This is a genomic window from Loktanella sp. D2R18 (assembly GCF_003318235.1).
GTDB lineage: Bacteria > Pseudomonadota > Alphaproteobacteria > Rhodobacterales > Rhodobacteraceae > Yoonia.
Genome location: NZ_QOCG01000004.1, coordinates 171,291 through 227,783 on the forward strand (window position 1 = coordinate 171,291; position 56,493 = coordinate 227,783).

The window sequence follows — 56,493 nt, forward strand, 5'->3', positions numbered from 1 at the left end:
GTAACCTTCGTTCATAGCGTATTCGACAAATTCCATCGCCGCATCAGTCGATGCATCTGATGTAACGCCAAGATAACGTATATCACCCCAAGCCGCCCCATCTGGGTTCGATGGGCCCGCGAAATTGGTCACAATTCCTGTCGCCGCAGCCAGATCAGAACTAGTTGGATCGTCGTTGATTGTGGGCGGGGCGCTGTCGCGCAGACCGGCCAATTCGTCCAAAATGAACGGTGACCAGATGATCATCGCCGCATTCCCAGAGAAATAAAGCGAGCGTGATTGGTCCCAATAAAGATCGCCCGGTGGGGATGCTTCGGCGATGGCTTTGTAGAATTCCAGCACTTCGATGGTGGCTGCTTCATCCAGATCTTGGATGCCATCGGGCCCAACCGGCGACACGCCATTGGCCAAGAAAACATGCTCAAGCACTTGACTCATGAAGTTTTCATCAATCTTGGTCGCCGCCACAAACCCGTACATTTCAGGTGGGTTGTGCAGGGCTTCAACAGCGGCCAGCACGTTTGCATAGGATGTTGGCGCCTCAAGGCCTGCTTCGGCGAATTTATCGGCACGGTAGACGATCATCTGTGTCCATCCATCGACCGGAACAGATGCATAGCCTTCATTGCTTGCCGCCATCGCCAACGCGCCCGGGGCAAATGTCGCAGCATCTAGGTTTTCAATCACATCTGTCGCAGCATCAGTATCCAAGATGCCGGCCTCGGCCCATGGCAACGCATATTGCAGCGGATGATAGATCACGTCAGGCAAATCACCCGCCGCATAAGCGGCTGTGGCGCGCGTGCCCAGATCGCTTTCGGTCACCGGGATCACTTCGACAGTATGGCCCGATGCGGCGGCGAAATCAGCGGCCATCTGTTCTTGGCGCTCAAGCCGCTCTGGCTGTTCTTCGATTGTCCAAAACCGCAACGTATCGGCACTGGCTGCAACTGCGGAAAGGGCCAACGCCGTTGCAGCCCCCATCAACAATGTCGTTTTACAATTCACTTTCATAGTTTCCTCCCTTGGAATTTGTTTGTGAATGGGGCGCAGGACCCGTGGACCCACGGCGCAAAAATTGCGCGGCGGCGGTTTCCTGAAGCCCGGTTGGTTTTTCACCGCGGATATTGCGGATCAAAAGGTTGCTCAGCCGCAGGCCAGCATGTTTGAAATCCACCGCAAATGTCGAAAGCGGTGGCGACACATGCGCGCCTTCGGGGATGCCATCATAACCGATTACCGATAGGTCGTCGCCAATTTCCAGCCCGCAAGCGGCGGCAGATTCGTAAACACCCAACGCGGCCATATCGACGGCGCAAATGATTGCGGTGGGCGGGTTAGGCGCGGCCAGCATCACATCAGCTGCAACACGGGCTTGGTCGATAGTTACAGCATCCTGCGCCATCAACGCGGGATTAACGGACAGCCCTGCATCGCGCATGCCGCGCAGAAATCCATCTGCGCGCGTTGGCGCGTAACTGTATTGCGTCCCACCGTTGATGAACGCGATTTGCCTGTGACCCAAAGCAGCAAGGTGCTGCACGGCCTCATGCATCGCGGCCCCCCCCTTAATGTCGTAGGATGGTAAATCGGCCGCGCCCGCGACTCTTCCGAATAACACAAACGGCACATCCGCCGCGCGCAAAAGCGCGATGCGCGGATCATCAACCATCGTGCGCGGCAAGATAAACCCATCGGCCTTATGATCGCGGATCATTGATTTAAACGTATCGAGCGTGGCCTGTTCGCTATTGGACGTCGCAATGGTAAGCGTGAACCCTTCCGCGCTCGCGCCCTCAGAAAGCCCCGCCAGAAAAGTCGAAAGAAAGGGGCGCTGCGCGTCATGGTCACCCATCTGAATGACAAGCCCCAGCGATTTCACCAACCCAGTACGGATCGCCTGCGCGTGGCTAAGCGGGCGATACCCCATCTTATCGGCCATGGCCTGCACGCGGGTCCGCGTGGTTTCCGAAATATCAGGATAGTGATTAAGCGCGCGTGACACAGTTGATTTCGTCAGTCCCAGCGCATCTGAGACGTCAGATATCTTCACACGTGCGCCTTTGCGCGGCATATCTTTGCCATCAAAATTCATACTCGCCCCGATACCTCCACGAATCATAGATCGTTTCCGAAACCGGTTTCGGCAAGGGTATTATCGACTTACACACAACTTTCGACGCTGCATCGCAGCAATCGCAATTAGGTCAATGAAAGCTTCTGTGATCCAATTCGCGACAAGCGGGAGTGTTTACTCAACTCAATCTACTGAGCGCTGGCGCTTTATAGTTGCTGTTTGCGTCCAATGGTCCGAACGCCACGCACTCTTCTTTTGCCACACGTGTGAGACCGTCACGTTCGGGCATATCCGAAGGCCCGAGAATTGCATGTGCCAAACCAAAGACTTCGAGCGATGTGATAAACCAATAGCCTGGATCTAGCTGGCCCTTCTCGACGCCAAGCCTTGCTGAATGCGGAAACGCATGGTGGTTGGAGTGCCAGTTTTCACCAAACGTGATCAACCCAAGACCTCGCAAGTTAAACCCTTGCACCGGCAGGCCTTCAACGGACCATCCTTGATGTCCTTTTTTGTGCGCAAAATGCCCCACCATCCAATGTCCGGTTAGTGATACAGCGACGCGCAAACAGACGCCCCACAATACAAAGCCAATTCCGCCGAGTAAGAACAGCGGGACACCCATCACAAGTTGCTGCGCCATCCAGTGCCGTTCCATCCATTGATACACGCGGTCGTTTGCAATCTCAGGCTCAATTTCGAAATGGGGCGGATAGTCGAGATCAAACTTGCAGTGCATTTGCCACCATGCATCGCGCCAAAATCCGGCCCCGTGGCTTGGGTGCGGCGGACAAATAGATTGGCGTTGATGCCAGTCCCGCATATCGTGGGCGCGTATCATGCCAAACGGCCCCGCCATCCCAACGAGGGTACCGAGCCAGACAAGAATGTATTCCAGCCACTTAGGTGTTTGGAACGACTTGTGAATGAGAAGCCGATGCATGCCGACCGAATGACCCGCACAAATCGTGATCGCGGACGTGCCAACGAAAATCAGGGCGCCACCCCAGCTAGGCTTATAGACAATCGCAGCGACGCCACCCGCGATCATCGCAAAAAGCCATATTGACTTGACGGCGTCCCACCGAATAGTGCCTTGCACCGCATTGGTTTCACTATTGGGGTATACGCGGTCCGTATTATGCAGGTGCATCTTGAAACTCCCGAGTGGGTCAAATACAGTAATAGATATATAACCAATTAGTTAACAGGTGAAATCATGTCAACCCCAGACAAGGTGTTCGAAGCGTTGGCATCAACCACAAGGCGCAAAATACTTGCCTATCTCTCTGAGGGACCGCTTACAGCTGGCGTTGTTGCTGAACGTTTTGATATGTCTCAACCCGCCATTTCTAAACACCTTTCAATTCTTGAGGCCGCTGATTTAATCTGGAAACAGCGAGAAGGGCAGTTCGTAAAATACGGCATGAAGGCTGACAATCTCGGAGGAACCTTGGCAAAATTCATCCAAGAAGTGTGCCCGCCAAGCCGAGCGCTAAAAGCAGAGAGACGCGCAGAAAGCGAGCAAGACTGAACTGCCCAGTTCGTTTTTGGGGACGGGATGCCTTAGGAGACCTCGAACTGGCCAAGGCAACCGCTCATCCTTCTTTCCAAGTAAAACCTTAGGTAAATTTACGGAACAATTTTGTCTGGTCAAACATATCTTCTAGCTGTTCCATCCGATCCTTGGTGTCGTCCCAATCCACGTTTTGCACGGCAGCAATCATCGATTCCACGAGCAGCATCAACGTCGCCACCGAATCCCACGCCGATGGCACAACGATCCGCCCGCTAAAGCTAATTTCGGCAAGCTGGTGCACCGGCGATCGCCATTGGTCCGTAAACAAAATAATCTTTGCGCCGCGCGCATGTGCCATTTCAGCCAGCTTGAGCGTATTATTTTCATAGCGCCGCACATCAAAAATCACAAAAACATCGTTTGGCCCGACATCAAGCAGGTAATGCGGCCAAGCGTTCGACGTAGATTGGATATGTGTCACATTGGGGCGCAAGACTTGCGTGTGCAAAAACAAATATTCAGCCAACGTATGCGAAACGCGACCACCCACAATATAAAGCGGCTTGGACTGATCAGCGACCATCGCGCAGGCTTCGTCAAATTTATCGGGATCAATCTGCGCCAATGTGTGCCGAATATTATCGATCACCGCATCCGTGAATTGGTTCAAGACATGCCCTGACGGTGCGCCCTCTGCCCATGTGTCATGTTTGGCGATCGGGTTCTGGACTGTTGCTTTTAGTTCTTCGCGCAATTCGGTCTGAAATTCGGGATATCCCTTAAACCCAAGCTTTTGCACCATCCGCGCAACGGTAGGGACCGAGACATTGGCCACCTTTGCAAGCGCCGCAAGCGGCCCCAACCCCGAAGCTGGGTAGTTTTCCAGAATCGAATGCGCCAACTGACGTTCAGCGCGTGTCAAATTATCTAGCTTATTATGGATACGATCCGCGATCGTGAGAATTCCATCGGTCATGCAAGCCCCCGCTTGAATAAAAAATAACAAAGCAATTCGTCCTGTTACAAATATAACAGAATTCTGTTGACATGTCGCCCTTCATGCAAGCAGTTTATCTGCAACGGAGAATATATGACACACGACACCGCCCCCAACCCAGTACAAATTGACAACGCACAGGGCCAATCTGCGGCAATATTGGTATGCGAGCACGCATCTTACGCGATTCCGCCCGCACTGAATGGGCTGGGGCTGTCCAAGAAGGCTAGCCAAAGTCACGCGGCGTGGGACCCCGGCGCAATGGCTGTCGCGCTGCGCATGTCGCAAAGGCTGGATGCGGTTCTCGTATCAAGCACGGTGTCGCGGCTTGTCTATGATTGCAACCGCCCACCCAGCGCGCTTGATGCGATGCCTGCCAAAAGCGAAATCTTTGATGTGCCGGGCAATATGGCGCTCAGCCAAACCGATCGTGATGCGCGCACCGAGACCTATTATATGCCGTTTCAATCGGCTCTGGCCGCGCAAGTCGCCAAGACCCCAGCCCCAATCATCATAACAGTTCACAGCTTTACGCCTGTTTACCATGGCCAAGAACGCGCGGTAGAAATTGGTATTCTGCACGATCACGACACGCGGCTTGCCGATGCGATGCTGAACACTGCCACGGCCCATACATCCGCGTTGGTCTTGCGGAATGAGCCTTATGGCCCAAACCATGGTGTAACCCACACACTGCGCGAACATGCCTTGCCCGGCGGGCATTTGAACGTGATGTTAGAAATCCGCAATGATCTGATCGCAACCCAAGCCACCCAAACCACAATGGGCGATATGATCGCCGCTTGGGTCGCTGATGCCGTTTCGCAAATTACAGACCAAGGGGCCGTCCAATGCGTCGCGTAATGCATGGCTATATCCGCGCGGTCGATGCGGTGAACTACCGGATCGGGCGGATCGCGATGTACGGCATCTTTGTGTTGATGGGTATTTTGCTTTGGTCGTCGATCAGCAAAACCTTTTTCTTGCCGTCCCTCTGGACGCTGGAAATGGCGCAATTTGTGATGGTGGGCTACTATATCCTCGGCGGGCCCTATTCCCTGCAACTGGGGTCCAACGTGCGGATGGATCTTTTGTACGGCGAATGGTCTATAAAGAAGAAGGCATGGTTTGATGTCTTTACCGTTCTCCTATTGATCTTCTATCTTTGCGTGCTGCTTTATGGCGCGGTGGCCTCGACCGCCTATTCGCTTGGCTATTGGGGATCAGAGCCTTTCACCTATCTGGGCAGCGTTATCATCGGTGTCGAAGACATTGGCCGCATGGAGCGTGCATCAACCGCGTGGCGCCCATACCTTTGGCCGATCAAAGGCGTGATGGTCATCGGATTTTTCTTGATGCTGCTGCAATGCACATCTGAGCTGTGCAAAGACGTACTGCGGATCAAAGGCGAGACTATCTGATGTCCTATGAATTGATCGCCACCCTGATGTTTTCGTCAATGATGCTGATGCTGCTGACCGGTCAACGCGTGTTTGGTGCAATTGGGTTTGTGGCTGTTGTTGCTTCGCTGTTACTTTGGGGTGACCGAGGCGGGTTTGACCTTGGGTTTGCCGCCGCGATGAAGCTGATGAAATGGTATCCGCTGCTAACCCTGCCGATGTTTATTTTCATGGGCTATGTGCTGTCAGAATCCAAAATCGCGGATGATCTCTATAAGATGTTCCATGTTTGGATGGGCGGGTTGCGTGGGGGGCTGGCCATCGGCACGATCGGGCTGATGGTGCTGATTTCTGCGATGAACGGGCTATCGGTTGCGGGCATGGCGATCGGATCGACGATCGCGCTGCCGGAACTGCTAAAACGCGGCTATGATAAACGCATGGTGACAGGTGTGATCCAAGCGGGATCAAGCCTTGGCATTCTTGTGCCGCCCTCTGTCGTATTGGTGCTTTATGCGATGATCGCGCGGCAACCTGTAAGTCAGCTGTGGCTGGCCGGGGTCGTGCCGGGGCTGATGATGGCCGGCTTGTTCATCGGCTATATTGTGATCCGCTGCCAGATGAACCCGGATTTGGGGCCTGTTCTGCCCGCAGAAGACCGTGACATTCCGCGCGCTGAAAAGATGCAGCTTTTGACGGCAGGGCTGCTGCCCTTGGGGATTTTCTTTGTGATGATGTTCCCTTTTGTCAAAGGTTGGACATCGCTTGTCGAAAGTTCAGCCATTGGCGCGATTGCCGCCTTTGTTGCCGCGGTTCTTAAGGGGCGCATGACCCGCGACGTGTTTGAAAACTCTGTGCGCAACACATTGGGCATCACCTGCATGTTTATGTGGATCATTCTGGCAGCCCTTGCCTTTGGCGCCGTGTTTGACGGGCTGGGCGCAGTGAAAGCGATTGAAAGCCTGTTCACCGAAACGCTGAACTTGTCGCCCTGGACAATCCTGATCTTGATGCAGCTTAGCTTTATCCTGATGGGGACGTTTTTGGATGACACAGCCATGCTGGTCATCGTCGCCCCGCTTTATGTGCCGCTGGTCGGTGAATTGGGCTTTGATTTGATCTGGTACGGGATCCTTTATACGATCACCACGCAGATCGCCTATATGACGCCGCCGTTTGGATATAACCTGTTCTTGATGCGCGCGATGGCCCCGCCAGAAATCACGCTGCGCGATATCTATGCGTCGATCACCCCATTTGTGATGATCATGGTCGGCGCTTTGGCCCTTGTGATGGTCTTTCCAGGCCTCGCAACATGGCTGCCCGACTACGTTTACAACACCCCATAAATAAGAGCCCGCACAAGCAGGCCATCCCACCCCAACCAAGGAGACGAGACCATGACAACAAGACGTAAGTTTATCCAAGGGGCCGCAATTGCTGCCCCAGCCGCGCTGGCAACCCCAGCACTGGCGCAATCAACAATCAAATGGCGGATGCAGACCTATGCGGGTGCCGCATTGGCCGAGCACGTGATTGATCCCGCGATCAAAATGTTCAACCAGATCGCTGGCGACCGCATGCAGATCGAACTGTTCTACGCGGACCAACTGGTGCCAACAGGCGAATTGTTCCAAGCCATGCAGCGCGGCACAATCGACGCGGTGCAATCTGACGATGATTCAATGGCATCCCCAACCGAAGTCACCGTGTTTGGCGGCTATTTCCCATTCGGGTCGCGCTATTCATTGGACGTGCCTGTCTTGTTCAACAAATACGGGTTGAACGAAATCTGGGACGAAGAATATTCCGCCGTTGGCGTCAAGCACATCAGCGCTGGCGCATGGGATCCATGCCATTTTGCCACCAAAGATCCGATCCGCAGCCTTGCTGATCTTGAAGGCAAACGCATCTTTACCTTCCCAACTGCGGGCCGGTTTATGTCGCAGTTTGGCGTGATCCCTGTGAACCTGCCGTGGGAAGACATCGAAGTCGCCGTCCAAACCGGCGAACTAGATGGCATCGCATGGTCTGGCATCACCGAAGACTATACCGTTGGCTGGGCCGATGTGACCAACTATTTCTTGACCAACAACATTTCTGGCGCTTGGGCAGGATCGTTCTTTGCGAATATGGAGCGTTGGAACGAACTGCCAGAAGACCTGCAAACGCTGTTCCGCGTCTGTTGTGATCAGTCACACTACTACCGCCAGTGGTGGTATTGGGGCGGCGAAGCCGACCTGCGCGTCAACGGTCCAAAGATGGAACTCACATCCATCCCAGACGAAGAATGGGCAACAGTCGAAGCCAAAGCACGCGACTTCTGGGAAGAAATCGCCGCGGAAAGCGACGTCAAACGCCGTGTTGTCGATATCTTCAAGCAGTATAATGCTGACATGGAAAAAGCTGGCCGTCCCTACCGCTACGGCTAAGCTTGTTGCGGGGGTCGCCTCGCAACCACATACCAAAACGATGGCCCCGGATTCTTCCGGGGCTACACGCCCTAAAGGATACCAAAATGCCCGGCACATTAAGTTTTGATGATCTGAAATCCCGCGTCGCTGACGGTTCGGTTGATACGGTTCTGACCTGCCTTGTTGATATGCAGGGCCGCCTGATGGGCAAACGGTTCCATGCCGCGAATTTCGTGGAAACCTCTTATAACGAAACGCATTGCTGCAATTACCTGCTGGCGACCGACCTAGAAATGGCGACCCCCGATGGATACGCATCAACCAGCTGGCAGTCAGGCTATGGCGATTATGTGATGAAGCCAGACCTTGCCACCATCCGCATGGTGCCTTGGCTTGAAGGGACCGCGATGGTGCTTTGTGATGTGTTGGACCACCACACACATAAACCTGTGCCACATTCGCCCCGCGCTGTGCTGAAAAAGCAAATTGCGCGGCTTAAGGCGCTGGGCTTTGACGCGATGATGGCGACGGAATTGGAATTTTTCCTCTTCGCCAAAAGTTATGATGATATCCGCAAATCCGGTTTTCGCGACCTAGAGCCGATCAGCGGTTATAACGAAGATTACCACATCCTGCAGACCACCAAAGAAGAAAGTGTGATGCGCCCGATCCGCAATCACCTTTATGCAGCGGGTATTCCGATTGAGAATTCAAAAGGTGAAGCCGAAGCCGGCCAGGAAGAGCTGAACATTCGCTACGCCGCCGCCCTTGATTGCGCGGATCACCACAGTATCGCCAAACATGCGATTAAAGAAATCTCGTGGCAGCAAGGCCACGCCGCCAGCTTCTTGCCGAAATGGGCACCTGACCGCGTAGGATCATCCTCGCATGTGCATCAATCGCTTTGGGTAGATGGCAAACCTGCTTTCTTTGACCCTGACGCCGATCTAGGTATGTCTGAATTAATGTCGCATTACATGGCCGGGATCATAGCCTATGCGCCTGATTACACCTATTTTCTGGCGCCATATGTGAACAGCTACAAACGGTTTGCCAAAGGCACCTTTGCCCCAACCAAAACCGTTTGGTCTGTTGATAACCGCACCGCCGGTTTCCGCCTGTGTGGCGATGGCACCAAAGGTGTACGGGTTGAATGCCGCATCGGCGGGTCGGATTTGAACCCTTATCTGGCGCAAGCGGCCATGTTGGCTGCGGGCATCAAAGGTATCGAAGACAAAATGACGCTCGCACCCGCGACAACGGGTGATGTCTATGAAGACGCCAAGGCGGGCGACATCCCGCAAACCTTGCGTAAAGCAACCGAAACGCTCCGCAATTCGGTATTGCTACGCGAAGTCATGGGCGACGATGTGATCGACCACTACACCCGCGCTGCGGAATGGGAACAAGAAGAATTTGACCGCGCAGTCACAGATTGGGAAATCGCGCGCGGTTTTGAAAGGGCCTAAACCATGACAATTCAATGCATCTCTCCTATCGACGGATCGGTCTATGCCGAACGTCCAACTTTAACCCGTGCCGAAGCCGATAGCGCCGTGGCTGCGGCCAAATCCGCGCAGGTCGCATGGGCCGCGCGCCCGTTGGGCGAACGGATTGCGCTGGTTATGGCAGGCGTCGCCAAAATCGGCGAAATGAACGACCAGATCGTGCCTGAACTGGCGTGGCAAATGGGTCGCCCTGTCCGCTATGGCGGCGAATTTGGCGGCTTTCACGAGCGCGCCCAATATATGGCAGATATCGCCCAAGACGCGCTGGCCCCAATGGTCATTGAAGAAAGCGATACATTCCGCCGCATGATCAAACATGTGCCACATGGCGTTGTATTGGTCGTGGCCCCTTGGAACTATCCTTATATGACCGCGATCAATTCTGTCGCGCCAGCGCTGATCGCAGGCAATACCGTCGTGCTGAAACATGCGTCGCAAACACCGCTTGTTGGGGAACGTCTGGCCGAGGCATTCCACGCTGTTGGTATCCCTACTGATGTCTTCCAAAACGTCTTCCTTGATCACGCCACCACATCCGATCTGATCGCTGCGCGCGCCTTCGATTTCGTGAACTTTACCGGTTCTGTCGGCGGCGGTGCTGCGATGGAAAAAGCAGGCGCAGGCACATTCACCGGCATGGGATTAGAGCTGGGCGGCAAAGACCCCGGCTATGTCATGGAAGACGCAGATCTTGAAGCGGCCGTCGACACGCTGATTGACGGCGCGATGTTTAACGCCGGGCAATGCTGCTGCGGGATCGAGCGGATTTACGTCCATGAAAGCCTCTTTGATGCGTTCGTCGAAAAAGCCGTCGCAATTGTGAACAGCTACACGTTGGGCAATCCGCTTGATGCAGAAACGACGCTTGGGCCCATGGCGCAAGCACGGTTTGCTGACGGTGTGCGCGCGCAAATCGCCGAAGCCGTGGCTGCTGGTGCGAAAACCCACATTGATCCAGCGCTGTTCCCACAAGATGGCGGGGCCTATTTGATGCCCCAAATCCTGACAAACGTGACCCACGACATGCGTGTCATGCGCGAAGAAAGCTTTGGCCCGGTTGTGGGCATCATGTCCGTCAAATCCGACGAAGAAGCCATCGCGCTGATGAACGATAGCGATTACGGGCTAACTGCATCGCTTTGGACGCCAGATATCGCACGCGCCGAAGCCATCGCGGACCAGCTAGAAACTGGGACGGTCTTTATGAATCGCGCTGATTATCTTGATCCCGGCCTATGTTGGACAGGCTGCAAAGACACCGGGCGCGGTGGTGGTCTTTCTGTTATCGGGTACCACAACCTGACCCGCCCCAAATCTTACCACATGAAAAAGGTCACACAATAATGTCGATCACTGCCAACTGGTCCTACCCTACCGCAATACGGTTCGGCGCTGGACGTATTTCTGAAATCGCTGACGCCTGCGTCGCCGCGGGCATCAGCAAGCCGCTTTTGGTCACGGACAAAGGTCTTGCCGATCTGCCGATCACCACGGCGACGCTTGACCTGCTTGAAGCTGCCGGGCTTGGCCGGGCAATTTTCGCGGATGTTGACCCAAACCCAAACGAGAAAAACGCCGCCGCTGGTGTCGCCGCTTACCGCGCTGGCGGGCATGATGGGGTCATCGCATTTGGCGGCGGATCAGGTCTTGATCTGGGCAAGGTAGTGGCGTTCCATGCAGGCCAAACACGCCCTCTTTGGGATTTCGAAGATATTGGGGACTGGTGGACACGCGCAGATGCGGATGCCATCGCGCCCATCGTGGCTGTGCCGACAACCGCTGGCACCGGGTCCGAAGTCGGCCGGGCATCTGTGATCACCAATTCAGTCAGCGCCGAGAAAAAAATCATCTTTCACCCTAAAATGCTGCCCGCCGTTGTGATCTGCGACCCGGAATTGACTGTGGGGATGCCCCAGTTCATCACCGCAGGCACCGGGTTGGACGCGTTTGCACACTGTGTCGAGGCGTTTTGTTCACCGCATTACCACCCCATGTCCCAAGGCATCGCGCTTGAAGGTATGCGGTTGGTCAAAGACTACCTGCCCCGTGCCTATGCCGATGGCACCGATATCGAAGCGCGCGCAAACATGATGTCCGCCGCAGCAATGGGCGCAACGGCGTTCCAAAAAGGGCTAGGCGCAATTCATGCGCTATCGCACCCCATTGGCGCGATCTACCACACGCACCATGGCACCACGAATGCAGTGTGCATGCCTGCCGTTTTGCAATTCAACAAACCTGCGATTGCGGATCGTTTAGCGCAGGCTGCCGCCTATTTGGGAATTGACGGCGGTTTTGATGGTTTTTGCGCGTTTGTCGATGAGCTGAACGCATCCATGAGCATTCCAAAATCACTGACAGAGCTAGGGATCGAAAACCCAGATGTAGACCGCATTGTTGCGGGCGCACTGATCGACCCAAGCACAGGCGGCAACCCGATAGAGATGACGGCGGAAAACACCCGCGCCCTTCTCTTACAAATCCTCTAAACGCTTTCCCGACCCAATCGTTTAGATGATCGGCATCCCGGGTTTGCCCGGGATGCCACCAATCGGGAGTTCGGTTCAATCGCCCCCGGTAAGATTTAACTCAGAACGCAGATGCCGACCCTTGCTGTAGCTTTCTTAGGGCTAGGCTGTTGTTTGTTTAAGATGCTCCATCGCCGCCTGCGCCCCGCCGGATTGATGCGGCACTCCCGCTTTGGCCAGCCCCATTTCGACGCCTGACAGGGTCGCCATAAGCATCAGATCGTTGAAATCGCCCAGATGCCCAATACGAAAGACCTTATCGGCGACTTTAGACAGCCCGTTGCCCAACGATATGTTGTAATGCTTTAGCGTTGTGGCGCGGAAATTGTCGGCCGAATGTCCCTCCGGCAGCAACACGGCGGTCAAGACACCGGATTCGTCGCCTTGCTTGGCACAGAGCACTTCCAGCCCCCAAGCCCGCACCGCCGCGCGGGTTGCAGCACCGTGGCGCGTGTGCCGAGCAAAGACCTGATCCAGCCCTTCTTCGTGCAACATCGCAATGGCTTCGTTCAGCCCGTAAAGCAGGTTGGTGCATGGCGTATAGGGAAAATACCCGGTCGCATTCGGTCCAACCATATCATGCCAATCCCAATAGCTGCGCGGCATCGTGACCAATTTGGCGTTCTCCATCGCCTTGTCACTGACCGCGTTAAAGCTAAGCCCCGGCGGCAACATCAACCCTTTTTGTGACCCCGAGATGCAAACATCCACGCCCCAAGCGTCGAACTGAAATTCTAGCGAGGCCAAGCCAGAAATCGTGTCCACCATCAACAACGCCGGATGCCCTGCGGCATCAATCGCTTTGCGAACCTCATGGATGGGCGACACCGATCCGGTCGAGGTTTCATTGTGCACCACGCAGACGGCTTTGATCGCATGGTTGGTGTCTTGGCGAAGTCGGGTTTCAATGCGGTCAGGATCAGCGCCGCTCCGCCAATCACTTGTAATTACCTCGGGTGAGAGGCCAATTTTCTTAGCCATACTCTGCCACATCGCAGCAAAATGTCCGGTTTCATACATCAGTACTTTGTCGCCGGGTGACAGCGTGTTCACTAGCGCCGCTTCCCACGCGCCGGTGCCAGATGAGGGAAAGATGAACACGTGCTGTTCGGTCTTGAAGATGGATTTCATCCCGTCCAATGCCGTTTTTCCGACGGCCGCGAAATCTGGCCCCCGGTGGTCTATCGTCTGCTGGCCGATTGCCTTGAGGATACGGTCCGGTACCGCGCTGGGGCCTGGGATTTGCAGGAAGTGTTGTCCCGGTTGGCGCATCTATTCTGTCCTTTTTTTCAAGCAGCCAAAGGGCCGCGTTATTCGATCTTGTCAAAATGTAATTATGAATTCATAATTAAGTCAACTATAATTCCATGCCTCGCCTCTCTGCAGCAAATGCGCGGACCTCCAATATGAAAGAGCAGTGCCTATGCGTAAAAATAGCCGTCTTGCCAGCCGCTTAGGCGCTGCCGTTGCCGGAGACGTAAGCGCCGATCCTGCCACACGCGCGCGCTATGCGACCGATGCATCAATCTATCAGATGGTGCCCCAAGCCGTGGTCGTGCCGCAATCCGTGCAGGATGTAGAAGCCACAATGGCCGTCGCGCGCGATGAAGGTTTACCGATTCTGGCACGCGGCGGCGGGACATCCCAATGCGGCCAGACGGTGAATACGGGCATCGTGCTTGATAATTCGCGCCATCTTAACCGCATCCTTGATATTGACCCAAAGGCGATGACCGCGCGGGTTGAACCGGGGTTGGTTTTGGATGATTTGAATCGCGCGCTCAAACCGCATGGGCTGTGGTTTCCGGTTGATCCGTCAACCGCGTCGCGCTGCACATTGGGCGGCATGGCAGCCAACAACTCATCGGGCGGCAAATCGCTGCGCTATGGTATTATGCGTGACAATGTCAGTGCTATTTCAGCCATTTTGCCTAACGGGTCCAAAGCCCGGTTTGATACCAGCCCCGGCACAGGCCCTTATGCCGATCTCGTGACCGATATGCGCGGGTTGGGTCAGCGCGAAGCGCCCGAGATCGCTGCCCGTTTTCCAAAGGTCCAGCGCCGCGTCGGCGGCTATAATATCGACGCGCTCACTGGCGATGATGTGAACATGGCTCATCTTTTGGTCGGGTCCGAAGGCACGCTTGCCTATTTCACAGAACTCGACCTGCGCCTTGCAAAGCTGCCCGGTGAGAAGGTTATCGGCGTCTGCCACTTTTCCACGTTCCACGGAGCGATGGATGCGGCGCAGCATTTGGTTACGTTAAACCCGCAGGCGGTCGAGTTGATCGACAATACGATGATTGCGCTTGGGCGTGATCTGCCGCTGTTTCGCGACACCATCGACGCCTTTGTGCAAGGAACGCCAGCTGCGGTGTTGCTGGTGGAATTTGCCGAAGGCAGCGTAGAAGCCAACGCTGCCAAGCTGGTGGAGCTCGCCACGCTCATGGGGGATTTGGGGTTTTCCTTTGGCGCGCAAGGTGCCGCATGGGGCGGGGTGACCCCTGTAGCTGATTTGGGACTGCAAGCCGCGATCGCCGAATACCGCAAGGCTGGGCTGAATATCATGATGTCGATGAAAGAGGCCGGTAAACCGATTTCCTTTGTCGAAGACTGCGCCGTCGCCCTCCCCGATTTGGCCGCTTACACGCAAGGGCTGACCGATATTTTCGCACGTCACGGCACCAAAGGCACTTGGTACGCACATGCCTCTGTCGGGTGTTTGCATGTGCGCCCGGTGCTCAACGTTCGGCAAGACCAAGACGTCAAAACCATGCGCGCCATCGCGGAAGAAGCGTTTGATCTGGTCAAACACTATAAAGGGTCGCATTCCGGTGAACATGGGGATGGGATCGTGCGGTCCGAATTCCATGAAAAGATGTTTGGCGCGCAGATTGTATCGGCCTTTGAAGAGGTGAAAACGCGGTTTGATCCAACCGGTTTGATGAACCCGGGAAAAATCGTACAGGCCCCGAAAATGGATGACCGACGGCTGTTTCGCTATGGACCGGATTACACGGTTCCCGATTTTGAGACCGCACTGGACTGGTCAGCCTGGCCCGGGGCTGCAGGCGGGTTTCAGGGCGCGGTTGAAATGTGCAACAGCAACGGGGCCTGTCGCAAACTCAAGGCAGGCGTGATGTGCCCATCGTTCCGCGCCACCCGCAATGAACGTGACGTCACGCGCGGGCGCGCCAACACATTGCGCTTTGCGATCAGCGGACAAATCCCCGGCGGGATCGGATCTGACGCGATGGCCGACACGATGAAATATTGCCTGTCGTGCAAGGCCTGTAGCCGTGAATGTCCAACTGGCGTCGACATGACGCGGATGAAAACCGAAGTGCTTGCCGCGCGGCTCAAAACGAAGCCCCCGTCGCTGGCAGAAAAGCTGGTGGGTTATTTGCCGCGTTACGCGCCGAAGGCTGCAAAGATTTCTTGGTTGATGAACAGCCGCAATAAAATCGGCATTATCCGCAAATTGACCGAAAAGATCACGGGCGTGTCGCATCTCCGCGACCTGCCCATATGGTCACCCAACCCGTTTCGCGATGAAGAGGCCCAAGACGTAAACCCCGACGTGCTGCTTTTTGCTGATGTGTTCAATCGTTACTTTGAACCCGAAAACCTGCGCGCTGGGCTGCGGGTATTGCGGGCGGCGGGATTGCGTGTCGCCGTCGCCAAAGACGGTAGCGGCACGTCGCTTGATTGCGGGCGTACATTGCTTGCCATCGGAGACGTCCCAGAAGCCCGCAAAGAGGCCGCGCGCGTGATTGCCGCCACCAAGGACGCGGTCGCCACGGGGGCATCGGTCGTCGGGCTTGAACCTTCGTCGATCTTTACGTTCCGCGATGAATTTTTAGGGCTTTGTCCGGGGGAAGAGGCTGAGGCGCTCGCGAAATCGACCTATAGCTTTGAAGAGTATTTGGTTACCTGCACGGATCTTCCGCTGAAACCGCTGGGGCAACCGATCTATGTACATGGGCACTGTCATCAAAAGGCGCAGGATGCGATGTCGCCTGTGCTGGAACTGCTTTGCCGCATCCCGGACGCGCAAGTCAACATGATCGAAAGCGGCTGCTGTGGGATGGCGGGAGCCTTTGGCTATGCGCCTGACACCGTCGATGTCTCGCTCAAGATCGCCAATCTTGATCTGGTGCCCGCGCTGAACGCGGCACCCGCCGATGCAATTATTGTGGCCGATGGGACCTCTTGTCGTCATCAAATCGCAGAAACCACGCCACGCCGCGCGCTACATGTCGCCTGCTTGCTAGACCAAGCACTAAGGGGCTAGGTTGCGGGTATGACATTAGCAGAAGCAATTCACCGCCCGACGCTCCATCAGGAACTTGTGGATCGTATCCGCAACCTTGTGATTGAGGACAAACTGAAGCCGGGTGAAAAGGTCCCTGAAAAGGACCTTTGCGAAGCCTTTGGCGTCTCGCGCACGCCATTGCGCGAAGCGCTTAAAGTGCTCGCCTCTGAAGGGTTTGTCGTGTTGCAAGCCAATCGTGGTGCGCGCGTGACCCATGTAACCCGGCAAGAATTAGCAGATACTTTCCCTGTGATCGCGCGGCTTGAACAATTGGCGGGAGAGCTGGCCTGTAATCAACTGACGGATGCAGATATTGCCCAGATCGAGGAGCGGCATAATGCGATGTTGGCTGCCTATCACGGCCAAGATCGCCCTGCGTATTTCCAAGCCAATCAAGATATTCATCAGGCTTTGATCCAAGGTACGCAAAACAAAATCCTAGAGGATCATCACAAGCTTTTAGCGGCCCGCATTCAGCGCGCCCGGTTCATGGTCAATCTGTCGGATGATCGTTGGGCCGCCGCGATTTCAGAGCATGAGACCATGATGACACATCTGCGCGCGCGCGATGCCGCGCAGCTTGGATCGACCATGAAGACTCACATCGAAAACAAATTCGTAGCCTTCATGAAGGGAATCGACGCAGAAAACGGCGGCTGATATCTGCCGCCGCTTTACAATTAGGTGACGTTTACCGTCAGCGTGCCGACACCTGCGATCTCAGCCTCCATCACATCGCCTTTGACGACGGAGTTCACGCCAGATGGGGTGCCAGCCATGATGACATCGCCTGCTTGAAGTTCAAAATACTCTGACAGGTAAGAAATCATTTCTGGCACTTTCCAGATCATCTGGTTCAGATCGCCCTCTTGACGCAACTCACCGTTGACGCTGACTGCGATGCGGCCCTGATCAGGGTGTCCTACTTCGGAAACTGGCAATACAGGACCAACAGGGCCGGACCGTTCGAACGCCTTACCAATTTCCCACGGGCGACCCATTTTCTTCATTTCGCCCTGCAGATCACGTCGGGTCATATCAAGCGAAACGCCATACCCCCAGACATGATCTAGAGCGTCGTCCAACGCGATATTAATACCGCCTGACTTTAAGCAAACCAGCAATTCGACCTCGTGATGCACATCAGAGGTATGCGGCGGGTAAGGAAAATCGCCCGAAGCATCGAGGTTATTTGGGTTTTTTTGAAAGAAAAACGGCGGTTCGCGGTCCGGGTCGTGGCCCATTTCGACGGCGTGCGCGGCAAAGTTGCGGCCGATGCAATAGACACGGCGGACTGGAAAAGCATCGCCTGTGCTGGTTGGAATACTGTGGGTTTTCGGTGTTGGAATAACATGATTAGACATTGGGTGCTCTCAGTTGGTTGACGGCTGATTGCTATTTTTATTCGGGCCTTCAGCGATTTTGGCAAGTGCTTCGATCCAACCATTTAATCAATTGGTTGGCGGAAGGGCATTTTACCGACCATAATTGACAGCCGTATATCCCGGCGATGCTATGACTTTCCCGGACCATTTATCAGCCGCGCATGGACCGTGTTGAGATGGTTGGTCATCACGGATGCCGCGCCATTCCCGTCACCATTGATGATGCCATCCACAATCGCCCCGTGCTCGTGAAAGCTGACATAATCGCTTGGGGGACGGCTCGATGTACGCGGCTGCGCCCAAACCACAGAGCGGCGCACCGAGTTCAGTGTTTCAAAAAAATACAGGAACAGATGGTTCCGCGTGGCGCGTGCGATCGCGTAATGCAGGTTGTTGTCCCAAGCCTCGTAGTTACGCCAATCCTCAGACGAACAGCATTTATCGTGGCAAAGCTTCATCTGCTCGTAATCGGATTTTGTGGCAGTCCGCGCAGCAAGGCGGCATAGCTCTGGCTCAATCGCGAGCCGCACCTGCATCACTTGTTCAGGCTTAATCTGGTCGCGCAGATAGGTCACATCCTGAAGGTTGAGCACGGGCCGCGTTCCGACAAATGTGCCGCGCCCGACGTGCCGCCAAATCCGGCCCTGTGCCTCAAGTTCGGATAGCGCGCGGCGCAGTTGATTGCGCGTCGTTCCAAACTTTTCGCACAGTTCGCGCTCCGGCGGAAATCGGTCATTATGGCGATAGCCCGCGTTGTCTATCAGGTCACGCAATTGCGCTACTAAATTCTCGATCTCAGTCATACCCCCGACCAATTGCATGATTGGTTGCTTGATTATTAACCCAGCGCGGCGAACAGTTCTACTCAAATATGACGTCGCGGATCACCCAATGGTCAACCTCTGCTGGTGCCGCGCATACAAATGAAATGGGAGAACAGCGGTGCGACTGGCAACAATATCTGTAAATAACATGGCCGTTTGTGTTGCAATCTTGAAGAATGGCCAAAGGCTGGACATCGCAAAGGCAACGCAAAAGCTGATCAATGGTAGCAGCGGTTCATTGGACGGGACAACCATGTTGTCGGTCATCGAATCAGGCCCCGAGGGCATAGAAACGTTAGGCCAACTGGTCGCCCAGGCCGAAGCTGGCGGGTTTGAAGATGCATTGGCGCCAGAAGATGCGCCCTTGCTTGCACCCATCCCGGTGATCCGCAAAAACGTGCTTTGCGTCGGGCGCAACTATGCCGAACATATTGCCGAAGGCGACCGCGCCCAAAAGCAGGATGTAGGCGTCACAGAGCATCCCGTGTTCTTTACAAAGCCGCCAACGACGATCACGCCACCCTTCGGCGAAGTACCAATTTTTCCGACCGTTTCAACACAAGTGGACTATGAGGTCGAACTGGCCGTCATCATCGGCAAACCCGGATGCAACATCGCCAAGAGCGACGCCTATGACCATGTGTTCGGCTATAGTATCATGAATGACATTTCAGCCCGCGATGTGCAGCGGCGCCATGGCGGTCAGAACTTCAAAGGGAAGGCGCTTGATGGGTCGTGCCCGTTTGGCCCGTCCATTCTGACAGCCGATGAAATCCCTGACCCGCATAATTTGCCGCTAAGCTTGACCGTGAACGGTGAGACACGCCAAGATGGCAATACCGCAGATATGATTTTCGATATCCCTACGCTCATCGCCTCGCTTTCAGAAGGCATGACGCTTGAGCCGGGCGATATCATCGCAACTGGAACGCCATCTGGCGTCGGCTATGCCATGGATCCCCCCAATTTCCTAAAGGATGGGGATACGGTGGTCTGTCATGTTTCCCGAATTGGAACGCTCACGAATACAATGCGGGAAGTATAGAAATTTCGCAGGGAACTGCGGAGTGGGCAAACTATTTGCCCGAAAATGGGAGGAGAAACCAAAATGATTAACAGAAGAACATTCACAGCTTCGCTACTATCCGCTGTACCTGTCGCAGGTGCTTTGGGAAGCCCCGCGTTTGCGCAGTCACTACGCGATATCACTTTCGTTCAGCCAAGCCCGTCTGCGATTAACTCGTTTCCGGTCTTCGTTGCGATTGGCGAAGGCTATTTTGCCGAAGAAGGTTTGAACGTGACCGTCGAAGCCATCAATGGGTCAGGCGCGGTGCTGCAGGCACTTTCCGCTGGTCAAGCGCACTTTGGCCGCCCCGGCCCCGGCCCGCTAATCGCTGCGCGTTCGCGCGGTGTTGAGGCAGTGCACATTTACAATGTCGCAGCGCGCAGTAACTTTGGCATCGCAGTCCAAGAAGGATCCGATATCCAGAACGTTGAAGAATTGCGTGGCAAGGTTATTGGCACAGGTACCGCAGATGGTGCCGAAGTGGGCTTTGCCCGTAATGTCATGACCAGCGTTGGCATGGTCGAAGGAGAGGATTTCGAATTCCTCACCGTTGGCGATGGTGGCCCTGCAACGGCAGCGTTCTTGAATGGCGCGATTGATGCCTATTCATCATCAACTGCTGATACGGCGGTACTGAATGCGCGCGGCATGGCCGTACGCGATATCACACCAGTCGAGTTTGGCCGTTTCTTCGGCAATGGTATTGCAACGATGGCGGATACAATCGCCAACGACCGTGAATTGGTCGAAGGTTGGAGCCGCGCATTTGCCCGTGGCCACGCATTCGCGCTTGATGACGCCAACCGCGAAGCAGTGCTCAAACACTTGGCTGATGGTAACCCCCAAGAAGGCGAAGACAAAGAGTTCCAGTCAGCGCTGTTCGATGCTGTACGGTCTAAAACCATTCCAACAGATACCAGCAATGGTTACGGTTGGTACCCAGCAGAAGTTTGGGACGAATGGCAAGATGCGCTTCTCGCAGGTGGTGAAATCCCAGGCCCACTTGACGATCTAAGCGCCATTTGGACCAATGAGTTCGCAGCAATCGGCAACGCGGCGATCGACGGATGAACACAGTCGCCGTCGAAAATTCCGGCTCACCCTTGGGTGAGCCGGTCTATCAGCTTTCAAACGTCAGTAAGACCTACGCAAGAAACCTAGTGGTTGCGCTTGAAAGCGTCGACCTTACCTTAACCAAGGGCAGCTTTACCTCGGTCATCGGCTCAAGCGGATGCGGAAAATCTACACTGCTTAAAATCATGGCCGGGCTAATCCCACCGTCAAAAGGCCGGGTTATGTTGCAAGGTGAGCCGGTCAAAGGCACACGTCGCGACATCGGGATGATGTTTCAGCAAGCAACGCTTTTCCCTTGGAAAACGGCAGTAGAAAATATCGTTCTTCCGATTGAAATCCGCGATGGAAAAGCTGCGGCGACCAAGGCGCTCGACAAAGCGCATGAGTTGCTGGAAATCGTCGGGCTCAAAGGTTTCGAAAACGTTTATCCCAATGAACTTTCAGGTGGTATGGCGCAGCGGGCATCAATCTGCCGGATGCTGATCACGGAACCCGCCGTTCTTTTGTTGGATGAACCGTTCAGCGCGCTGGACGAATTGTCGCGCGATATGATGAATATGGAACTTCAGCGGATTTGCCGCGAACAAGATGCGACCGCATTTCTGGTGACCCATTCGATTCAGGAAGCGGTGATTTTATCAGATGAAATCGTTGTGATGAAACCGCGCCCCGGTCGGGTTGCTGAAATTGTAAAAGTTGATCTACCCCGCCCGCGGACGCTCGACATGATGACGACACCAAAATTCGGAGAGATCGTCGATTATATCCGTGGGCTACTGGATAAAGGAGAAGGCATGTGAGCGATGTTCAGAGCGGCGCCCCTGCGCCAACCCAAGACGCCGAAGATACGGTCTGGGTTCAAGAAGTATCGTTTATCGATTCCGTTCCGCGTTGGATCGCGATGAGCTTCGTGTTCTTCGTATTCGTCGGCACGTGGCAAATGGTTACCTACTTCGAGATGGTTTCACCGATCATTTTGCCAACACCGTGGGAAACGCTCCTCGATATGATCTTTGTCGGCAAGAACCTGTTGAGCGGCGGCTATATGCTGGTCTCTCTCTGGATCACGATCCAAGAGGTCATCCTTGGTTTCGCATTGGCGATTTTCATCGGGTTCTCGTTGGGCATTCTGGTTGGGGAAACGGCGTTCGGCGAGAAAGCCGTGATGCCCTATCTCGTGGCGATCGATACGATGCCAAAGGTAGCATTTGCGCCTTTGTTTGTTGCATGGCTTGGCTTTGGGATTGAATCCAAAGTTGCCTTGGCCGCCTTTATCGCGACCTTCCCAATTGTGGTTGGCACAGCGGCTGGGCTGCACGCGGCGGATGAAAACGCGCGGATGCTGTTCAAAACGATGGGCGCGACCCGCATGCAAACGCTGTTTAAGATGAAGTTACCTACAGGTCTGCCGCAAATCTTCACCGGTCTAAAAATTGGCGCGGTTGGCGTTATGGCGGGTGCGATTACGGGCGAATTCCTTGGCGGTGGTAAAGGTTTTGGCGAATTGATTCGCGTTGCGGCATCACAGTTGAACACACCTCGGGTGTTCTCGCTGATCCTCTATCTCAGCCTTGTTGGGCTTGTGGTCTACCTGCTTGTGATGTTTGCACAGCGCAAGATCGTCTTCTGGCATGAAGAACGGGTCGGCGCCCATGACTAACGTGGTTGCTGTCGATGCCTTGTGTGGTTTTGTGGCCAATGCTTTGGAAGCACAGGGCGTCCTCCCGGAAGATGCAGTAAGTGTTGCGGAGCTTATGGTCGAGGCTGATATCTACGGTTACCGCACACATGGCGTGTTTCGGTTGCGGCAATATCTGGAGCGGCTCACGGGGGGCGGGTGCAACCCCACCCCTACCGTCTGCGTTGTACAAGAAACCGTCGCCACCGGGTTAATCGATGGCGACAACGGGCTTGGGCATCTTGCGATGTCTGCAGCCCGCGACCTTGCCATCAAGAAAGCGAACGACGTTGGGATCGGCTGGGTCGGCGTGCGCGGGGGCAACCACGCGGGGCCGCTCGCACTTTATGTCCGCCCACAGGCCGAAGCAGGCTTATTAGGCATGGCCGCCGCCGTCGGCAGCGCAAATCATGTGCCGCCCTATGGTGGATCCGATCTTTTAATTGGCACCAACCCGATTGCCTTTTCCGCACCGGCCGAAGGGCCGGACCCATTTGTTTTTGACATGGCAACGACGGTCGCTGCGATGGGCAAGATTAAGACCTTGATCCAACAAGGTGAGCCGATGCCTGAAGGTTGGATGGTCGGAAAAGACGGCCAGCCACTCACCGATCCGACCCGCAAATCCGAAGGGTTTCTGCTACCAATTGGCGGACCTAAGGGGTTTGGGCTTTCCGTTGCGATTGGGATGTTGGCGGGTGTCTTGAACGGTGCGGCCTTTGGGTCAGATGTCGTTGATTTCACCTCTGATACAACGTCAAAAACCAATACCGGGCAATTTGTTATGGCGCTTAATCCGGCGGCTTTCGGGTTGGGAGATGATTTTGGGAAAGAAGCCGCCCGTATCTTTGCCGAAATGCGCGCGTCAGAACCTTTACCAGGGCACGATCCGGTGCGTCTGCCGGGCGACGGGAAAACCGCCGCCGCTGCCAAAGTACATAGCACAGGGGTCACCCTGAAACCTGCACTGCGGCGCGATCTTGATTTGTTAGCCAAAGAATATGGGTTTGCCGCACTTTAGCCACTGGCGATCACACGACCATTCCGCATCGCGCCATAGGCCGTGATGCGGAACCTTTAGCCCTCTAGGATCAAAATGACTGACATAACAACATTACAGATCGCGCTCATCTTGGGCGGTGTCATCCTTGCGTCTATCACGGCGGGTATTCTGGCAGGATTATTGGGTGTCGGTGGTGGGATCGTCTTGGTCCCTGTACTCTTTTGGATTCTGTCATTTACAGATTTCCCACCTGCCCTCTCTATGCATATGGCCGTGGCGACATCGCTTGCGACGATCATCTTTACCTCTATTTCTTCTGCGCGGGCGCACAACGCACGTGGCGCCGTTGATCGCGGCCTCTTGCGGCAATGGGGACCCGGGTTGGTTATCGGGGCTCTGGCAGGCGGATTGCTATCGCAATTTATTGACGCCGACGGGTTACGGCTCATTTTTGGGGGGATCGCTGTTTTGGTCTCTATCAATATGCTGCTTCCACGCACATTGATCATTTCACCTGCACTACCAAAGGGCTGGGTACCGAATGGGATCATATCCTTGGTGACCGGCGTTTTCTCGGCACTCATGGGGATTGGCGGTGGCACATTATCCGTCCCGCTTCTTAGCGCGTTTTCAGTCGACATACGGCGTGCCGTTGGCACTGCTTCGGCCTTTGGTTTTTTAATCGCTGTGCCAGCCGGAATCGGTTTCATCATATCCGGCTGGGGGGTGCCTGACCGCCCGCCGTTTTCGCTCGGTTATATAAACTATGCGGCGGCTGCGATCATCCTGCCCTTCACCGTTGGCTTCGCGCCCTTGGGGGCCAAATTGGCGCATGCCGTCGATACAGTCTGGATCAAGCGCGCCTTTGCGCTCTTTTTAATGATCACTGCGTTTCGGATGCTGGCATCATTCTTTAGCTAGGACGCCTGGGATCGGGGATCAGCACATAGGTTGCGATGGCCGCGCAAAGACACATGGCCATTGCTAGAAAGCTCCACCAGCCGCCAAAGGTTTGGGTCATCCATGCGAACATAAACGGGGCTGATGCGTTGATCCCCATCTGCACGAATGAAATCCAGCCCAGCCGCGCACCATAGCCTTTTGCCCCAAACAGCGCGAGCGGCAAAGTCCCGCGTGCAATCGTTTTGATCCCATCGCCCATGCCATAAAGTGCTGCGGCAAGGATCACCCCGACGAGCGTGAAACCCAGCGATAGCAAGATCGCGAAACCGGCCAGCATAAGCCCAAGCGCCAAAATATAGGTGACAAGCGGATACATGTTGCGGCTGACCAGCATTTCGAAAAAGCGACCCACCGTCTTGAACGGACCGATGACCGCGCCCGCAAGCGCAGCCATGGCCGCCGTGTGGCCAAGGTCTTGGACATTTGTGACCCACAGCGTCATCATCGCCCCCATGATGTAGCCAGAGAAGACGAATGAGATAACCATCCAAAGCATCCCGCGCTTGCGCGCCTCGCCTTGGAGTTCGGGCCAATCGTGGCTATCAGCTGCGCTGCGCACAGAATGGTCATTTTCAGCGCCGCCAAGCGCATAACGATGCACGGGTACCGTCACAATTAGATAGGCAACGCCAAGAATAATCCACGTCGTCTCCCATCCGAACCGATTGAAAAACGCAAGCGTGAGCGGCCAAAAAATCGTTGAGGCCACACCGCCAAACAGCGTGATCACAGAGATTGATCGCTGCGCCGGGATACCCACCGCAAGCCGCGCCACTGAGGCAAATGCCACGTTGTACAGCACGAACATACCTGCACCTTCGGCCAGAAGGATCGCAAAGAACAGCCCAATGCGCCCCTCGACAAATGACAGCAAACACAAAGATATTCCAGCAACCACCGAGCCTAGGGTCATCACCCAGCGCCCGCCAAATCGGTCGACCAACGTGCCCGCAATAGGCGACACCAACCCGCCAAAAAACAGGCCCAACGACAAGATGCCAAAGACTTCGGATAGCGACAGGCCAAGGTCCGTCGCCATATGCGGCAACAGAACCGCATATGCATACATCAAACAGCCGTAGCCCATGATTTGAGAAACCCCAAGGCCGATGGCTGGGACGTAGTCGCGATTGATCATCCAGCAGGCATACCACGATAGGCACAGCGGCCTGCAACCCATGTTCCTTGGATCGCCGGGGTTTTTCCGTCCGGCCAATCAACAAGAACAAGATCGGCGCGTTTCCCGACAGAAATATCGCCCCGGTCCATCAGGCCCATCGCCCTGGCCGGGCCAGCGGATACCAAAGACCAAAGTTTAGAACGATCCGCGCGCTTTTCTGCGTCTAGCTTGGCAGCAGCAGACAACATTGCCGGGTAAAAATAGTCAGATGCCAAAGCATCGCACAACCCTGCCTCGACCATATCGCCAGCGCCAAGCGACCCGATATGGCTGCCGCCGCGCGCCGCATTCGGGGATCCAAAGATGATTGCGTCGCCCGCGTCACGTGCGGCCTGCGCGGCCTCTAACACCATCGGAAACTCAGCGGATGCCGCGCCGATCTCTCGGAAATAGGCTCGTGTTTCTGCGCGTGTATCATCGTGACTAAGCATAGGTGCGCCCGCTAATTGGCCCGCTGAGGCCACGGCTTGTATGGATTGCGGCACGCGATCACGCCGATCCCAAACTTTGCGCAACAGATCAAGATAACTTTCTTCATCAAGCCCTGATCGTTTCGCGTGCCCTGCTGTGCGCTGTTTCATCCGATCATCGTTCAGCGACGCCGTGGTGAAATCAGGACTATGTTCAAACGCACGATCTTGCATGGATGTATCGAAGGCGCGCATTGTCATTGACGTGTGATCGTTGAACGCGATTGATGGGGTAAGCGGTGCTTTCAAAGCCCATTCAATCGTCTCAAACGCCTCTTCAAAGGCAAAGGTTTCCCAGCGTAATTGCACGCGGTTTTCGACCGTCAGCCGAGGCGCAAGCGCGATCAATGCTTCCATAAGCGCGCGCCCACGCGACACCGCGCGCAGCCCCGGTTCCCAACCGAGCGTCACTGCGTGATAGGCCGTAGCGATACCGTTCACCGCAAGCTGCCGATCTGTGTCGATCACCGCTGTATCAATCGGGAAGTAGACGTTGGGGCGTGGCATTAACTGTCGTTCAAATGCGTCGCCATGCACATCAATAAGCGCAGGTGCGAGGATCAATCCGCGCGCATCGATCACATCACCCTGTACCGGTCCGCCAATCTCGGCGATCTTGCCATCGGCAACCGTGACGGTCGTTTCAACGATTTGGTCGGGAAGGTAGGCCAATGCACCTTGGTACGTAAATGTCATCATAGTCGCTCCAATATGAGGCGCCAACGTCCGCCTTTGCCACCTTCGGGTTTGTCAGTATCAACCCGCAGAATTTCAAAGCCTTGGAATAGGTGCATGAGGTCAGCGGTGCCGCAGAAATGGTGAGGATGCCGCTTGTCACCCTCGTCATCGTCGAACACCCAAGTGTTGCGCGAAATTTCACGTCCACCCGATAATTTGGCGTGGGTCAGGGCGAGACCTTGCAGGGTTAACATAGTGCCCTGATACGTCCCACCCGGGCGCAGAACCCGGCGAACCTCTGCAATGGTGCGGATCAATATTTCTTCGTCGCTGTGGTAAATGACGTTGAAGGAAAGGACATGATCGAAAGCGCCGTCATCGAATGGTAGCGCATCCATCTTGCCCAAGCGCGCATCAACGCACAGCCCCGCAGCCTCGGCTTCGCGTGAAAGTTCTGCCAGCCCATCTGCTGCCGCATCGAGTGCTGTGACATTGTGCCCCTGCGCTGCATACATCAAAGCATGTCTCCCAACACCGCAACCGAGGTCCAGCACCCGACTACCCGGAGAAAGCCGTGTGGCGAAACTTGCGATCTCAGCCTCAGGCTTCATCCAATCTTCGCGTTTAGCGGCATCGCCCCATGCCTCGTTCCAGTACTTATGGGCGGTATCCGCTTCCTTCATCGCTGTTCTCCAATGATTTTGTTGCGGGCCCAGCCGCTGAGTTGTTCAAGTGCGACAACGACAACCGCAATCATCAAGATCACCGTCATTGCGGTCGGGTAGTCGAACAAATCGAACCCGACTTTCAGTTCGATCCCAATCCCACCGGCCCCAACAAGGCCGAGGATCGTCGATGACCGTACGGCCTTTTCAAGCGCGAAAAGCCCCGTTGAAATAAATGCAGGCATCGCTGCTGGGATCGTGGCGCAAGCAACTACATCAAGCTTACGCGCGCCCGTTGCGGTCAGCGATTCAGCGGGCCCTTTATCGGTGCCCTCCATATCATCCGCGAAGAAGCGGCCACAAAAGCCGACCGTATCAATGGCAATCGCCAGCATGCCCGCGAATGGCCCAAGCCCCACGGCCACGACAAAGACAAGCGCCCAAGCGATATCAGGCACCGCGCGAATAAAGCTGAGGATGTTACGCACGATTTGGTTGACCCAAACCCCGGCGATCAAGCCACGCGCCGCAAGTAACGCGACCGGAATAGACAAGATCACGCCAATGACCGCCCCCGCAACCGCAATTTGAAGCGTCTCGATCATCTTCCAACCCAAGCGGTTCAGCGTCTTTGGGTCCATATTGGGTGGAAATGCGCGATCCAAAAAATCAGCGAACCGCGGCGGCGCCGTGACCATTTTTTCGACGGAAAACCCAGCGCCAGCCAAGCACCATGCAATCAACGCAAGGCCCAACGCATAGCCGATAAAGCTGAGAGCCGACGGGCGCTCGTATCGTAGCAGAATAGTAGAATTAGTCATAAAGCCCTCTTAGATGTTGGGCGTTGAGCGAAGCAGCGGTCGCGTCGAGTTTGAGCGCACCATCTGCCAGCCCCAATACCCGGTCTCCGTAACGCAAGGCGTGTTCGACGTTATGCGAGGTGAAAACGACGGTCACACCTTGTTCACGTGCGAGACGAAAGAACAGTTCCATCACATCATCCCCCGCGGATGGATCAAGCGAGGCACAAGGCTCGTCAGCGATCAGGATTTCGGGATTCCCAACAATGGCGCGCGCAATCGCGACGCGCTGCGATTGTCCGCCCGAAAGACGGTCTGCACGGCGCGACGCAAAGTCAGCTAACCCAACCTTTTCAAGCGCCTGCATCGCGGCCTCGCGCGATGCCGCGGGCGCAAATGTATGGCACCAGTGTCGTATGCCGGGTTTGCGGCCCAGCAGCCCGTGGATCACATTTGACAACACCGACAACCGCGGCACGAGGTTATGTTTTTGTGAGACCAAGCCAACCCGTGCGCGCAAGGCCCGCATCGCCTTGTCTCGGGCGTTGGATGTATCTTCACCCAATAATATGACCTGCCCGTCAGAGGCCGGTATCAAGCCCATCAAACAACGCAAGAGCGTCGATTTCCCGGTTCCATTCGCACCAACCAGCGCCACCGCTTCGCCACGCGCTAAACGAAAGCTTACGTCAGAAAAAATAGGGTTTTCGCCGAAAACCTTCCCGACATTGCGCGCTTCAAGATCAACAGAAGAAACCGGGAGGAATACCCCCCCGGTTTGCAATGGTCGCGCGGGCGCGACCTCTTTTTCGATGACATTAGTCACCGATGAAACTGTCGAACTGTGGGTAGCCAGCGTTCGTGTACATAGAGCGTACATAGTCATAAGCACTGTCTTCGATCGCCACGAGATCCATACCGACGTATTTGTCGTTTTCCTCATGCGCAGTGATGCCTGCGATGACCGCATCTTTGTTTTCGAGGATGGCAGTCTGCACCATTTCAGCGGCTTCAGCAGGTACATGTGCACCAACCATGATCATGTCGTTGGGCAAATCGCCAGAACGGCCAATGATCTTAAAAAAACCATAAGGAAGGTCAGTTTCAGCGTTGCGGACGTTCAGCCAGCTACCAGCGTTCGACCCGATTGCGTCAACTTCGCCGTTCTTAAGCGCTTCATGCGCGATGTTGCGGCTTGTATGGATGCGCTCGATGTCATTGACAGGGTCAACGCCGTGATCAGCCAAAACCTGCATTGGGCACAGCATGTTTGAAGTAGAACCGATGTCACCAAATGCGACAGTCGCGCCAACCAAATCCTGCATGGTGTTGATGCCGCTGTCCGCGCGGGTGATGATCGCACAGTGATAGTCAGGGCGGCCAAGGCCGATCAGCGGTGTCGCTTCTGTCAGCTTGTTGATGACAACGTATTCCGCCGGGCCAGACACAACGAAATCAACGGTTTCGCCGCGTAGGGCTTCGGCGGCGGCTGTGCGCGAATTCACGGCGTAAAACTCGAAAGTGTCGCCAGTCGCGGCTTCGAGCGCGTCGCGGAATGGACCCCACTCCAGTTGCAGGCGCTCCATGCCCTCGACGTCGGTCACGGCCAGTTTCCAGTTTTCAGCATAGGCTGCAACGGCAGATGCCGCGACAAGACCAACGCCCAGTACAAGTGATTTGATTTGCATAAGACTCTCCAGTTAAATTCATTCGGATGATTGGATGTCGGCTGTTTCAGTTCGACAACCATTTTGTGAAACTTTCGTGACGCGTGCTGTTTACTTGCTGCCGACATGTGTCTGTCATAAACCCACGATATTCAAAATTCATTCGGATGAATAAAATGACCAGACAAGATAAATGGCGCGATATCCGCGCCCACATTGAGCAAGACATTATGGACGGCGTTCTAGAGCCAGGGGCGAAACTGCCCACAGAACCAGAGCTCGCCACGGCCTTTGCCGCTGGCCGCCATTCGGTACGTCGTGCCTTGGCCGAATTGGCAAAACAGGGGCTCATCAGTGTCGAGCAAGGGCGCGGGACATTCGTGCAAGCCCATACATTGCTAGAATACACCATCGGTGCGCGTACCCGCCTGCGCAAAAACCTTGGAACGCGAGGGGCCGAAATCACAGGTGAAGCGCTCGGCTCTGAACAGATTCTTGCAAGCCCGCGCGTTGCGCAGAGTTTGCAGAGTGATACAGGGGCCAAGGTGATCGCAACGAAACGTATGACCTTGGTTGGTGGCGTTCCGGTTTCGTTTGGTACGCTTTACCACGACGCGGCCCGGTTTCCGGACTTTGCAGAACGCCGGTTAGAAACTGGATCGGTCACAGCGACTTACGCAACCTACGGCATCAACGATTACTTGCGCGGCAACACCCAAATGCATGCCCGGCCTGCGCGCGCAGCCGAGGCCCAACAACTACGCCAGCACCCCGAAATGCCGGTCATCGTTGTCCGCGCGGTCGACACCTTACCAGACGGAACGCCCATCGCGTTTAGCCAAGTAATTTGGTCAGCCGCGCGGGTCAAATTCAACATGCCAACAGAACAGGACTAAGACATGGACACCGCGCAAAGCCTTGCTGCATTCACCCATAGCGAGATGCTCGGTATCTTGGCTCGGGTCGATGTAGACCGCCTAAAGGCGTTTGCCGAACCATTGATCGATGCGCTTGGCGACATCACGGTTGTCGAAAACCGCACGGGTCTTGTGATGTTGCCGATGCGCGATACGGCGCAAGGAACAAACTTTCACCTTGGCGAAGTATTAGTCAGCGAAGCCCATATCCGCGTGGGCGCACAGCAAGGGTACGGCATGCGGCGCGGGCGCGATTTGGAAACGGTGATGGCAATGGCCTTGGTCGATTTAACTGTTTCGATCGGTGTCGCCCATACCGAATGCGCGGCCTTTTTGGCCAAAGAATCGGCCCTACAGCACCAAGAAGATCACGACCGGCTCTGCCAGGTCGAAGCAACACGCGTAGATATGGAAACATTCTGATGCAAACGCCTGCACCTTCCGATTTCGAAACACAAACCAACGCGACCTATGACGCGCTGATGTGGGCCTTGTCGCGCCCCGGCATGGCACGCAAGCTGCCCGTCGCAGGTCAAGCCAGTCTTATCGCTGCATTGATTGACCGCGAATGCGCCATCTTTTCTGATGACGTTCATCTGATGCAAATTGCTGCACAGGCGGGTGCGCAAATCGTTGCGCAAAACGATGCCGACCACCTGTTCCTTTCCGCTACACCTGATCCCAGCATTCTTAGTGTTCTGCGACAAGGTACCGATATCTACCCCGAAGATGGCGCGACGCTCGTGATGCCCGCTGTGATTGGACATGGCATGGCACTCCGGCTAACGGGCCCCGGCGTTGACGGAGCCGTATCCATCAAAATCGACGGCATACCAGATGCCTTCTGGACCGCCCGCCGCGATGTGATGCGCTACCCGATGGGGTTTGACATTTTCATAATTGATCAGGATCAGATTATCGGCATTCCGCGATCAACAGCGATAGAGGTGCTTTGATGGCTTATGTTGCAACCCGTGGCGGCGAACGCGCGATTGAACAATCTCAGCGGTTATTCAAAGCAGAGATGGGCGCAATTACCCCAGAACGTGTCGCCGAAACGCGCCGTGCAATGCCCTATCTGGTTGACCGGGTGATGGGCGAAGCGTCGCTATATGATGAAGACCTTGCCGCACTCGCACTCGCACAGACGGGTGGTGAGCTTTATGAAACCATCCTTTTACTGCGGTCTTGGCGCACGACGCAGCCACGGCTGGCGGTGGCTGATCCGGTAACCCAAGAGGGGCTGTTTACGCACCGCCGCATTTCGGCGGCCTTCAAAGACATCCCCGGCGGGCAGCTTTTAGGTCCAACATTGGATTACGCGCACCGCATTCTCGCGACAGAGGTACTCACCGGTACGCCCCACGTCCCGACCCTGGTCACGCCTGCGCCGCATCCAGCCCCAGCCCAGCAACCGTCCGTCGCGGCATGGCAGGCCGAAAACGACTTACTCAATTTACCAAATCCCGATACGACCGCGGGCAACGACATTCCCGATGTCACGCGCGAACCCTTGTTGTTTCCAGCCAAGCGTGCCCACACGCTGCAAAGTCTTGCGCGGGCCGAAACCGGTGGGGTGCTTGCGCTAGGCTATGCTGCGCAGCGCGGCTATGGGCAAGCGCACCCGACCGTCAACGAACTGCGGCTTGCCGAGGCAGAGATCAACGTCACCCACCCGCGCGGCACAAAGTTCAGCGCAGGGCGCGTGAAGATCAGCCAAGCAGAGGTCGTTTCCAAGAAGGGCAGCCAACTTGAGTTAGGGTTCGCAGCGACGATGGGCTGGAACGAAGTCAAGGTGATTGCCGCCGCCACGCTTGATCTCAATTCGGCCGGCGCGCCCAAAGGGTCCGCAACCGAAGAAGAATTCTATCTCTATCACACAGAGGGTGTCGAAAGCTCTGGCTTTTGCATCCACTTCAAACTGCCGCACTACGTCACCTTCCAATCCAGCCTTGACGCGATGCGCGACGCAAAAGCAAAGCAAGCGGAGCCAGCAGAATGAGCCTCAAATCACTGACCAAAGCGTGGGAACCGATGTCATACGGCTTTCTTGATGCCTCGGCCAAGCGCGAAATTCGGCGCAAGATGCTTAAGGCGATTGCCGTACCAGGATGTCAAATACCCTATGCCAGCCGCGAGGTTCCGATGGCGCGCGGCTGGGGGACGGGCGGTTTGCAAATCTCTTGCACCTTGCTTAACCCCAAAACCACGATCAAGGTCATCGATCAAGGCGCCGATGACAGCGTAAACGCGGCGTCAATCCGGCGCTTCCTTGCCGGGGTGTCCGGCGCGCCGACAACGACGGACACATTAAAAGCTGACCTGATCCAATCCCGCCACCGCATCCCCGAAGAAATTCTGCGCGAAGATCAAGTGTTGGTCTTGCAAGTGCCAAACCCTGAACCGCTGCGCCCCGTTCAGCCGAACATGTCGATCGCGCGGCAAATGCATGCCGACGCGGATTACGGGCGCATGTGGTTGCAGCTTTACGAACAAATCGTGCGATCCGGGCGCGTAATGCAAGGTGCAAGTTATCCCAGCTTGGTAAACGGGCGGTTCGTGATGACCCCCTCCCCTATTCCGCGCTGGGATGTGCCCAAAATGCATATGGCCAAACACCTGACAATCCTTTCCGCAGGGCGCGAAAAGCGGCTGCACGCGGTCCCACCGTTCACGAAAGTCGAACCGCTCGTGTTTGATGATGTGCCCTACAAGGTCGAAGACCACGGCGCGCATGTTTGTACGCGGTCAGGCGCAAAAGGATATTTTATGAACGAAATTCCACAAGACGACGGGCCGTCGACATTTGAAGTCTCTGACAGCGAATTAGGTGTGAAATCCATTCACCGCGCAGATGGCGAAGCCGTGCAAATCGGTGAAACATGGTACAAGAACGGCGAGATGACAGAATGATGGACGCCCCACAAATCGTCAAAACGCAGCCACTTTTGATGGCGCGTAATGTCAGTAAATCCTTTGGTAATATCGCCGCGTTGCAAGATGTCAGCGCCACCGTTTATCCCGGCGAAGTACTTGGTATCGTCGGTGAAAGCGGATCAGGGAAGTCCACGTTCTTGCGCTGCCTGAATCTTGAAGAACACCCCGATCAAGGCAGCTACACCCTTGACCTGCCAAACGTGCAGGGCAACCTGTTCGATCTAGATCGTTATGCGCGGCGCATGCTTTGCGCAACACGGATCGGTATCGTCTACCAAAACCCGCATCTTGGCTTGTTGATGAAGCATTCATCGTCGGGCAACGTGGCCGAACGGTTGCTTGTCGCAGGCGAGCGGCGCTTTAATGTGCTGCGCGAAAAAGCACGCGACGCGCTGGATGCGTCGGAATTCCCACTTGACCGGATGGATGCCCCACCCATCGAGCTATCAGGCGGAATGCAGCAGCGGGTGCAATTGGCCAAGGCCATAGCACTTGAACCCGCGCTGTTGCTTTTAGATGAGCCAACAACAGGGTTGGATGTCAGTGTCCAAGCGCTTGTACTGGATACGCTCAAGAAACTGCAACAAGAGCGGAAAATCACGATGGTCATCGTAAGCCATGATCTTGGAGTCATACGCACATTATCTGACCGGGTCATGGTGATGCGCAGGGGGCGCGTCGTAGAAGAAGGGCTTGCCGATCAAGTCTTTCAAGACCCGCAACACGCTTACACACAACAATTGGTACACGCAAAACTATGACCGTATTGGATGTCCACCACCTTACCAAAGGTTTCACCATGCACCACCTTGGTGCGCATATGGCCGCCTTTGACGATATTTCGTTCTTGCTAAATGCGGGTGAATTTTTGCTTTTGAAGGGCCAGAACGGCGCCGGAAAATCGACGCTGCTGCGCACGCTTTATCGCAGCTATCTGGCACAATCTGGCGAGATCCTGTTTCATTCCAACCACGGGGTGATCGATCTTGCGCGCGCGGCCGATATTGATGTGACCTATCTGCGCCGCACCGAAATCGGCTTTGTCACACAGTTTTTGACCGCACGTCCACGCGTCAGCGCCGAAGCATTGGTAGCAGAACCGTTACGTCTGGCAGGGCGATGCGCCGAGGACGCGCTTGATGAGGCCCGGCACTGGCTGAACGCATTCGGAGTTAAACCCGCGCTTTGGGCCGCTTACCCGACCACGTTTTCAGGCGGAGAACAGCAAAAGGTGAACCTAGCCCGTACGCTTATCCTGCCACCGCGGTTGTTGTTCTTGGACGAACCGACAGCATCGCTTGACGTGAATGCGCGCGCTGCGCTGATTAAACGTCTTACCGAACTGAAAGCGCAGGGCACTGCGATGATCGGTGTGTTTCACCACCCCGGTGACGTTGCGACGCTGATTGACCGCGAAATTGACCTAACCCCAGACTCAGCAACAGGCGAGGATCGCAAAGATGTGGTTATCTGATTTCACATTGGTATTGCCGGATAGAATTGTATCAGGTGGTTCAATCCTGATCGCGGACGGAAAAATCGCCGACATCAAAGATCACGCCGTTGCTGGTGGCATTCGCGGCGACGGAAAGCACTTGTTTCCCGGCTTTATCGATATGCATGGCGATATGATTGAACTTGAGCTTGAACCCCGGGTTCATGTCGATTTTCCGATGGACGTTGCCTTGGGCCATTTGGACGTGCGCCTTGCGGCAACCGGGGTCACAACGGCCTATGCGGCCGTGTCATTTTCGCGCGGCGCACGTAGTGGCGAGCGCAGATCATTTGTTCACACATGCAACATCATCCGCGAACTCAAGCAGGCAAATCAGGCGATGCGTGTGGATCACAAAATTCACGCAAGATTTGATATCACTTTCACCGAGGCAATTGACGCCTTGGGTGATCTCCTTGCAGACGGCCAAGTTGACCTCGTTTCGGTCATGGACCACACACCCGGACAAGGCCAATATCGCAATCTTGAACGCCATATCGAATTGCGTGCGGCCCACCACGGCATATCGCTCGAAGACGCACGCGCTATGGTACATGCCAAGATGGATGCGGCAACGGATGAAAATGAAGTCCTTACAAACCTTCAACGGGTTGCGGCGCTGTGTCGCGAACATAATATCGCCTTGGCCAGCCATGATGATGACACTGTGGAAAAGTCAAACCTGATCGCCGATCTTGGCGCCATTATCAGCGAATTTCCGGTCACAATGGAGGCTGCAGAAACTGTCGTCACACGCGGGTTGATGACAGCAATGGGTGCACCAAACGCAATGCGCGGACAAAGCTATTCAGGCAATCTTTCGGCCCGCGACGCACATGCCGCGGGACTGTTGCACATTCTTGCCGCCGATTATCACCCGGCCGCCGTTCTACCAGCAATCCGCGCCCTCGCCGAAACGGACCCGAATGGGCTAGCAGGTGCGACGCGGCTTGCCTCGGCTAATCCTGCACGCGCTCTTGGGCTTTTGGATCGTGGCGAAATTGCGATTGGAAAGCGGGCAGATTTGTTCATTGTCGATGCACAAGACCGCGTCTTGGAGACTTTTTTGCAAGGCGAAACTGTCCACGCAAATGGCACCATGTCAGCAACTCTCAACCGCCAGCCCAGCGTGGCCTGATCGTTAACAAAACTTTCACATGAAGGAATCTTTGCTGTTACGGAACCCGGTTTAATTGGCCATGTAGAATTCATTCGGATGAATAAGCATGACACAGTACCTTACACTTTCAGACGTGACGCGACAGTTCGGACCGACCACAGCCGTCGACCGGGTTTCGCTCAAGATTGAACCGGGACAGTTTGTCGGTGTTATTGGGCGCTCGGGCGCCGGTAAATCTACGCTGCTGCGGCTTATCAACCGTTTGATCGACCCCACTTCGGGGTCGATTTCATTTGACGGCACCGAAATTACCGCGCTCAAGGGCAAGGCGCTACGCGAATGGCGTCGCGATTGCGCGATGATCTTCCAGCAGTTTAACCTTGTCGACCGCCTAGATGTTTTGACAAACGTGCTGATTGGACGGTTGGCCGAACATGGCTTTCTGTCATCAATGGCGATGCAGTTCACCGACGCGGAACGCGCACAAGCCATCGCGGCATTGGATCGATTGGACCTGGTCCCCCAAGCATTGCAGCGCGCGGGCACCCTATCAGGCGGTCAGCAACAGCGCGTCGCCATTGCCAAGGCGCTTGTCCAGAAACCAAAAATCATGCTCGCGGATGAACCGATCGCCTCGCTTGATCCGGCCAATGCGACATTGGTCATGGATGGGCTCAAGCAAATCAACCAAGACGACGGCATCACCGTTCTTGTCAACCTCCACACGCTTGATACCGCGCGCGCCTATTGCGACCGCATCATCGCCATGCGCGAAGGCCGCGTTTTCTTTGACGGCACCGCCCGCCAGCTGACCGATGACGTCGTGCGCGACATCTACGGGCTTAAGGGCCTGCAAGAATTCAACGAGGCCGTAACCTCTACCGCTCTACGTGAAACGGCCTAAATCCAACGCAACTCAGGGAGATACACCATGCGTTTCTTGACCACGACTGCGCTATGCGCGCTTATCGCGACACCTTCATTGGCTTGGCAGGACGACTACCAAGTTCTTAAATTCGGAATCCTATCTGGCGAAAACGAACGCGACCGCCTGATGCGCAACGAACCGCTGCGCGCATTCTTGGCTGCAGAGCTGGGCGTAGAGGTCGAAATATTTACTGCGGGCAACTATGATGGTGTGGTTCAGGCCATCGCCGCTGACCAGATTGAAATCGGGCGTTTCGGTTCATCGTCTTATGCCGCGGCCTATACAGCGACAGACGGCGGGGTGGTCCCAACATTGACCACATTGAAGCAAGACGGCGCAACAGGTTACTATTCAATCGTTGTGACGCGTTGCGACAGCGGCATCGAAAATCTTGAAGATGCTGCAGGCAAAATCCACGCTTTTGCTGATCCAGATTCCACATCAGGCTACGCGGTTCCTTATTTCAACATGGTGAACGGTGAAGGGTTTGTTCCAGAAGAGCATTTTGGAACAGTCACCTTCTCTGGCTCACATGAAGCAGGCGTTCAGGGCGTTTATAACGGCACATTCGATACGGCCGCGACATATATGAACAACCCAGAAAACAGCGTTTATACACGTATGGAAGAAAAGGGGATGATCGAAGCAGGCGAAATCTGCACAATCTGGGAAAGCCCTGAAATTACATCTGGCCCATGGACATTCCGCAGCAACCTGCCCGCAGAGCTGATCGAAGACGTCACAGCAGCGATCGAACAATTCCCAACAGCCGATCCCGAGGGCTACAAGCTCTACTCATCTTGGACTGAAGAAGACGAAAACCCATCTGTTGGTTTCCAGCGCGTAGACCACGACCGCTATCAGTGGATCGTCGACATGCGCAACTGGATCCGTGATCAGCGTCGTAACGGGTAATTCCAATGTAGAGGCGGGCCAAATGGTCCGCCTCTCTTCTTTTTGGTGGAGACCAAGAATGTCAGCAACAGCCGATTCCGCCAATATGGCGATCCCGCAAAATGCGGTGGTCAGTCAGTTTGAACAAGATTTCTCTGAACGGCGACGCAAGTCACGCCGGGCTTGGGCCATTGGCTCCGTTTTGTTTTTCATTTGCTTCATGCTGACATCCTGGATCGGCGACTTTTTCAAGGTTACCCAAGTCACCATGCCAGATGGATCGCGCGAATGGCGGTGGATTATCCCTGTCGGCATTCCCCGCCTTGGCGAATACATTTCTAAGACAATCCCCACCCTACACAGGGATAGCCTTGGCGCCGATCTGGCAGATTGGTTTTGGCGCTGGCGCACTTGGCTCAAGCTGTTGTTTGAAACAATCCTCATCGCCTATATGGCGACCGTCTTAGGGGTTGTCGGTGGGTTTCTTTTGTCTTTTCCCGCCGCGCGCAACCTTGCCCCGAACAAATGGATCCTTTGGTTGACGCGCCGCTATCTAGAAATTGCGCGTACCGTTCCTGAACTGGTTTGGGCGATCATTTTTGTATTCTGCTTTTCTGTTGGTCCAATGGCGGGTGTGTTGGCAATTAGTCTGCACGCGACAGGCGCGCTTGGTAAGCTTTATTCCGAAGTGAACGAAAACATCGATATGCGCCCGCTTGAAGGGGTGAAAGCCGCTGGTGGCACTTGGTTTGACCAAATTCGCTACGGCGCTGTGCCACAGGTGATGCCCAATATCATCAGCTACACGCTGCTACGATTTGAGATCAACGTGCGTGCCTCATCTATCATCGGATATGTCGGCGCAGGTGGTCTGGGCCAAGAATTCCGCACCGCGATGAGCTTTCAAGAATACACCGATCTTTCGGCACTTTTCGTGATCATTTTTGTCACCGTAATGACCATCGACTACGGATCCGAAAAACTACGTCACCGCATTATTGGAATGGAAGGGATACGCGCATGACCCCGACACAAATCGACGCTGCCAAAACCCGTGTTCCACGGGCCTTTCGTGACCCAACGGCCGTGCGTGCGCGCAAAATTGGGCTGCGCGTTTTCATGTGCCTTTTGTTTTGTTATTGCCTTTGGGCGTTCGACTTTAGCCCAATGCGTCTATGGGCCGGCCTCGAAAGGTTGGGCACAGTCATAGGATTCATGTTCCCGCCTTACATCTGGACCACTTGGGCAGAGTTTTCAGAGGTGCTGAACGGTTTGGGTGAAACGCTTGCCATTGCGTTTTTGGGCACGGTTATGGGTGCTGTCATCGCGTTTCCCCTGTCTTTTTTAGGCGCCAAGAACATCAATAAACTGAACTTTCTACGCCTTGGTATACGCCGCGGGTACGACGTGATCCGCGCCTTTGAAACGCTCATCCTTGCGCTTATTTTTATTCGTGCATTTGGGCTTGGCCCGCTTGCAGGAATCCTCGCCATTACCGTAAGCGAAGTCGGCACCTTTGCTAAACTTTTCTCAGAAGCTATCGAAAATACGTCTGAAAAACCCATTGACGGGGTAAAGGCATCGGGCGGGTCTCGCTTGCAGCAAATCCGCTACGGGATCATGCCGCAGGTCAACCCAGTGATCTTGTCTGTCTTGCTCTATAACTTTGAATCCAACGTCCGTTCCGGCACGATCCTTGGCATCGTTGGCGCGGGTGGGATCGGGTTTCTTCTGTCGGATCGCATTGCAGCATATAAATGGGGTGAGGCCTGGTCAATCATCTTCCTCATCATCGCGATGGTCTACCTGATCGACTGGATCAGCGGCAAGATTCGGGCAAAACTTATCGGCAAGAACGAGCTCGCCAAATAAAAATTGTCAAACGAGAATTGGAAATAATCCCATGAGCGGCGCTGGATCGAAAAAGCAGTTAAGCGAAACCCCAACGGTTCACCCAGAGGCTTCGGTTACAGATTGCGATTTAGGACAATGGACCGAAGTTGGCCAAGGCACCGTGATGAAGGATGTCCAGATGGGCGATTATTCTTACATCACGCGTGATTGTCATGTGGTTTGGACAACAATTGGCAAATTTTGCTCCATTGCCAACGCCGCCCGTATCAACCCCGGTAACCACCCGACATGGCGCGCGACGCAACACCATTCAGTTTATCGCGCTGCCGCTTACGGGTTAGGCGACGACGACCATGATTTTTTTGATTGGCGTCAGGATCACTGGGTCACGATTGGTGACGATGTCTGGATCGGGCACGGGGTCACGATCACCGCAGGTGTCAACGTTGGCACGGGCGCTGTGATCGGCGCAGGCGCGGTCGTCACCAAAGACGTCGCCCCCTACACCGTCGTCGGTGGTGTACCAGCCCGGCTCATCAAACGCCGTTTTACTGAGGCGCAAGCTGAGGCACTGCTACAGATCGCCGTCTGGGATTGGTCGCGGGACAAGTATAAAATCGCGCTGCCCGACATTCGCGCGCTCGACATCGACGCCTTCATCGCAAAATATAGCTAATCATTCTTTGGTGCGTTGAAACAACAGCGCAAGCAGCCCTAGTCCGGCAGAGATGATCATCAACAACAGCGATACAGCGTTCAACACTGGGGTTGACCCGTGCTTAAGCTTGTCAAACATCGTGATCGTTAGTGGTGATTCTGACCCGACTAGCATCAGTGTCGTGTTGAAGTTTTCAAAGCTCATCAACACGGCCACAACGCCTGCGCCCATGATTGCCGGGAACAAAAAGGGCAGCGTGACCTGCCGTACCGCACCCCATTTGGAGGCGCCAAGGTTCAGCGCCGCTTCTTCAAGGCTTGGATCAAATTTTTGTAGGCGCGCTGAAATAACCAGCGTTGCAAATGTCGTGATGAAGGAAAACTGCCCCAAGATCACCAACAATAACCCGGGGCGGAGCCCGTCGAACCACATATCCGTTGCGTCTTCGAGCGTGTTGGCAACCGAGCTTGCGAAGACAAGGATCGAAATCCCCAAGATCACACCGGGAATGATCAGCGGAAGAAGCATTAAGATATATAGAAACCCTTTACCGCGAAAATCGTGCCGTACGAATAGGAACGCGTTGCAAGTGCCAACGAACACGGCAAGCCCCGCGACCCACATGGCCACAAAGGCTGATGTGCCAATCGCGCGCATGATGGAGCGTTCATTGAACACGCCGATAAACGGCGCTTCGGTTCCGAAGAACCAAGCCATTGTGAACCCTTCCCATGGCAGCGAAGGGAAAACGCTGTCGTTAAATGCAAACACGCAAACGACCGTTAGCGGCAGCGCAAGGTAGATAAAGAACAGCGTCACATAGGCCCGATATGACCATTTGAGCACATTCGTTTGGGGGATTGTCGGGATCATCTAGCGCCCCATCGTTTCAGTCAGCGATTGCCGCGACAATTTCAGGCCAATGAAAACAATGCTGGACGATAGCGCCAAAAGCAGAAAGCCGAACGCCGATCCAAGTTCCCAGTTAAAACGGGTGATGAACTGCGTATAAATCAACCCGGTGAACCACAGGCTATCTTTGCCGCCCAGCAAAATTGGAGTCAGATAGTTGCCCAAGGACAGCATGAACACCACGATGCAGCCCGACACGATACCCGGCATCGCATGCGGGATCACGATTTCGCGCATGATGGAATAGTCCGATCCCCCCAGATCATAACCGGCCTCGATCAGGCTATCGTCGAGACTATCAAGCGTGGTGACAAGCGGCACAATCATGAACAGGATCGACGTATAGACCAGCCCCACCATGATCGCCCCGTCGTTATACAAAAACTCGACCGGGCCACCGATTACGCCTGTGTATTGCAAGAAATTAGACAGCACCCCAGTTTCACGCAGCAAGATCATCCAGCCGAATGTACGGACCAATTCCGACACCCAAAACGGGATCAGGCACATCAAAAACAGCGTGGTTTTGGTGCGCCCACGCGTCAGTTTAGCGATGTAATAGGCGACCGGAAACCCCAGCACCAATGTCAGCACCGTGGTGAAAATCGACATGAACGCGGTGCGTGCGAATGTACGCCAATACAGCGGTTCGTTAAAGAAAACGGCATAATTCCCAAGGCCGGTTTCATATTGACGCACGCCGATCTTTTCGCTGATCGACACCATGAACAGCCCGATGTGCGGCAGGATGATCAAGGTGATCAACCACAGCATCAATGGCATCAGCAGCAGGTAAAACCCAAGTTTGGATTTATCGGTCATCTATGCGCCCTCGGTCGCGAAACAGCGGGCTTGGGCCGGATCCCAATCGGCGAAAACAGTGTCACCCTTGCCCAATCCCAGCAGATCGCCGGTCTGTGGCAGGGTAACTTGCAATGTCTCGCCAGATTGCGGATCACGCAGCAGGACCATGCTATTGGCCCCGTTGAACAGAACACTATCCACGATACGCGGGGTTGTGTTCGGGTTATCTGATGGCGCCGTCTTTGAAAGCGCAATAGCCTCTGGGCGCACAAATATTTGGGCGTTTGCTCCGATGCTTGGGGTGCCGTGCATCGCTTGCGCGCTGAGTTCAGCGCCGCCATTTGTCGTTACTGTAACGCGCTGACCGTCAATCCCCATAACCTTGCCCGAGAATTTATTCGCATCACCAACGAACCCTGCGACAAAAGCGTTCGCGGGTTCGTAGTACAGTTCTTTAGCCGTGCCAATTTGGTCAAACCGGCCTTTGTTCATCACAGCGATATTGTCGCTCATGACCAAGGCCTCGGATTGGTCGTGGGTGATATAGACAAAGGTCGTATTGAATTCAGCCTGCAAAGATTTGAGTTCGATTTTCATATGCTCGCGCAGTTTCAGATCCAGCGCGCCCAGCGGTTCATCAAGCAACAAGACATCAGGTTCCAGCACCATGCAGCGGGCGATGGCAACGCGTTGTTTTTGACCGCCCGACAGTTGATCAACTTGACGATCTTCAATCCCTGGCAGGCCAACACGTTCCAACACCCGGCCTACGCGCGTCTTAATCTCAGCCGCAGGAACCCCGCGTTGGCGCAAGCCAAAGCCGACGTTTTTGCCAATATTCATCATCGGAAAGAGCGCGAGGTGTTGAAACACCATCGACACGGGCCGCTTGCTAGGGCCCACGTCTATCATGGATTTTCCCTTGATCAGCAGGTCGCCACTGGTAGGAAATTGAAAACCCGCGATCATCCGCAAGAGCGTGGTTTTCCCGCAGCCGGACGGCCCAAGGATAGAAAAGAACGACCCTTGCGGGACTTCAAAGCTCACCCGATCGACGGCGCGAAAATCATCAAAGTCTTTGGTTAAGTCTTTGCACACAAGGTCAGCAGGTGTCGTCATTGGCTTTGGTCGTCCTATAAGAGCGACGAAGGGCGCAAAACGCGCCCTTCGCATTCATCGTTTTAGCTGGCTTAGTTGGACGCGTTGATACGGTCCAATGTTGCGCCTTCAAGGGCTTCTAGGCCAGCAGGCACAGGTGGGTACCATTTGATATTGTCGATTGCAGCTTGATCAAAGCTGCCTTGGTAACGCGCTTTGAGTTCCGCGCTCACTTCGGCATCACCATCGACAGCTGCGGTAAAGTTGCCAGCAGTGTTTGTGATCATTGATGCGATTTCTGGACGCATTACAAAGTTGATCCAATCATATGCCGCCTCATCTGCGCGACCACGGGCAGGCAGAACGAAGGTATCGATCCAGCCCAGCGCACCGGCTTCTGGCGCAACAAATGTGATGTCAGCGTTGTCAGCGTTCAGCTGCCAGCCGCCTGTATCCCACGCCATTGCTGCAACAACTTCGCCTGAACGCAACAGGTTCTTGATCTCGTCGCCGCCATCCCAATAGGTTTTTACGTTGGGCTTACATTCGATCAGCGCGGCCTCAACTTCGTCCAGAATACCTTGATAAGCGTCCGCATCTGAATAAGCCGCAAAAGGGTCGAGCCCCATTGAATAGGCGAAGCCGATCAGCGTTGGGCGCTTCAGGCGGTAAGATACGCTACCGGCAACGGATGCGTCACATAGGTCTGTGTAGTCGGTGACTTGGCCAGCTTCGGCCGTATTCACAACCAAACCGCTTGTACCCCAAACATGTGGCAAACCGTAAACTTCGCCTTCATATGTGGTGTTTGCAGCAGTCGCTTCCAGCATGGATGGAATGAATTGCGCGGCGTCTACCATGGACATATCCAATGGTTTGTAGATACCGAATTCTTCTTGTGCGCTTGCGATACGGTCTTGGCTAGGCTGGGCGAGATCAAAACCGCCGCCGTTTGTCGCGCGCAGCTTTGCGATCATTTCTTCGTTGTTTGATGTTGTCACTTCGACAGTGTGGCCTGTTTCTGCCTCGAACAGCGCAATTACGTCTTCCGGTGCATAACCACCCCATGTCAAAAGACGCAAAGTTTCAGCCGATAGGCTGGTTGTCGACAAAGCGGCTACAAGAACCGTCGCTGGTGCTAATCCAAATTTCATATCAGAATTCCGTTTGTTTGTGGATGATTGCGGCCAAGGTGGCCAGCAAAGCAGAGGAAGTGCATATGCTTAGCTTGTGAAACTTTTGCGACAGTTTCAAATGAAATCTTGACCGTTCGGTAAATACAACCACTAGTGGTGACAGAAGCCGACCAGTTGAGGTCTGCATATGCGTAGAAACGAAAACCTAGTCGGGGAACCACTTTGTCCGCGCGTGGCATTCAGAATTCCCGCCCCATTAAAAGCTCGTTATCCCAATGCCTCCGCGGTGCCACGCTGGCTGTTGAACGACCTATGTTTTGACGCCGGCGCACGAATTGCGCACGATCAAATCACCGTGCAGCTCGCTTGTCGTCACAGGGGTTGCCGGATCGCCAAGTCGGTCAAGCAAGGCCGCCATCGCGTATTCGCCGATTTGGCTGCGGGGTTGGCGGGTCGTCGTTAACGACGGCGTGATATTGTTCGCGAACGGGATATCATCAAACCCAACAACAGACATATCGTGTGGCACATCATAACCACGGTCTTGCAACGCACCGATCACCCCAATGGCGGTATTGTCGTTAAAACAGAAAAACGCAGTCGGCAGGGTGTCGCGGATAAATAGCCGCTCTACCGCTGCCCGACCGCCAAGGCTCGTACCATCGCCGTCAATCTTCCAAATTGACATCGGCTCCAATGATTGGCTGAGCGCGTCGCAATACCCTTTGAGCCGCCGTTCTGTCAGCACACTCCCCTTTGGGCCGGCGACATAAACAATCCGCTTATGTCCTAGCGACATCAAGTATTCGGTCGCAACACGTGCTGCGGACTGATCATCAGTGCAGACATAGCTAATATTTGCGTGGTCAATCGGCGTCGCCGCAGCGACAGTCGGCGGGATCAAAGATTTAGAATTGTCGGGCCACCCGGCCACAGGCAGATGCCCGGTCAGCAAAATCAGCCCGTCCGCCATCCCCGTTGAGAGGAACCGAAGGTATTTTTCCTCGACGGCCACATCCCCTTCGGTATTGCCAATCAACACACCATAGCCGCGTGCGTTCGCGACTTTTTCAAGCCCGGTCAGGATACCGGGAAAATTCGGATCCGAAATTGATTCCGCCAGAACCAAAACCATATGGGACCTTTGACGCCGCAGGTTTTGCGCCATCGCATTTGCTGTATAGCCTGTACGCGCAATCGCAGCGGTCACCTTTTTACGGGTACTATCAGCGACTTTTTCAGGCTTAGAAATCGCGCGCGACACGGTTGCAATCGACACTTCAGCAAGCCGCGCGACATCTTCAATCGTTGCTGGTTTCTTCGGTGGCGGTTGCACGTAATTTCTTTACCATTTGCGCTGCACAGGGTTCAGCCAAGGGCCTAGAACCCTGAAAGCTCAGACAAGATAGCCAATATCCCTACCAATGAAAACCTTTACATGAAGACGTGTAAAGGTTTACATAGGATTCGTTGCGGGAGGCAACAACTGACCGGGGAGGGTCTATGGTGGTCGAAAGTCCGATGGCATCGGATGGGTTGCTTTGCGCGGATTCGCTTAGCAAATCCTTTGGAACAGTGCCTGTTTTGTTTAGTGTCAGCTTTTCGCTACGCCCCGGTGAAGTCCATGCATTAATCGGTGAAAACGGTGCAGGAAAATCGACCTTGATGAAAATCATGTCTGGTTTCCACAGCCCAACGTCGGGCCGTATCGTTTATGACGGCAAACCAGTCACCCTTCCCCCAAATGGCGGTGCAGAGGCGCTTGGCATCGTTTTAATCCACCAAGAGCTCAATCTCTCGGAACAGATGACGGTGACCGAAAATATCTTTTTGGGCCGCGAGATCGCGAAACGTGGCATCCTCGATAAACAAGCAATGAAAACGCGCGTTATTCAACTATTGACTGACGTTGGCTTGGATATCCCCCCTGATACGCGGATTTCGGAGCTATCCATCGCGCAAAAGCAAATGGTCGAAATCGCCAAAGCCATGAGCCGAAACGCCCGCGTGTTGATCATGGACGAACCGACAGCCGTTTTGACCGAAGCCGAAACGCGCATCTTGTTTAAACAAGTGAATCGCCTGCGCGACCAAGGCGTCGCGATCATGTTCGTCAGCCATAAATTGCACGAGGTCAAAGAGATTTCTGACCGCGTGACCGTGTTGCGTGACGGACAATGGATTGGGACAACCGCGACCGAAGATCTTAATCTGGACGACATGGCCCGCATGATGGTTGGGCGTGAATTGTCAGACCTTTATCCCCCCGTGAACGAACCCAACGTCGATGCAGATATCGTTCTGAAGGTTGACGGGCTACAGACAAAGAACCTACGCAACGTGTCGTTTGAACTGCGTAGCGGCGAAATTTTAGGTTTTTCTGGCCTCGTTGGGTCAGGCCGTACAGAAGTGTTCGAAGCCATCTGTGGGCTAGCCCCAATGCAGGCAGGCACGATTACTACCTTCGGCAACGAAGGACGATTTACATCCGTGGCGCAAGCGCGGGATGCGGGGATCGTTTATCTGACCAAAGACCGCAAGGGTAAGGGGCTACTTCTTGAAGAAGGGATGCAGACGAATCTGACATTGCTCGCCCTGCCCCAATTCGCCAACCGGATGATGTTGAACAAAAAGCAAGAGGCCGAGGCGCTGACCCGTGCTGTCCGCCGCTTTGACATCCGCGCCCGCGACCCCAACGTGCTTGCCCAAGATATGTCTGGCGGCAACCAGCAGAAACTGCTGCTGGCCAAGGTCATGGAAGCCAATCCAAAGATCGTCATCATCGATGAACCCACCCGCGGGATCGACGTTGGCACCAAACAGCAAATCTATCATTTCATTGCTGCCCTCGCCGCAGAAGGCGTGTCAATCGTCGTCATCTCATCCGAGATGCCAGAAGTCATCGGCATCAGCCACCGCGTCATCATCATGCGTGACGGCCGGATCGCAGGCACTGTTTCGGGCCGCGATATCAATGAAACACAAATTGTACGCTACGCCGCAGGGCTGAACGAGGAGAACATCCATGCCTGATATGGCCCAGACGGAAACCGTCGCCCGCAAACCAAAGCTTGATCTTAAAATGTACGGACCGGCAATTGCGTTGGTATTATTGTGCATCATCGGGTTTTCGCTGAACACAGCCTTCCTTAGTGAAGGCAATATCACCAACCTGCTGACCCGCTCTGCCTTTATCGGGATCATCGCGGTTGGCGCGACATTTGTGATTACCGCCGGAGGGATCGACCTATCGGTTGGTTCGATGGCCGCCGCGATCGCGGGCATCATGATTATTTTGATGAATGCGCTGGTGGACATTTTGGGAACAGGCGTGTTGACCGTTGTTGTTGGGGCGGGCTGCGCCGTGCTTCTCGGGGCGCTCGCGGGGTTAGCAAACGGCCTGCTTACAACCAAAGGCAAGATCGAAGCCTTTATCGTGACGCTTGGCACAATGGGGATTTTCCGGTCGCTCGTCACCTATTTTGCAGACGGCGGCACGCTATCGCTGAACTTCGACATTCGCGGTACTTACCGCCCGGTCTATTACGACAGCCTGATCGGCGTGCCGATCCCGGTATGGGTGTTTATCATCGTCGCGATCTCAGGCTGGTTCTTAATGAACCGCACAACATTTGGCCGCTACTGCACCGCGATTGGATCAAACGAACATGTCGCGCAATATTCCGCGATCAACGTCAACAAAATCAAAACATGGACCTACGTGATCCAAGGGCTGTGCGTCGCGCTTGCCACCGTCATCTACGTGCCGCGTCTAGGGTCGGCGTCATCGTCAACCGGGGTGCTGTGGGAGCTAGAAGCAATCGCAGCGGTGATTATCGGCGGCACAGTTCTTAAGGGTGGCTATGGCCGGATTGGCGGCACGATCTTGGGCGCGCTGATTTTGACCACCATTGGCAATATCCTCAACTTTACGGACCTGATCTCAAACTATCTGAACGGGACGATGCAGGGTCTGATCATCATCATCGCCGTTTGGTTGCAACGTGCAGATTGGGGCAAATCCAAGGATTAACCAACGACCGCGCGCAGCGGAGGAGACACTGCGCGCGTCATCTCGCCCCGTAACACGGAGCATCACAGCAAAATCTCATGGGAGGGATAAAATGCAATTCGGAAAAACAATCGCTGCGGGCCTGATTGGCGCGCTCGCATTTGCAGGGGCTGCGACAGCCCAAGACACTATTAAGATCGGCGTTTCATACCCAACGCCGACACATGCTTGGGCTGCCGGCATGAACTGGCACGCCGAACAGGCCGAAGCCCGGCTTGAAGCGCTTTATCCTGATGTCGATCTGATCCTCATCAACTCGCCTGATCCTGCGGCCCAAGCCAGCGCGCTTGAAGATCTGGTATCTATTCACGGCATCGACGCGCTTGTTGTGCTACCATTTGAATCAGAGCCGCTGACCGATCCGGTTCTGAACGTCAAAGATAGCGGCGCGCTGATCACTGTGGTTGACCGTGGGCTTAGCCAGCCGGGCATCGAAGACATCTATGTTGCGGGCAACAACCCGGAATTGGGTCGTATTTCAGCGCAATACATGATGACCCGTTTGGAATCCGGCGATAACATCGTCATCCTGCGCGGCATCCCTACGATCATCGACAATGAACGCTTTGACGCGTTCATGGCTGAGATCGAAGGATCAGGCATCAATGTTCTGGACCACAAGCACGCGAACTGGAACCGCGATGATGGTTTCGAAGTCATGCAAGACTTCCTCAGTCGCTTCCCAGATATCGACGCAGTTTGGGCGCAGGATGATGACATCGCTATCGGTGTTGTTGCGGCGCTTGAGCAGGCTGACCGTGCAGGCGACGGCATGTTCGTTGTTGGCGGCGCTGGCATGAAAGAAACCATTCGCGGCATCATGGATGGCAACGAGCTGGTCCCCGTTGACGTGCTGTACCCACCGTCAATGATCGCAACGGCGATGGATGTGACTGTGGCTGCGTTTAAATCGAACGGTCCGGTGGCGGGTCGCTACATTCTTGGCGCGACATTGATAACCCAAGAAAACGCAGAATCTTTCTACTTTCCAGATTCACCATTCTAAGCGCGTCATCATTTATACGACGAGCATAAAAAAGGGCCGCGCTGTCGATCTGAAAGCGCGGCCCAAAAATCATTATGCGATCTTATTGATCGATAATCGCGTTCAAGGTCGCTGATGGGCGCATCGCCGCAGCGGTTTTGACGGGATCTGTGCGGTAATATCCACCAAGATCAACGGCTGGGCCTTGGGCGGCTGCAAGCTCTGCCAAAATATCAGCTTCGCCTTCGGCAAGTGCTTTTGCAACTGGCGCGAAATACTCTGCCAGTTCTGGATCGCTGTTTTGGCGCGACAGGGCTTCGGCCCAATAGCGTGCGAACCAATAGTGGCTGTTGCGGTTGTCTGGCTCTCCAACCTTACGAGACGGCGAGCGGCCATCGTCCAAGATGCCCTGTGTCGCGGCATCAACCGCTTGGCCCAAGACGCGCGCTTTTTCGTTGCCCTTCTGCTCAGACAAGAACGTCAGGCTTTCGCCCAGCGCACAGAACTCACCAAGGCTGTCCCAACGCAGGTGGTTTTCTTCGGCCAGCTGTTGCACGTGTTTCGGTGCGGAGCCACCAGCGCCCGTTTCAAACATGCCGCCGCCGTTCATCAGTTTCACGATGGACAGCATTTTAGCAGATGTGGCCAGTTCCAAGATTGGGAACAGATCGGTCAAATAATCGCGCAGCACGTTGCCGGTGATGGCAATTGAATTTTGGCCCTTCGTGATTGTCTCAAACGAAGAGCGTGTCGCCGCGCGTGGCGTCATGATGTCGAACTTGTCTGCAACGCCGCGCGCTTCGAGGATCGGTTTCACACAGGCGATCAGTTCCGCGTCATGCGCACGATCTTCATCAAGCCAGAAAATAGCATTGCAGTTTTCAGTCTTCTGACGATCAATCGCAAGGTTTACCCAATCTTCGATCGGTGCTTTGCGCGTAGATGCAGAGCGCCAGATGTCACCAGCTTCGACTGTGTGCTCGTGCAATACGGTGCCGTCTTCGAGGATCATCTTAACGGTGCCAGCTTCGGGGATTTCAAATGTGGTTGGGTGAGAACCGTATTCTTCTGCTTTTTGCGCCATCAAACCAACGTTTTGTACTGTGCCAGCAGTCGCTGGGTTCAGCTTTCCGTTCTCTTTGAAGAAGTTGATCGATTCATCATAGATCGGTGCGTAGGAATTATCTGGGATCACACAATTTGCGTCTGCTTCCTTGCCGTCTGGGCCCCAGCCCTTGCCGCCAGCGCGGATAAGCGCGGGCATAGACGCATCAATGATTACGTCTGATGAAACGTGCAAGTTGGTCAGGCCTTTGTCGCTGTCGACCATATACATTGGCGGACGTGATGCGATGCAGGCGTCGATGTCAGCAACGATTGCGGCGTTGTCTTTCACGCGCGCCAACATATCGCCCAGACCTGAATTAGGGTTCACGCCAAGATCCGCAAGCGCGTCACCGTAGGCCTCAAAAACTGGTGCAAGGAACGCTTTGACCGCGTGGCCAAAGATGATCGGGTCGGACACTTTCATCATTGTCGACTTCAGGTGCAGCGAGAACAGCGTTCCGTCTGCCTTGGTCTTTTCGATTTCAGCAGTCAAAAAGTCCTGAAGTGCGGCGACGCTCATGAATGTCGCGTCAACCACGGTGCCCGCGGGGTAGCTTAGGCCATCCTTAAGAACGATTTCACCGTTTGCGGTTTCAAGAACGATTTTGGCCGTCGTTTCCTCGGCAAGCGTTGCCGATTTTTCATTCGAGAAGAAGTCATTGCCAGACATTGACGACACATGCGTCTTGCTATCTGCGGACCAATCACCCATGCGGTGCGGGTTGTTTTGGGCGAAATTCTTAACGGCCTTCGCAGCGCGACGATCAGAGTTACCTTCGCGCAGCACCGGGTTCACGGCTGACCCTTTGATCGCATCGTACTTTGCACGCGCGTCTTTTTCGGCATCGGTTTGTGGCGCCTCGGGGTAGTTCGGCACCGCGAAACCCTTTGACTGCAATTCCGTGATGGCGGCAACCAATTGCGGAACAGAGGCCGAGATATTTGGCAATTTGATAACATTGGCATCAGCCGTTTTCACCAGTTTGCCAAGTTCAGCCAAATCATCAGATTGGCGTTGGTCCGCGGTCAGATTGTCGGGGAAAGCCGCCAAGATACGGCCCGCAAGGCTGATGTCTTTGGTGCCAACGGACACGCCTGCGGCGGCCGCGAATTTTTGAATGATGGGCAAGAATGACGCAGACGCTAGTTCAGGTGCTTCGTCGACTTTGGTGTAGATGATATCTGACATAGGAACCTCTTGTGATTGAGTTGCCTTGCTCCATAGCGGATGTCACTGCCATCGTCCACAGTATACCGCTGCATACGGAGCGAGAATTCACAACTCATTAAAACGCAAAAACTTGGTGGGGAGTCTAGGATTTGAACCTAGGTGGGTTGCCCCAACGGATTTACAATCCGCCGCAATTGACCGCTCTGCCAACTCCCCTGAGTTGGTCAATGGGTCTGGTGGTGTATTTGAAGTATGAAACAATCAACCAGCGCCCATCATTCGGACGCTTTCGCGTCCGCTAAATATAATAGTTTTGCTGTTGGTTCATCTGTTTCATACGGGCCGCTTAACACGGTCTAAAACAGAGAGCAAGCCAAATTCTGCATTCAAGAGATGAAGCACCGTTGACGATGAAAGCAAGTGATGTGAATGTGTCCTATGGATGATACACGTTCCCCTCCTATATCAGCAAATCTAATATGGTCGCTTAGGGCGCTTGCGCAGGACGCAGAGACACAATTTCGGCTGTATCAATGCTACGATGAAGCCGCTGATGACCTGGTCTTAGATTTTGAAAGCCATCTACGTTCGGAACCTGCCAACTTTCTAAGTGAGAATCCCGACATCAAGTGTTTGGATGATTTGATTACCAGCAAGTCAGGCATCGTCGGTTACTGGAACAAGGATGCTATGCTACACTCTAAATTCTGGCAAAACATCAGAACCAACGCCAAAATGATACTTCTCCAACGAGAGTTTCCCGTGACCGCGCCTGAGCCATTAAACTTTACGTTTATAAATGTGGACGAAGCGGATAGGCGTTGGAACCTTTTTGCTAGGCTGCGTGCAATCATCGGCCTCTAGGCCGATGTAATCGCGGGTTTGATGTACCGCTTAAAACAGGCAGCCGCGAAAACGCGGCTGCCCTTTCATCGCTTTAGAAGAAACCCAATTTATTTGGGTTATAGCTGACCAGCATGTTTTTGGTCTGCTGGTAGTGGTCCAACATCATTTTGTGGTTCTCACGTCCAACGCCGGATTGCTTATATCCGCCAAAGGCCGCGTGCGCCGGATAGGCGTGGTAGTTATTGACCCAGACGCGCCCGGCTTCGATCCCACGTCCAAAGCGGTAGCAGGTGTTCATATCGCGCGACCACACACCGGCACCTAGCCCGTACATCGTGTCATTGGCGATTTCCATCGCTTCGGCTTCGTCCTTGAAGGTCGTGACCGATACAACGGGGCCAAAGATTTCCTCTTGGAAGACCCGCATCTTGTTGTGGCCCTTGAGGATCGTCGGTTCGATATAATAGCCGTGATCAAGATCGCCGCCCATAACAGCGGCTTTGCCACCAGCAAGCACCTCTGCACCTTCTTCCGCGCCGATCTGGAGATAGGATAAGATCTTTTCTTGCTGTTCACGGCATGACTGCGCACCAACCATTGTATCGGGCAAACGCGGATCACCTTGTTTGATCGCTTTTACCCGCGCAATCGCGCGCGTGATAAATTCTTCATAGATGTCTTCTTGAATCAGCGCGCGGCTTGGGCTTGTACAGACTTCGCCTTGGTTGAATGCAAACAGCACAAAACCTTCGACAGCTTTGTCTAAGAACGCATCATCCTTGGCCATCACATCCGAGAAAAAGATGTTAGGTGACTTACCGCCAAGTTCAAGCGTGACCGGGATCAGGTTTTCAGTCGCGGCCTCCATGATTTTGCGCCCTGTTTCCGTCGATCCGGTGAACGCAATTTTAGCGATCCGTGACGATGACGCGAGCGCCGCGCCAACTTCGCCGCCGAAGCCGTTTACGATGTTAAGCACGCCAGCAGGCAATAGATCTGCGATCAGTTCCGCAACAACCATAATCGCGGCGGGCGTTTGTTCTGCGGGTTTGATCACAACGCAGTTGCCCGCAGCCAATGCCGGTGCCAGTTTCCACGCGGCCATAAGAACAGAGAAATTCCATGGGATAATCTGCCCGACGACACCCAATGGCTCGTGGAAATGATAGGCGACAGTATCGGCGTCGATTTCCGACATAGTGCCCTCTTGCCCCCGCAGTGCACCGGCAAAATAGCGGAAGTGATCTACCGCAAGCGGGATGTCAGCCGCCATGCTTTCGCGAATTGGCTTACCGTTGTCCCACGTTTCAGCCGTAGCAACGCGTTCTAGGTTCGCTTCGATTGTATCCGCAATCTTTAACAATAGATTTGAACGCTCAGTCGCCGAGGTCGCGCCCCAAGCGGCTTTCGCGGCGTGGGCTGCATCCAAGGCTAGCTCTACATCCGCCGCATCTGACCTGGCGATTTCACACACGACAGCGCCAGTGATCGGCGTTGTGTTGTCAAAATAGCGACCATTTACCGGCGCCACGAATTTCCCACCGATAAAGTTATCATAACGGCTTTTAAACGGAGAGCTAAACTGCTGCTCTGTTTGTGTCATCTCATTCATAATTTTCTCCTCCAAGCCCGAGTCCTCCACCCAGGTTCGAAGACGCTAACGGTCAACAGATCATGACGTATATGGCCCGTACCAAATATCCACCGCGACCTGTCTCAAAACTGAGACAATGGCAGGACTAGATGCGCACGACCCGCGCAGCGGTCAGCGGAACCAGCGCCATCAGCAGCGCCAAAAGCCCAATCGCGATCTGCAGATTTGAGGCATCCGCCACGAATCCAACCAATGCAGGCCCAAGCAAAATTCCCGCATAGCCCGTTGTCGTGACTGACGCAATTGCAAGGCCCGGTGGCATGACTTTCTGCCGCCCCGCAGCGCTAAACACGATGGGCACGATGTTTGCGGCCCCCAGCCCAATGAACACAAACCCAGCTAGCGACAGGATCGACAAGGGCGCGGCCGCCACCAGTAGGATGCCAAAAATTGTCAGAATTCCACCAATGAATAGCACCCGAAACGCGCCCAGCGCCGTCACAATCCGGTCGCCGGTCAGCCGCGCGATCACCATCGCAATAGAAAATAGGATATAGCCGATACCCGCAGATGCCTCTGAAGCCACATCGCGATCAATGATCAGCAACGCCCCCCAATCCAAAACCGCCCCCTCCACCAGGAACGTCACCGCCGCCAACGCAGCAAGCAAAAGAACGATACCATGCGGGATGGAATAGGGTTCTGGCGCATCACCGCTGACGGCCAACAACCGAGGACTCGCAAACAAGATCGCCGCGAGCGCAATCGCCCCGCCAACCAGCCCCGAAACCACGACAGAGACACCAGCCGATAAAAGCCCGGTCGTCAGCATCGCCCCAAAGAACCCGCCAACACTGAACTGCGCATGGAATCCGGACATGAGCGAGCGGCCTTCTTTGCCTTCGATCTCGGCGCCATGCAGGTTCATCGCGACATCAATTGTTCCAAGCGCAGCCCCAAACAAAAACAACGCAGCCCCAAGGGAAACCGGTGATCCCGCCAGCACAAGGACAGGCAAAAACACAACCAATCCAAAGCCCCCCAAAAGCACCATGGGCCGCGCCCCACGGCGCGCCGCGATCACCCCGGTGATTGGCATCGCAATGATAGACCCCAGCCCAAGACACAGCAAAATCATGCCAAACTGGCCTTCATCAGCGCCGACATTTGCTTTGATAAAGGGAAAGAGCGGCGCACAGCAGGCCATGGTGAACCCGGCAACAAAGAATGCAACCCGCGTTGCAAGGCGCGCAGGTGCTGTAACGGAATAATCAGTCAATGAATGTCCTAACTTAGACGGTTATGCGTGTATGAATGTTGTGCCCGCGTCTGAAAACGGTGCGGTCATTGTGTGATCACCGTCGGTGATCACCGCGCCGATCTGATCGAGGGGCAACGTATGATGTCGCGCGCGGCGGCCAATTTTTTGCGCCCCGGTGACAACGATCGTGCGTGCGGAGGCAGCGTGCATCGCTTGTTTCATTTGCGATTCCGCGTGGTCATCGCTGCTCAGCCCGAATGAAGTATCAACACCGCAAGCCCCCAAGATGGCGACATCCGCAGCGACCGCGCCAGTCTGAAGTTGCCCGATATCCCCGACGGCGATACCGCCGCGGGCGCTTAGCGTTCCGCCAATCAAGAACACCGCAATCGCGTGTTCCTGGCAAGCAATCGCAACCCAAGGCGATGGCGTGATAACCAAACGGTTTGTGACACCAGCAAGTAGCGGGACCAACGACAATGTCGTTGCACCA

Annotated in this window: 55 protein-coding genes and 1 tRNA gene (2 of these 56 running past the window's edge); 33 read left to right on the top strand and 23 right to left on the bottom strand. The window is 54.8% G+C overall.

Annotation, left to right across the window (positions count from 1 at the left end):
- The 3 genes from DS901_RS01805 to DS901_RS01815 form a co-directional block, all read right to left on the bottom strand.
- Positions 1 to 1,014, bottom strand: the 5' portion of a protein-coding gene (locus DS901_RS01805) for an ABC transporter substrate-binding protein (RefSeq protein ID WP_113775209.1). The gene continues 339 nt to the left of window position 1, outside the view; 1,014 of the gene's 1,353 nt are visible here — the first part of the coding sequence; it begins with the start codon at positions 1,012 to 1,014; its stop codon lies off the left edge, out of view.
- The gene (locus tag DS901_RS01810; protein WP_113775210.1) at positions 998 to 2,095 is read right to left on the bottom strand and encodes a LacI family DNA-binding transcriptional regulator; all 1,098 of its coding nucleotides are present in this window, start codon (positions 2,093 to 2,095) and stop codon (positions 998 to 1,000) included. Before DS901_RS01810 ends, DS901_RS01805 begins: the two co-directional genes overlap by 17 nt.
- 160 nt (positions 2,096 to 2,255) lie before the next feature.
- The gene (locus tag DS901_RS01815) at positions 2,256 to 3,230 is read right to left on the bottom strand and encodes an acyl-CoA desaturase (RefSeq protein WP_113775211.1); all 975 of its coding nucleotides are present in this window, start codon (positions 3,228 to 3,230) and stop codon (positions 2,256 to 2,258) included.
- Positions 3,231 to 3,296: 66 nt separating this feature from the next.
- Between DS901_RS01815 and DS901_RS01820 the strand changes: the two genes are divergently transcribed.
- The gene (locus DS901_RS01820) at positions 3,297 to 3,611 is read left to right on the top strand and encodes a metalloregulator ArsR/SmtB family transcription factor (protein WP_113775212.1); all 315 of its coding nucleotides are present in this window, start codon (positions 3,297 to 3,299) and stop codon (positions 3,609 to 3,611) included.
- A gap of 88 nt (positions 3,612 to 3,699) precedes the next feature.
- Here DS901_RS01820 and DS901_RS01825 read toward each other — a convergent pair whose 3' ends face one another.
- A complete protein-coding gene (locus tag DS901_RS01825) occupies positions 3,700 to 4,572 on the bottom strand; it encodes a MurR/RpiR family transcriptional regulator (protein ID WP_113775213.1) in 873 nt (290 codons plus the stop codon).
- Positions 4,573 to 4,686: 114 nt separating this feature from the next.
- Between DS901_RS01825 and DS901_RS01830 the strand changes: the two genes are divergently transcribed.
- The 7 genes from DS901_RS01830 (at position 4,687) to DS901_RS01860 (ending at position 12,404) form a co-directional block, all read left to right on the top strand.
- The gene (locus tag DS901_RS01830) at positions 4,687 to 5,457 is read left to right on the top strand and encodes an N-formylglutamate amidohydrolase (RefSeq protein ID WP_113775214.1); all 771 of its coding nucleotides are present in this window, start codon (positions 4,687 to 4,689) and stop codon (positions 5,455 to 5,457) included.
- Positions 5,445 to 6,014 (top strand): TRAP transporter small permease subunit, encoded by a 570-nt coding sequence (locus tag DS901_RS01835; protein ID WP_258546623.1) that lies wholly within the window; start codon positions 5,445 to 5,447, stop codon positions 6,012 to 6,014. Before DS901_RS01830 ends, DS901_RS01835 begins: the two co-directional genes overlap by 13 nt.
- Complete coding sequence (locus DS901_RS01840) at positions 6,014 to 7,342, top strand: TRAP transporter large permease (RefSeq protein ID WP_113775216.1); 1,329 nt, start codon at positions 6,014 to 6,016, stop codon at positions 7,340 to 7,342. Before DS901_RS01835 ends, DS901_RS01840 begins: the two co-directional genes overlap by 1 nt.
- A gap of 51 nt (positions 7,343 to 7,393) precedes the next feature.
- Positions 7,394 to 8,425, top strand: coding sequence for a TRAP transporter substrate-binding protein (locus tag DS901_RS01845; RefSeq protein ID WP_113775217.1), 1,032 nt, complete (start codon positions 7,394 to 7,396; stop codon positions 8,423 to 8,425).
- 86 nt (positions 8,426 to 8,511) lie between these two features.
- Positions 8,512 to 9,876, top strand: coding sequence for a glutamine synthetase family protein (locus DS901_RS01850; protein ID WP_113775218.1), 1,365 nt, complete (start codon positions 8,512 to 8,514; stop codon positions 9,874 to 9,876).
- A 3-nt stretch (positions 9,877 to 9,879) separates the two neighbouring features.
- Entirely contained in the window at positions 9,880 to 11,259 is a 1,380-nt protein-coding gene (locus DS901_RS01855) for an aldehyde dehydrogenase family protein (protein WP_113775219.1), read from the top strand.
- The gene (locus tag DS901_RS01860) at positions 11,259 to 12,404 is read left to right on the top strand and encodes an iron-containing alcohol dehydrogenase (protein WP_113775220.1); all 1,146 of its coding nucleotides are present in this window, start codon (positions 11,259 to 11,261) and stop codon (positions 12,402 to 12,404) included. The genes DS901_RS01855 and DS901_RS01860 overlap by 1 nt, the downstream gene beginning before the upstream one ends.
- 141 nt (positions 12,405 to 12,545) lie before the next feature.
- Here the strand turns inward: DS901_RS01860 and DS901_RS01865 are convergent, their stop codons facing one another.
- Positions 12,546 to 13,715, bottom strand: a complete 1,170-nt coding sequence (locus tag DS901_RS01865; RefSeq protein ID WP_113775221.1) for a pyridoxal-phosphate-dependent aminotransferase family protein — start codon at positions 13,713 to 13,715, stop codon at positions 12,546 to 12,548.
- Between the two features lie 151 nt (positions 13,716 to 13,866).
- On the opposite strand from DS901_RS01865, the gene DS901_RS01870 reads away from it, so the two are divergent.
- Positions 13,867 to 16,737, top strand: a complete 2,871-nt coding sequence (locus tag DS901_RS01870; RefSeq protein WP_113775222.1) for an FAD-binding and (Fe-S)-binding domain-containing protein — start codon at positions 13,867 to 13,869, stop codon at positions 16,735 to 16,737.
- A 9-nt stretch (positions 16,738 to 16,746) separates the two neighbouring features.
- Entirely contained in the window at positions 16,747 to 17,418 is a 672-nt protein-coding gene (locus DS901_RS01875) for a GntR family transcriptional regulator (protein WP_113775223.1), read from the top strand.
- A 20-nt stretch (positions 17,419 to 17,438) separates the two neighbouring features.
- Here DS901_RS01875 and DS901_RS01880 read toward each other — a convergent pair whose 3' ends face one another.
- Positions 17,439 to 18,122: a fumarylacetoacetate hydrolase family protein gene (locus DS901_RS01880; protein ID WP_113775224.1), complete on the bottom strand. Its 684-nt coding sequence runs from the start codon at positions 18,120 to 18,122 to the stop codon at positions 17,439 to 17,441.
- 149 nt (positions 18,123 to 18,271) lie between these two features.
- Entirely contained in the window at positions 18,272 to 18,946 is a 675-nt protein-coding gene (locus tag DS901_RS01885; RefSeq protein WP_113775342.1) for a FadR/GntR family transcriptional regulator, read from the bottom strand.
- Between the two features lie 169 nt (positions 18,947 to 19,115).
- Between DS901_RS01885 and DS901_RS01890 the strand changes: the two genes are divergently transcribed.
- From DS901_RS01890 to DS901_RS01915, 6 genes are all read left to right on the top strand, one after another.
- Positions 19,116 to 20,012, top strand: coding sequence for a fumarylacetoacetate hydrolase family protein (locus DS901_RS01890; RefSeq protein WP_113775225.1), 897 nt, complete (start codon positions 19,116 to 19,118; stop codon positions 20,010 to 20,012).
- Positions 20,013 to 20,075: 63 nt separating this feature from the next.
- Positions 20,076 to 21,104: an ABC transporter substrate-binding protein gene (locus DS901_RS01895; protein WP_113775343.1), complete on the top strand. Its 1,029-nt coding sequence runs from the start codon at positions 20,076 to 20,078 to the stop codon at positions 21,102 to 21,104.
- Positions 21,101 to 21,907 (top strand): ABC transporter ATP-binding protein, encoded by an 807-nt coding sequence (locus DS901_RS01900; protein WP_113775226.1) that lies wholly within the window; start codon positions 21,101 to 21,103, stop codon positions 21,905 to 21,907. Before DS901_RS01895 ends, DS901_RS01900 begins: the two co-directional genes overlap by 4 nt.
- Entirely contained in the window at positions 21,904 to 22,767 is an 864-nt protein-coding gene (locus DS901_RS01905; protein WP_181820718.1) for an ABC transporter permease, read from the top strand. Before DS901_RS01900 ends, DS901_RS01905 begins: the two co-directional genes overlap by 4 nt.
- Positions 22,760 to 23,806, top strand: coding sequence for an Ldh family oxidoreductase (locus DS901_RS01910; RefSeq protein ID WP_113775345.1), 1,047 nt, complete (start codon positions 22,760 to 22,762; stop codon positions 23,804 to 23,806). Before DS901_RS01905 ends, DS901_RS01910 begins: the two co-directional genes overlap by 8 nt.
- A gap of 75 nt (positions 23,807 to 23,881) precedes the next feature.
- Positions 23,882 to 24,709, top strand: coding sequence for a sulfite exporter TauE/SafE family protein (locus DS901_RS01915; protein ID WP_113775227.1), 828 nt, complete (start codon positions 23,882 to 23,884; stop codon positions 24,707 to 24,709).
- On the opposite strand, the gene DS901_RS01920 is transcribed toward DS901_RS01915, so the two are convergent.
- Genes DS901_RS01920 through DS901_RS01945 form a run of 6 tightly spaced genes read right to left on the bottom strand, consistent with a single transcriptional unit; the run spans position 24,702 to position 30,232 of the window.
- The gene (locus DS901_RS01920; RefSeq protein ID WP_181820720.1) at positions 24,702 to 25,889 is read right to left on the bottom strand and encodes an MFS transporter; all 1,188 of its coding nucleotides are present in this window, start codon (positions 25,887 to 25,889) and stop codon (positions 24,702 to 24,704) included. The two genes, DS901_RS01915 and DS901_RS01920, sit on opposite strands and share 8 nt — an antisense overlap.
- Complete coding sequence (locus DS901_RS01925) at positions 25,886 to 27,100, bottom strand: alpha-D-ribose 1-methylphosphonate 5-triphosphate diphosphatase (RefSeq protein WP_113775229.1); 1,215 nt, start codon at positions 27,098 to 27,100, stop codon at positions 25,886 to 25,888. Before DS901_RS01925 ends, DS901_RS01920 begins: the two co-directional genes overlap by 4 nt.
- Positions 27,097 to 27,762: a class I SAM-dependent methyltransferase gene (locus tag DS901_RS01930; RefSeq protein WP_113775230.1), complete on the bottom strand. Its 666-nt coding sequence runs from the start codon at positions 27,760 to 27,762 to the stop codon at positions 27,097 to 27,099. The genes DS901_RS01925 and DS901_RS01930 overlap by 4 nt, the downstream gene beginning before the upstream one ends.
- Entirely contained in the window at positions 27,759 to 28,565 is an 807-nt protein-coding gene (gene phnE / locus DS901_RS01935) for a phosphonate ABC transporter, permease protein PhnE (protein WP_113775231.1), read from the bottom strand. Before phnE (DS901_RS01935) ends, DS901_RS01930 begins: the two co-directional genes overlap by 4 nt.
- Positions 28,558 to 29,370, bottom strand: coding sequence for a phosphonate ABC transporter ATP-binding protein (locus DS901_RS01940; RefSeq protein WP_220150200.1), 813 nt, complete (start codon positions 29,368 to 29,370; stop codon positions 28,558 to 28,560). The genes phnE (DS901_RS01935) and DS901_RS01940 overlap by 8 nt, the downstream gene beginning before the upstream one ends.
- The gene (locus DS901_RS01945) at positions 29,363 to 30,232 is read right to left on the bottom strand and encodes a phosphate/phosphite/phosphonate ABC transporter substrate-binding protein (RefSeq protein ID WP_113775233.1); all 870 of its coding nucleotides are present in this window, start codon (positions 30,230 to 30,232) and stop codon (positions 29,363 to 29,365) included. The genes DS901_RS01940 and DS901_RS01945 overlap by 8 nt, the downstream gene beginning before the upstream one ends.
- 155 nt (positions 30,233 to 30,387) lie before the next feature.
- On the opposite strand from DS901_RS01945, the gene phnF reads away from it, so the two are divergent.
- The 13 genes from phnF (at position 30,388) to DS901_RS02010 (ending at position 41,032) form a co-directional block, all read left to right on the top strand.
- Positions 30,388 to 31,107: a phosphonate metabolism transcriptional regulator PhnF gene (phnF, locus tag DS901_RS01950; protein WP_113775346.1), complete on the top strand. Its 720-nt coding sequence runs from the start codon at positions 30,388 to 30,390 to the stop codon at positions 31,105 to 31,107.
- 3 nt (positions 31,108 to 31,110) lie between these two features.
- A complete protein-coding gene (locus DS901_RS01955; RefSeq protein ID WP_113775347.1) occupies positions 31,111 to 31,551 on the top strand; it encodes a phosphonate C-P lyase system protein PhnG in 441 nt (146 codons plus the stop codon).
- On the top strand, positions 31,551 to 32,084 hold the full coding sequence (gene phnH / locus DS901_RS01960; protein WP_258546624.1) for a phosphonate C-P lyase system protein PhnH: 534 nt from the start codon (positions 31,551 to 31,553) through the stop codon (positions 32,082 to 32,084). Before DS901_RS01955 ends, phnH begins: the two co-directional genes overlap by 1 nt.
- Positions 32,084 to 33,130, top strand: coding sequence for a carbon-phosphorus lyase complex subunit PhnI (locus DS901_RS01965; RefSeq protein WP_113775234.1), 1,047 nt, complete (start codon positions 32,084 to 32,086; stop codon positions 33,128 to 33,130). Before phnH ends, DS901_RS01965 begins: the two co-directional genes overlap by 1 nt.
- The gene (locus DS901_RS01970; RefSeq protein WP_113775235.1) at positions 33,127 to 34,041 is read left to right on the top strand and encodes an alpha-D-ribose 1-methylphosphonate 5-phosphate C-P-lyase PhnJ; all 915 of its coding nucleotides are present in this window, start codon (positions 33,127 to 33,129) and stop codon (positions 34,039 to 34,041) included. The genes DS901_RS01965 and DS901_RS01970 overlap by 4 nt, the downstream gene beginning before the upstream one ends.
- Positions 34,038 to 34,826 (top strand): ATP-binding cassette domain-containing protein, encoded by a 789-nt coding sequence (locus DS901_RS01975; protein WP_220150201.1) that lies wholly within the window; start codon positions 34,038 to 34,040, stop codon positions 34,824 to 34,826. Before DS901_RS01970 ends, DS901_RS01975 begins: the two co-directional genes overlap by 4 nt.
- Positions 34,823 to 35,539: a phosphonate C-P lyase system protein PhnL gene (locus DS901_RS01980; protein ID WP_113775237.1), complete on the top strand. Its 717-nt coding sequence runs from the start codon at positions 34,823 to 34,825 to the stop codon at positions 35,537 to 35,539. The genes DS901_RS01975 and DS901_RS01980 overlap by 4 nt, the downstream gene beginning before the upstream one ends.
- Positions 35,526 to 36,698: an alpha-D-ribose 1-methylphosphonate 5-triphosphate diphosphatase gene (locus DS901_RS01985; RefSeq protein ID WP_113775238.1), complete on the top strand. Its 1,173-nt coding sequence runs from the start codon at positions 35,526 to 35,528 to the stop codon at positions 36,696 to 36,698. The genes DS901_RS01980 and DS901_RS01985 overlap by 14 nt, the downstream gene beginning before the upstream one ends.
- Positions 36,699 to 36,786: 88 nt before the next feature.
- Entirely contained in the window at positions 36,787 to 37,584 is a 798-nt protein-coding gene (phnC, locus tag DS901_RS01990; RefSeq protein ID WP_113775239.1) for a phosphonate ABC transporter ATP-binding protein, read from the top strand.
- Between the two features lie 27 nt (positions 37,585 to 37,611).
- Positions 37,612 to 38,523, top strand: coding sequence for a phosphate/phosphite/phosphonate ABC transporter substrate-binding protein (phnD, locus tag DS901_RS01995; RefSeq protein ID WP_113775240.1), 912 nt, complete (start codon positions 37,612 to 37,614; stop codon positions 38,521 to 38,523).
- Between the two features lie 58 nt (positions 38,524 to 38,581).
- Positions 38,582 to 39,526, top strand: a complete 945-nt coding sequence (phnE, locus tag DS901_RS02000; protein ID WP_113775241.1) for a phosphonate ABC transporter, permease protein PhnE — start codon at positions 38,582 to 38,584, stop codon at positions 39,524 to 39,526.
- The gene (phnE, locus tag DS901_RS02005; RefSeq protein WP_113775242.1) at positions 39,523 to 40,374 is read left to right on the top strand and encodes a phosphonate ABC transporter, permease protein PhnE; all 852 of its coding nucleotides are present in this window, start codon (positions 39,523 to 39,525) and stop codon (positions 40,372 to 40,374) included. Before phnE (DS901_RS02000) ends, phnE (DS901_RS02005) begins: the two co-directional genes overlap by 4 nt.
- A 31-nt stretch (positions 40,375 to 40,405) precedes the next feature.
- Positions 40,406 to 41,032 (top strand): DapH/DapD/GlmU-related protein, encoded by a 627-nt coding sequence (locus DS901_RS02010; protein WP_113775243.1) that lies wholly within the window; start codon positions 40,406 to 40,408, stop codon positions 41,030 to 41,032.
- Here DS901_RS02010 and DS901_RS02015 read toward each other — a convergent pair whose 3' ends face one another.
- The 5 genes from DS901_RS02015 to DS901_RS02035 form a co-directional block, all read right to left on the bottom strand.
- Positions 41,033 to 41,887 carry an ABC transporter permease gene (locus tag DS901_RS02015; protein WP_113775244.1) on the bottom strand — a complete coding sequence of 285 codons (855 nt, stop codon included), beginning with the start codon at positions 41,885 to 41,887 and terminating at the stop codon, positions 41,033 to 41,035.
- A complete protein-coding gene (locus tag DS901_RS02020; RefSeq protein ID WP_113775245.1) occupies positions 41,888 to 42,748 on the bottom strand; it encodes an ABC transporter permease in 861 nt (286 codons plus the stop codon).
- The gene (locus DS901_RS02025) at positions 42,749 to 43,849 is read right to left on the bottom strand and encodes an ABC transporter ATP-binding protein (protein WP_113775246.1); all 1,101 of its coding nucleotides are present in this window, start codon (positions 43,847 to 43,849) and stop codon (positions 42,749 to 42,751) included.
- A 71-nt stretch (positions 43,850 to 43,920) separates the two neighbouring features.
- Positions 43,921 to 44,982, bottom strand: coding sequence for an extracellular solute-binding protein (locus DS901_RS02030; RefSeq protein WP_113775247.1), 1,062 nt, complete (start codon positions 44,980 to 44,982; stop codon positions 43,921 to 43,923).
- Between the two features lie 292 nt (positions 44,983 to 45,274).
- Entirely contained in the window at positions 45,275 to 46,300 is a 1,026-nt protein-coding gene (locus tag DS901_RS02035; protein WP_113775248.1) for a LacI family DNA-binding transcriptional regulator, read from the bottom strand.
- Positions 46,301 to 46,467: 167 nt separating this feature from the next.
- Between DS901_RS02035 and DS901_RS02040 the strand changes: the two genes are divergently transcribed.
- The 3 genes from DS901_RS02040 to DS901_RS02050 all read left to right on the top strand — a co-directional run bounded on the left by DS901_RS02040 (position 46,468) and on the right by DS901_RS02050 (position 50,042).
- On the top strand, positions 46,468 to 47,997 hold the full coding sequence (locus DS901_RS02040) for a sugar ABC transporter ATP-binding protein (RefSeq protein WP_113775249.1): 1,530 nt from the start codon (positions 46,468 to 46,470) through the stop codon (positions 47,995 to 47,997).
- On the top strand, positions 47,990 to 48,997 hold the full coding sequence (locus tag DS901_RS02045) for an ABC transporter permease (RefSeq protein WP_113775250.1): 1,008 nt from the start codon (positions 47,990 to 47,992) through the stop codon (positions 48,995 to 48,997). The genes DS901_RS02040 and DS901_RS02045 overlap by 8 nt, the downstream gene beginning before the upstream one ends.
- A gap of 91 nt (positions 48,998 to 49,088) precedes the next feature.
- The gene (locus DS901_RS02050; protein WP_113775251.1) at positions 49,089 to 50,042 is read left to right on the top strand and encodes a substrate-binding domain-containing protein; all 954 of its coding nucleotides are present in this window, start codon (positions 49,089 to 49,091) and stop codon (positions 50,040 to 50,042) included.
- An 82-nt stretch (positions 50,043 to 50,124) separates the two neighbouring features.
- Here the strand turns inward: DS901_RS02050 and DS901_RS02055 are convergent, their stop codons facing one another.
- Together DS901_RS02055 and DS901_RS02060 are read right to left on the bottom strand one after the other, a co-directional pair.
- A complete protein-coding gene (locus DS901_RS02055; RefSeq protein ID WP_113775252.1) occupies positions 50,125 to 52,317 on the bottom strand; it encodes an NADP-dependent isocitrate dehydrogenase in 2,193 nt (730 codons plus the stop codon).
- A 113-nt stretch (positions 52,318 to 52,430) separates the two neighbouring features.
- Positions 52,431 to 52,515: transfer RNA gene (locus DS901_RS02060), tRNA-Tyr, on the bottom strand.
- A 222-nt stretch (positions 52,516 to 52,737) separates the two neighbouring features.
- On the opposite strand from DS901_RS02060, the gene DS901_RS02065 reads away from it, so the two are divergent.
- Positions 52,738 to 53,163, top strand: coding sequence for a hypothetical protein (locus tag DS901_RS02065; protein WP_113775253.1), 426 nt, complete (start codon positions 52,738 to 52,740; stop codon positions 53,161 to 53,163).
- Positions 53,164 to 53,236: 73 nt separating this feature from the next.
- On the opposite strand, the gene adh is transcribed toward DS901_RS02065, so the two are convergent.
- From adh to DS901_RS02080, 3 genes are all read right to left on the bottom strand, one after another.
- Positions 53,237 to 54,757, bottom strand: coding sequence for an aldehyde dehydrogenase (gene adh / locus DS901_RS02070; RefSeq protein WP_113775254.1), 1,521 nt, complete (start codon positions 54,755 to 54,757; stop codon positions 53,237 to 53,239).
- 127 nt (positions 54,758 to 54,884) lie between these two features.
- Positions 54,885 to 56,018 (bottom strand): MFS transporter, encoded by a 1,134-nt coding sequence (locus DS901_RS02075; RefSeq protein ID WP_258546625.1) that lies wholly within the window; start codon positions 56,016 to 56,018, stop codon positions 54,885 to 54,887.
- A gap of 21 nt (positions 56,019 to 56,039) precedes the next feature.
- Positions 56,040 to 56,493 carry the 3' portion of a DeoR/GlpR family DNA-binding transcription regulator gene (locus tag DS901_RS02080; RefSeq protein WP_181820722.1) on the bottom strand. It continues 302 nt past the right edge of the window, so the window shows 454 of its 756 coding nt (coding positions 303-756); the start codon falls outside the window, past its right edge; its stop codon occupies positions 56,040 to 56,042.

What these genes read in the sequence shown, in the direction of transcription:
- phnE (WP_113775241.1), top strand. Translation starts at nt 38,582, where the DNA reads ATGTCAGCAACAGCCGATTCCGCCAATATGGCGATCCCGCAAAATGCG.
- phnD (WP_113775240.1), top strand. Translation starts at nt 37,612, where the DNA reads ATGCGTTTCTTGACCACGACTGCGCTATGCGCGCTTATCGCGACACCT.
- DS901_RS01920 (WP_181820720.1), bottom strand. Translation starts at nt 25,889, where the DNA reads ATGATCAATCGCGACTACGTCCCAGCCATCGGCCTTGGGGTTTCTCAA.
- DS901_RS01810 (WP_113775210.1), bottom strand. Translation starts at nt 2,095, where the DNA reads ATGAATTTTGATGGCAAAGATATGCCGCGCAAAGGCGCACGTGTGAAG.
- phnE (WP_113775231.1), bottom strand. Translation starts at nt 28,565, where the DNA reads ATGACTAATTCTACTATTCTGCTACGATACGAGCGCCCGTCGGCTCTC.
- DS901_RS01975 (WP_220150201.1), top strand. Translation starts at nt 34,038, where the DNA reads ATGATGGACGCCCCACAAATCGTCAAAACGCAGCCACTTTTGATGGCG.
- phnE (WP_113775242.1), top strand. Translation starts at nt 39,523, where the DNA reads ATGACCCCGACACAAATCGACGCTGCCAAAACCCGTGTTCCACGGGCC.
- DS901_RS01915 (WP_113775227.1), top strand. Translation starts at nt 23,882, where the DNA reads ATGACTGACATAACAACATTACAGATCGCGCTCATCTTGGGCGGTGTC.
- DS901_RS01825 (WP_113775213.1), bottom strand. Translation starts at nt 4,572, where the DNA reads ATGACCGATGGAATTCTCACGATCGCGGATCGTATCCATAATAAGCTA.
- DS901_RS02025 (WP_113775246.1), bottom strand. Translation starts at nt 43,849, where the DNA reads ATGACGACACCTGCTGACCTTGTGTGCAAAGACTTAACCAAAGACTTT.
- DS901_RS02015 (WP_113775244.1), bottom strand. Translation starts at nt 41,887, where the DNA reads ATGATCCCGACAATCCCCCAAACGAATGTGCTCAAATGGTCATATCGG.
- DS901_RS01820 (WP_113775212.1), top strand. Translation starts at nt 3,297, where the DNA reads ATGTCAACCCCAGACAAGGTGTTCGAAGCGTTGGCATCAACCACAAGG.
- DS901_RS02055 (WP_113775252.1), bottom strand. Translation starts at nt 52,317, where the DNA reads ATGTCAGATATCATCTACACCAAAGTCGACGAAGCACCTGAACTAGCG.
- DS901_RS02030 (WP_113775247.1), bottom strand. Translation starts at nt 44,982, where the DNA reads ATGAAATTTGGATTAGCACCAGCGACGGTTCTTGTAGCCGCTTTGTCG.
- DS901_RS01885 (WP_113775342.1), bottom strand. Translation starts at nt 18,946, where the DNA reads ATGACTGAGATCGAGAATTTAGTAGCGCAATTGCGTGACCTGATAGAC.
- DS901_RS01875 (WP_113775223.1), top strand. Translation starts at nt 16,747, where the DNA reads ATGACATTAGCAGAAGCAATTCACCGCCCGACGCTCCATCAGGAACTT.
- DS901_RS01965 (WP_113775234.1), top strand. Translation starts at nt 32,084, where the DNA reads ATGGCTTATGTTGCAACCCGTGGCGGCGAACGCGCGATTGAACAATCT.
- DS901_RS01850 (WP_113775218.1), top strand. Translation starts at nt 8,512, where the DNA reads ATGCCCGGCACATTAAGTTTTGATGATCTGAAATCCCGCGTCGCTGAC.
- DS901_RS01835 (WP_258546623.1), top strand. Translation starts at nt 5,445, where the DNA reads ATGCGTCGCGTAATGCATGGCTATATCCGCGCGGTCGATGCGGTGAAC.
- DS901_RS01830 (WP_113775214.1), top strand. Translation starts at nt 4,687, where the DNA reads ATGACACACGACACCGCCCCCAACCCAGTACAAATTGACAACGCACAG.
- DS901_RS01880 (WP_113775224.1), bottom strand. Translation starts at nt 18,122, where the DNA reads ATGTCTAATCATGTTATTCCAACACCGAAAACCCACAGTATTCCAACC.
- DS901_RS02050 (WP_113775251.1), top strand. Translation starts at nt 49,089, where the DNA reads ATGCAATTCGGAAAAACAATCGCTGCGGGCCTGATTGGCGCGCTCGCA.
- DS901_RS01895 (WP_113775343.1), top strand. Translation starts at nt 20,076, where the DNA reads ATGATTAACAGAAGAACATTCACAGCTTCGCTACTATCCGCTGTACCT.
- DS901_RS02020 (WP_113775245.1), bottom strand. Translation starts at nt 42,748, where the DNA reads ATGACCGATAAATCCAAACTTGGGTTTTACCTGCTGCTGATGCCATTG.
- phnH (WP_258546624.1), top strand. Translation starts at nt 31,551, where the DNA reads ATGCAAACGCCTGCACCTTCCGATTTCGAAACACAAACCAACGCGACC.
- DS901_RS01870 (WP_113775222.1), top strand. Translation starts at nt 13,867, where the DNA reads ATGCGTAAAAATAGCCGTCTTGCCAGCCGCTTAGGCGCTGCCGTTGCC.
- phnC (WP_113775239.1), top strand. Translation starts at nt 36,787, where the DNA reads ATGACACAGTACCTTACACTTTCAGACGTGACGCGACAGTTCGGACCG.
- DS901_RS01910 (WP_113775345.1), top strand. Translation starts at nt 22,760, where the DNA reads ATGACTAACGTGGTTGCTGTCGATGCCTTGTGTGGTTTTGTGGCCAAT.
- DS901_RS01815 (WP_113775211.1), bottom strand. Translation starts at nt 3,230, where the DNA reads ATGCACCTGCATAATACGGACCGCGTATACCCCAATAGTGAAACCAAT.
- DS901_RS02065 (WP_113775253.1), top strand. Translation starts at nt 52,738, where the DNA reads ATGGATGATACACGTTCCCCTCCTATATCAGCAAATCTAATATGGTCG.
- DS901_RS02045 (WP_113775250.1), top strand. Translation starts at nt 47,990, where the DNA reads ATGCCTGATATGGCCCAGACGGAAACCGTCGCCCGCAAACCAAAGCTT.
- DS901_RS02010 (WP_113775243.1), top strand. Translation starts at nt 40,406, where the DNA reads ATGAGCGGCGCTGGATCGAAAAAGCAGTTAAGCGAAACCCCAACGGTT.
- DS901_RS01930 (WP_113775230.1), bottom strand. Translation starts at nt 27,762, where the DNA reads ATGAAGGAAGCGGATACCGCCCATAAGTACTGGAACGAGGCATGGGGC.
- DS901_RS01900 (WP_113775226.1), top strand. Translation starts at nt 21,101, where the DNA reads ATGAACACAGTCGCCGTCGAAAATTCCGGCTCACCCTTGGGTGAGCCG.
- DS901_RS01845 (WP_113775217.1), top strand. Translation starts at nt 7,394, where the DNA reads ATGACAACAAGACGTAAGTTTATCCAAGGGGCCGCAATTGCTGCCCCA.
- DS901_RS01985 (WP_113775238.1), top strand. Translation starts at nt 35,526, where the DNA reads ATGTGGTTATCTGATTTCACATTGGTATTGCCGGATAGAATTGTATCA.
- DS901_RS01865 (WP_113775221.1), bottom strand. Translation starts at nt 13,715, where the DNA reads ATGCGCCAACCGGGACAACACTTCCTGCAAATCCCAGGCCCCAGCGCG.
- DS901_RS01970 (WP_113775235.1), top strand. Translation starts at nt 33,127, where the DNA reads ATGAGCCTCAAATCACTGACCAAAGCGTGGGAACCGATGTCATACGGC.
- DS901_RS01980 (WP_113775237.1), top strand. Translation starts at nt 34,823, where the DNA reads ATGACCGTATTGGATGTCCACCACCTTACCAAAGGTTTCACCATGCAC.
- DS901_RS01955 (WP_113775347.1), top strand. Translation starts at nt 31,111, where the DNA reads ATGGACACCGCGCAAAGCCTTGCTGCATTCACCCATAGCGAGATGCTC.
- DS901_RS01925 (WP_113775229.1), bottom strand. Translation starts at nt 27,100, where the DNA reads ATGATGACATTTACGTACCAAGGTGCATTGGCCTACCTTCCCGACCAA.
- DS901_RS02040 (WP_113775249.1), top strand. Translation starts at nt 46,468, where the DNA reads ATGGTGGTCGAAAGTCCGATGGCATCGGATGGGTTGCTTTGCGCGGAT.
- DS901_RS01855 (WP_113775219.1), top strand. Translation starts at nt 9,880, where the DNA reads ATGACAATTCAATGCATCTCTCCTATCGACGGATCGGTCTATGCCGAA.
- DS901_RS01840 (WP_113775216.1), top strand. Translation starts at nt 6,014, where the DNA reads ATGTCCTATGAATTGATCGCCACCCTGATGTTTTCGTCAATGATGCTG.
- DS901_RS01890 (WP_113775225.1), top strand. Translation starts at nt 19,116, where the DNA reads ATGGCCGTTTGTGTTGCAATCTTGAAGAATGGCCAAAGGCTGGACATC.
- DS901_RS01945 (WP_113775233.1), bottom strand. Translation starts at nt 30,232, where the DNA reads ATGCAAATCAAATCACTTGTACTGGGCGTTGGTCTTGTCGCGGCATCT.
- phnF (WP_113775346.1), top strand. Translation starts at nt 30,388, where the DNA reads ATGACCAGACAAGATAAATGGCGCGATATCCGCGCCCACATTGAGCAA.
- adh (WP_113775254.1), bottom strand. Translation starts at nt 54,757, where the DNA reads ATGAATGAGATGACACAAACAGAGCAGCAGTTTAGCTCTCCGTTTAAA.
- DS901_RS01860 (WP_113775220.1), top strand. Translation starts at nt 11,259, where the DNA reads ATGTCGATCACTGCCAACTGGTCCTACCCTACCGCAATACGGTTCGGC.